Raw genomic sequence first — 57,671 nt, 5'->3', positions numbered from 1 at the left:
TATACTTACCGTCTCCACATACCGCGCAGGCTCCAGCAAAGCTGGAACAGCAATATTCGAGGCACCCAAGATACCGAGCCTATAGTCGGTTTGTCCATGGCCGTTCTTCATACATGGGACAGCGCAGCAGAGGTATTCAAGTACAGCACATTGCATTTGGAACAGGCCGGGGACAAGCCTTCATCCAGAATGCGCCGCAGCCGGTCGTAGCGGTCCGAGTTCCATATTTCCGTCAGTGACTGCTCATTCACATTGCCAATCGCCAGCTCGCCAAAAAATTTACATGCACTCACCATGCCGTTCGGGGCAATATCAACCCTGGTGCTGAGCGCCAGACATTTCGACGTGCTGCGGGATGCCATCGGCCTGCCGGCCACAAAATCTTCTAATTCATCAAAGTCGAGTCCCGGCTGGTAACGGATTCTTGTATTATGCCAAGTGTTGCTGTTGATCCGCTTCAGGTCTTCGGTAAGCTTGGGGACATTGCCCGGCTTAATATGGTATTTGAAGGCATGCCAGCTGCTCCGGTGATCCGGCGGAAGCTCCGCCAGCCACTGGAAGTGTTCATCGTAGTAGCGGTCCATTTCCAGACTGGTTTCCGCAGAAATATACCAGGGGAAGCAGAGCAGTACCAGATCGACGCCCTTTTGCTCAAAAAATTCCACCAGTTCATACAATCTGCCGATCATATTGTCATTAATCACATTATGCACGGAGATGCGGCCGCGGAAGCGGCCCTGCTCGCGCAGTTCAACCAGCCGGTCCACGTTCTCGATCACTTTGTGAAATGATCCTCTGCCACGGAGAAAATCATGCTCATCCTCGAACCCCTCTATCGGTATCAGCAGCTCCAGATTGTCTGAGATTGCACACAGCTCCTCTTCATACTTATGAATCAGATATGCATTGGTACAGATCGTCGTATCCCGGGGATGCTCTTTCAGAAGCTCCAGAATTGGTTTCGTATCCCGGTGAAACAGCGGTTCGCCGCCCCATAAATACAGACGGGACTTTGCTTCATCCGTTTCCTGCAAAAGCTTGCGGATCATCTCCAAATCCATATCCAGGTTCTGCTCGGCTGTGTCCATATCATGATGATAGCCGGATTCATTCCATTGGTAGCAATGCTTGCAGCGGAGATTACAGCGGTTGGTCAGCTTAAGTGACATAATTTCCGGCATAACGGTTTTGAAGCCGGGATCATGCTTGCGTTCTCTATGCGGAATGACGACATTCCTGATCGTGCGTTTCAAAGCCTCAAAGGATTTGGCATCCAGATTAACTCTGCTGGTAGGCTGCATTAGCTTCTCCCTCCCGCTGCGGATAGTTGTTCTGCATAACTTGCTGCATAATCGGGGTACCGGCCTGCGGCTGATTGGAGGTTGTCCGACAGCTTACGCAATTCTTCACGGTCAAAACCAGTCCCGGCCCATTCCCCGTAACGGATGCCGTAACCAAGCTCCACCCACAGATCGCTGTTAATTTTCTCATGCGGGCCAAAAGGGTCCAGCAGCACCAGCGGAGTGCCTGAAGCCAATGAATCAATCAATGCCCCGCCTCCCGGCTTGCTGATTACAGCTGATGCCTGCCGGATGACACCGTACATCCCCTCCTGGTAGTGACGGCAGGGCGGGAAGTGGCTGGCCTGGTTGCCGGTTACCTCAGCAAAAGGCGGGAAGGTATACTGTCCGTTGCTGTCGCGGAGCCAGGTCCGCCATTCCGGGTCGTTCATATAATAACGTCTTCCGTGGATCGTCTCTCCAATCTCCTCAGAACTGTAAGCGGCAATATCCAGCTCATACCCTGCCGATTCCAGGGCGGCAAACTTCTCGCGGAATGTTCCAATTCCCCAGCCGCCGCCATGCACAACCAGTCTCCCGTTTCTTGCCGAAGCGGGCAGCGCTTGCTGGGGTCCGGCATCAATGCTGCAGAGGATCTCCCGCTTCCCGGGATCATACATGCTTACTTCGTGGTAGCCTTCCGCGTAACCTGGGTTCAGCCTGCGGAGATTCTTCCATGACGGCGAAAGATCAGCATCAATATAGAGCAAATCGGCATACACAGGAAAACCGGCAGTTTCACGGTATCTGTCCATAACATGCACCCAGTGCCCGGATAATGCTATGAAGTGCTGTCTTTTTTCCTGCCGCCATTGTCGGAAGATCTGTTCAACGGCAGCAGAATCAAGGCTGTTTCGGATATCCCCCGGTATTTTCTGCGAGGTCAGGGCTACGGCAAAATTTTTCTGGTACGCTTTGCGGCTGTCATCCGTCAGCTTTTTTTTGCTGTCAGACATTAAGGTTTCAAAAACCTCAATCTGCGCCTCGATGCCAAGCGCCTTGAGCTTCCGCTCAATCAGCAGGCCGGGGACATAAAAGCCCAGACCAAAACCAGAACATAGAACTGTCACTGTGTTGTTCATTGGAGGGTTCCTTTCATTAACGCAGTATAGTATAGCCAGTGCGCAGAAGCGATTCGTCCAGCTTCCGGGTGAGTCTGTCTTTGCGGGCTTCATTCCGGTAGGCCAACGCGGCATACAGCTTGCCTTTGGCGGAACCGGTGGAACCTGTGGAACGGGACGGGTCCGGAGGCTGGAGTGTACCTGAAGACAAAGGAATCACCCCTTCTCCCTCTTCCGGCGAAAATAATATGCCAGCCTGCTCCAGCCGCTGCAGCAGCTCTTCATAACGAACCTCAGCCATAGTTGCTAACGGTACCTGTATGAGACAGGTGTGCATCCCCTCCTGCTTGAGATGGCGGTCCACATTATGTTTAATCAGACTCATCGACTTGCGGGCATTGATCTCCACCAGAGGTGCGAGGCTTCCGTCGCGCAGCAGCATGGAGTCCACGCATACATCGCCATAATAACCGTCTGAATACAGCTCCCGTCCAATATTGTGCATAATTTCCCAATATCCTTCCCGTTCCAGCCTTTCGAGCAGAGGCGGCTCGGGCGAATGTGATTCTCCGAAGGCAAAGCCGTGGTTGACCAGCTGCTGAACAGACAAGATCGAGATTTGGCCATCAGGATCGATATGAAATTGACTGGAGAAGTCTGCCTCCCGGTTCAACAGGGGTTCAAGCACAAATTGGATTCTTTTACCCTTGTTCCGGCTGGATTCCAGGTACCCGGCAATTCTGCGCAGCATGCGGTCAGAGTCCACGAGCTGATTTCCTTTGCCGGATACACCGTACTCATCCTTGATCAGAAAAGGCCCCTTCTCCAGCAGCGCCTGTCCTGATTGCAGCAGCTCCTCCACGCTGTGGACAATCTGGGCGATATTTGGCAAAGACAGCCTATCCCGCATGGCAGCAGAGTAGGTTTTGGTGTTCACTTTGCGTACGGTCTGTTCATCCGGGAGTCCGGGCAGAAGCTTATAGCGTCTAACCGCCTCCTGCGTTCCGGGAAGCACGGCAAAGGGTTCAAGCAAAGATCCTTCCGGTATTAACCTCTCCGCTTCCTGCCCGGGGTCCAGCCTGCCCAGCAATTCAAATACATTCAGTGCGTTCTGCGTTGAGCCGGATTCCCGGACCCCCAATGTTAATGGATTCATATTCGTCTTGAATGAATAATTGAGAGATTGCAGATAGTCATATTGAGCCTGTTCCATGCCATGACGGGTTAATAGAATATCCCCGCTCCTGCAAAAGACAAACAGCATTTCATCCATGGCCTGAACGATAGCCAGAGCCTTCGCATCAGGAATGGACGGCAGAGCGGCCAGGTCTTCCTCCCGCCAGTATCGTTCCGACTCCAGGCTGCCGCAGTGTACAACGTTCTTCATCGCACGGCAAGCCCGGCGACATAGGCGGCGAAACGGTCTACCGATTTCAAATGTTCAAGATCAAAGGTATCGAAATCTACTTCAATATCGAATTCATCTTCGATTCTCAGAATAAAGTTGATGATTTGCAGCGAATCAAGTGCGGCATCCAGAGTCAGATCGGAAGCCCCGTTCAGCGTCTGAAGCAGGCCCGGATCCTCCTTGATTTCAGCGATAATCTCAATGACTTTCTGCTGCATGTCTATACCCCTTTCTGTGAGCATATTAGGAATGAATGAAATGAATATACCAAAATCCCGGATGTTAATATATGGTTGAATACGCCAAAATATTCAGCTATACTAGGGTGGATTCCAGGTGTATATCATAAGGAAATTGGAAACGGAGGCTTGTCTATGGAAGTTTTTCCGGTATTTACTGGGGAATATCTATTTGACTCCTGTTCACCGGTTCAAATGCTCCTGACTCACGAAACGGTCACTTCCGTACGTCATCAGCACGATTTTTTGGAGCTCGCTTATGTGGTTCAGGGGGAAGGAATCCATCTGGCCGCTGAGGATAAAATGCAGGTTGTGCAGGGGGATTTGCTGGTTATCCCGCCTGGGGTATCCCATGTCTTTCAGCCGCTGGATCTCACCGGTTCCGAGCCGCTAATCATCCTCAATTGTATGCTCAGGCCGGAGCTTTGCAGGATTCCCGGCGAACTGCCGGGACAGTACTCTGAAGAGGACATGGTTCCATTGCTGAAGCTTCTGGAGTTGAAGCAATGGTTCGGATACAGGGAGAACAACGTGGAGCTGTCCTTTTTACTCCGCCGTATGCAGGGGATACATAACAATGGTTCCGCTGAGGATCAACAGCAGTTATACCCGCTGCTGTTCGAGCTGGCGAAGCTCATTCTGCCCGCTGCCTCCGTTCCCTTCACTCAGCAGCCCCAGATTAACGAAGATCCGCTGCATGATGTCATTCTGTATATGATCAGCAATTTCAGCGAAAAAATCACCCTGAAGGAGATTAGCCGGCAGATTGCGATGAGCTCCCGCCAGTTCCAGCGATTATTCAAAATAAAAACCGGCAGATCCTACATCCAGATGCTCCAGGAAATCCGCATGAAATACAGCTGCATGCTGCTGATGTTCACGAAGCTTGGGATACAGGCTATTGCGCTGGAGGTCGGAATATACGACATGAAATATTTCTACCGGCTGTTCCGCGAGTACAGCGGTATGACTCCTGCCTGTTATCGAAACCGGTTTCATAGTCACTTTTTGTCGGCGAAGGAGATGATGAGCAATGCTGAACATTGTTCCCGTTAAGAGCACCCCCTACCCCACGCTCCGCAGCTGTATCGATGACTGCATTCATTCAGTGGCCGAATGGCTGGGAAAGGACAGCAAGTGCATGTACGGGAATGCCTGGCAGGTGTCCTTTGAAGAACAGCAGTTCCCGGATCAGCCGTTGATTGAGCGGTTAGCCCTGCCGCGAATCAGTACCGAAGCTCTGTCTGCGTACCATGGCCTTGTGTTCAGTTATATTGAACGGAAGGAACCGGAAATGGACAAAACCTTCATGCTCGATATGCTGGAGAGCCGGTTGTCTTCGGGAATGCCGGTCCTGGTCGGATTCGATTCTTATGACTGCCCCTGGTGTCTGGCCTTCCGCAAGCTGCATACCAGCCATGCCTGTCTCGCCGTTGGACTGGACCGTTCAAGCCATCTTATTTATTTAACGGATGCCTACTATGGCAAAACGCTTGAACCTGTAGATTTCGATGTCTTCCAGAAAGCCTGTCATTTCTATGCATTATTTGAGCTTTGCGATTCTTCGCGTTCATACACAGATTGGCAGGCTACGCTTCAAGGAATGCTGAGCAGCCCTATCAATCAGGTTCAGCCGGACCAGGTTGCAGCTCACCTCAGAGCCTATGCCGACGCCTACCTGAATACGGGGATCACCGCCGATTGTCCTGCTGAATACAGCTCCAGCTTCATGCTGGCTGCCAACACCCTGCCAATCCACCGGATCCGGTTCAGCCTGTTTCTGCGTCTGCTTAACCGTGAGGCCGGTTTGACCGCACTCTCCCAAGCTGCTGAGGGCTATCAGCTTTCAGGAGAGCAGTGGAATCTTATTAATCAATTCATGATCAAAGTGATGTGTTCAGGCAATAAGCTATCTCAGCGGCGGAAGATTCACAAAAAAATGCATGAAATGATCAGCCTCGAAGAGCAGGTCCTGGAGGAGTTGACACACTTAACGATGCAGAGCGGATTGGTCCAGTAAGCTTCCTGCGCTGCATTATTCCGTGAATGAGCCATAATCTGTAATGGTTAGCTTGATATCAAAGGTGACTGGAGTGCGGCTGAAGGTTTCATCCCAATGATCCTTCAGCTTCTTCCATTCCTGCGGCTCTTCCACGCTTAATCGGTCCCCGAATCCGGCCACCTCTACTTTGAATTCCGACTGCATTTTATGCATAAGCGATTGAATCATCTCGGTGAGCCTCTCTTTGAATATCCCTTGCATTTTTTCAAGATATTCTTTTTTTGAGGGGAGCCCCGGATCTTTCCATTTTTCGATTAACCGCCCTTCGGATTCAATACTCACGTGAAACTCCGGCTCGTGATCCTTGTTCACTTTAGCCGATATTTTGCTCTTCGCCGACTTAATCTCATAGGTCACGGTTTGATGATCCGGATTGTAGGTCTTGAGCGTTCCGCCTTTTACATCCCCCTTTATCCATGCGATGCTCTCAATATCCTGCTGCTCCAGATTTCCGATCCATCTGCCGGTGTCCCCCTTAATCACCCCTCCGCCTGAGAACTCCACTTCCTGGTTCGCTTCAACGATATTCTGCAATAGAAAGCTTTTTTTGGCATGCATCAGCGCATCAAGTTCGGATGTTATGATGCCCTTCATAATTCTGCTGTTTCTAAAACGGTTCCGCGTCATGCCTCTAAGGTGAAAAGCCGGTATCTCACCGCCAAATTTCGTTTTAAGTGTATCCGCAGCCCGGCCTTCACTCATTAAAATTAAGCAGCTGGGGCGAATGTCATTATCCCGCAGCACAAAATCCATCAAATCCTGTATTCGCTGCTCCTGCAGCAGCTGCCTGGAAATCACAATAACCTTCAGATGATGTCCAATCACCGGACGATCCAGGCGAATGGCGAACTGGCGCAAAATTTCCAGCACTGAATCGCCAGTTTCCGAAATATTTACATAGTTAGGCGCTTTGGCGCCGGTATCCGGTGTTTTGTTGGAATTCCCATAGGACTGTTTCGGAACAATCTCAATCGTTACTGTAATTTTATTGTCTTTTAAATAGCTTCCTCCCTCTTTCTCGAAGGTCTGCTCCGTCTGGGTTGGCTGCCCGGCATCTATAGTTAGCGCAGTGTACATGCTGAGATCTTCAATCTCATTGCTGCTCCAGCAGCCGGTCTCTGTCAGTAGAAGTGCAGCGGCCAAGAAGGTAAGACATAATCTGCGTCTATACATTTTGCTTCAGCCCCTTTCTCCGAACGATCAGAATCAGGGACAGCAGAACCGGCAGCAGGATAAATAAGCCTATACCTGTGAATCCGATCGCGTCGCCAAGAGCAAATACATCGTTGATGCGTACAGGAACCATAGTTGCCAGGAAAATGAGCGGCATCAGTCCGAAAATAATCGGAGCCATCTTTAGTTTATACAGCTGGGAGATTCCCAGTGATGCGTTGAAGAAGAAGCTGCAAAAGTTGCAAAACATCTGCATCATCCAAATGACTAGCAGCGGGAATTCCAGACGTTCAAAAAAGAAGCCTGAAACTTCAAAGCTGCGGATCAGGTCAATCGTAGGCCATGTGCTTGTAATCACTGAATCTATCGACAGTCCGCCAATGGACATGACTACAGTAATCAAGTACAGCGCCATCGGAATCCCAATTCCGGCTAACATGGCTTTGACAGCTTGCTGAGGATGCTGCATAAATGCTGTTAATGTCATTACAACCTCACAACCGGTGTACACCAGGATTGTTGATTTTAGTCCCCTGATGACCGGCATTATTCCATCACCTAGAAACGGCCGCAAATGATTGATATCAAACAGTCTCCCGCTGAAGAAATAGCACAGCAGAAAAACGAATATGCTGACCGGAAAAATAATCTGATACACTCTGGCAATGGAATTAATCCCGCCGAAGACCAGATACGCCCCCACCCAGATAAACGGGATGACAATGGCCCAGATCGGTGTGCCTTCAAGTAAAAAAAACATGGTGATCTCGGCAAACACACGAATCTCAAACCCAGCGATTACGATGTAGTAAACGATCAGCAGCATGGAAAGGAAGCTCCCGGGAATGCTGCCTGCAATTTGTCTGGAGTATTGATAGACCGTTTTCCCCGGGAACTGCTGGCTGAGCTTAACCATTAGCACGATAATCAGCATAATAATCCCGCCTCCCAGCAGGACCGACAACCAGGCATCCGGAGTTTTGGCGGACTCGGTAACCGATCGGGGCAGCGTCAATATTCCGGCTCCGAGAACAGAGTTTGTCAGGAATATAGCAGCCTGTGTGGATGTGATTTTTTGGTCAGAGCGTACAAACACATAACTTCCTCCTTCTGCTGGCTTCCGGCTAAGTGCGGCGTTTTTTCTTCTGTGTCTTCATCATTTCAGGTCTGCGCTTCATTAAGGGGAGCGGTGCACGAATATAGAGATCCTTCCAGTCGCTCAAGCGCAGAGGGGAGAAGGGAGTGACATATGGCACTCCAAAGCTCTTCAGCTTGGTCAAATGGATAAAGATCAGCAGCATAAACAGAATCGTGCCAAGCATGCCAAGTACGGCTGCGAACATCATGCCAACAAACCTTAAAATACGGAGCGTGATGCCTGCACTGTACATGGGGATGGAAAAGGATGAAATCGCAGTGACGGCCACCACGATGACCAGAAAAGGGCTGACGATTCCCGCATTTACTGCGGCATCGCCTATAATCAGACCGCCTACGATGCCCATCGCAGGTCCGATCGGTTTGGGCAGCCGGATTCCCGCTTCACGCAGGATTTCTATGGATACCTCCAGAATCAGAACTTCAATAACAGAAGGAAAAGGCACCCCCTGGCGGGTTTCGATGATGCTGATCACCAGCTCGGTCGGAATCAATCCGGGATGAAACGAGATAAAGGAAATATACAAAGCCGGTGCCATCAGCGCCATGAATGCAGCGAAAAACCTCAGCATCCGCAGCAAAGTTCCAGGCAGCCACCGCTCAAAGTAATCCTCCGGTGATTGAAGCAGCATGCTGAAGGTTACGGGCACAATCAATGCAAAGGGTGTCCCGTCCAGAAGCAGGGCAACCCGTCCTTCGAGCAAGGCGTTGATTACCCGGTCAGGCCGCTCGGTATTTTGGATTTGCTGAAAAGGGCTCAGAATGTTATCCTCTATCAATTGCTCCACATAACCTGATTCAGCGATAAAATCCATATCGATCCGGGATACTCTCGTCTTAACTTCCTCCAGCAATTCGGGATTGACGATATCCTTCATGTACGCAATCACCAGCTTGCGTTTCACTAGACTACCCACCTCGAATAGCTTCATTTCCAGGTCCTTATTCAAGCCTTGTCTGCGCAGCATAGAAGTGTTCTCACTTAACACTTCTGAAAAGGCGATTCTTGGTCCGCGAAGCAGCGCCTCAGAAGTCGGTTCCGTAATAGCACGGATAGACCCGTTCGGCTGTCCGACCAGAAGTCCAGCCGGTATCCCTTCAATCAGCAGTGCCGTATACCCGAAAAGAATCCGTTCCTGGAGCTTATCCAGTTCTTTAACTTCCTCAAGCTCTGTTAGCGGCAGCAGGTTTGATTTCAGAGCGGACAGGGTTAAGGTTTCCCGATTATCTTGCTTCTCTTCCTTCATCCCGCCGTTTCCGGACATGAGCTGCTGCATGACATGCCTATTGATCAATTCTTCATCCTGCATTCCATTAACAAAAACAAGTACAGCCCGAAGCTCATACCCTTTTACCACAAACTCCCGAAAATTCACATCGCTGTTCCCGCCAATTGCTTGTTGAACATACGACAAATCCGCTTCGTACTGTCCGCTGACCAGGCTGTCCGCTGTTGACTCCGCATTAGGTTGAGCGATAGCCTTCATCTTCGGTCCTGCACTGCTGACGAATGCATACAGCTTTTTATATATAAAATAAATTCCCAGCGGACAGAGCAATGTAATTGCAGCCTGCATAAATATGACCCATCCGGGGATGTAGGATACAATAGTCGACCACATGGTGCTCATTCCTTAATTTATAGTTTTGCCCAGCTGTCAAGGGCGGCAAGCCGTGATTTAAGTGTGCCAAAAAACAGCAGTTTTTAGTCATTCCGCTGTCTGTTCAGCTGTAAAAGCAATCAACAGCAAAAAGGACCAAACACAGCATGCAGCTGGTTTTGGTCCTTATGTACCGGCTTGAACTTTGAAGGGTTAGTCCAGATCAACGGTGAGATTAAGTTCTTCGTACCAATGTACGATCGCCGAACTGAAGTCTTTGTGTTTCCTGATGTATGGCCCCAGATTTTCTTCCTTTACCGTATTTAGTCCCATTCCAAAATGGTCATACAGCTCCTGAAGGATAAATTGATAGATTTCGGCGGCATTTTTCCCCTGATCGAGCAGTTCCAGCAGTTGAACCGTGATACAGTCATATTCATCCGGAGGCGCCCCTCCTCCGATAAGTCCAACCGGGTCCCAGGCATTCACCAGCGCTTCAGCTTGCGGGTAGAGTTCGGTGTACTTTTGTTTCAATATTGCGATTTGCGAGGTTGAAGGATGCTCCCCCATTAGTCTCACCTTCCTTAGGTTCTATTACCTGTATGATATACCCGCAGAACAGATCGCACAACAGGAAAAGGAAGAAGCTGTAAAAGCTCCTCCCTTCCTCTATTGCTATTGAATGGTTAATCCAAAGCCGCTCTGAATGTAATACAGATCAAGATAGGCAATGTTGCTGGTGGTCAGGTTGTTGAAGGTGGCCGAGCCGTTGCCGGTATAGGTGTAGATTGCCGCGCCTTTGTGAGCTCCAGAAAAACGTGAGGTGGTGACTCCATCCAGCCCCGTACCGTTAATGATAATATTATTAAATACGATATTGCTGAATCCGCCGCCATATCCCAATTGGATGGCATCCCGCTGGGTGTTGAAGATGTCGATGTTGGTGAACGTTACGTTCTTTATGGGGTCTTGGGAAGCTTCAAGATCGATGGCTCCCCGTTCCCCGTTATAGAGGTCCTGACTGGTTCCGCTATTGATAATTGTAGTGTCCGAGAACAGAATGCCGGTATTGTTATTAAAATGAGCCCCCGAGAAAGTAGTATTCAAACGGATGCCTGATCCGCCTACTGTGTCGATAATGTAGTTATGATCCGCCTTGTGCCCGCTTCCTCCAAAAATGGCAATACCCCCCGCCCGCCAGTTATTCTCAATGGTGTTGTAAGAGAATGTATTATTCACACCATCCGGTGCGCCAAACGTGTTGCTCGGCCACACAGCAAGCCCGTCATCTCCGTTATTGCGCACATTGCTGTTGCGGACGGTAGAGTTGCTGGTCCCCTGCGAGAAGTTGATGCCGTCCGCCAGGTTGTTGCGGATCCGGCTGTTCTCAATAACCAGTCCGCTGGCATATATGGCCGGAGTATGAGCGTAATCCCCGACCCACATGCCGCATTCAAAATGCTCTACCCAGACATCATGAATGATCGAGTTGTTGCCGAAATTATCCATAAAACCTTTGTAGACCGCATTCTGGTTATGCCTTGACCGCAAATTGGAATTCATATACACATGGCCGAAATCGAGCTTGCCGGTAATGCGGAGCGAGATTCCGCCCCCTGCGGCATTAGGATTCGTGAACTGCAGATTCGTATGCCAGAAGCCCGCACCCGTAACCGTAAAATTATTGATCATGCTGTTGGCAGAGCCGATTTGCCACATGCTGCTCAGGTTGAAGGTTCCTGCGGGAATATACAGAGCTTTGCCGGAAGATACTGCCGCAGTCACTGCCGCGTTAAACGCCGCAAGGTCATCCTGGCCATCGTTCGCTACCGCACCATGATCCGTAACGGATACGGAATTGGCCGGACGGGTTATGGCTGCCGGAACAGGCTCGATCTCAAGGAAGTCGACTCCGTATTCCAGACTGTCCCCGTTATTCTTCTGAATCCGGATCGTGTCTCCGGCCTGAAGCGGAGTGTCCAGCTTCCAATGCACTTCATCGAACCGGAACAGCGGGCGTCCCGCACCGGGAGCATCGCCGGGCTGGTCCCCGGAGAAATACTGCCAGCTGTAATACGAGGTTAAGGCTATAGTCTTGACCTTAACGCCGTTAACATAAGCGTCAAGCGAACCATTCAGGCCCATGCCGTCCGCAGCGTCGGGCATTGTGAATCTCATCGTTACTCCCGCCCCGCCCTGGCCTTGTCTGACCGTCCACTGAGCATAAGAGCCGTTAGCAGGAAGCGCGATATAGCGCTGACCGGAAGCTTCCGAGGCAATCTGTGCCTGATCGAAATCCGGTGCGGACTTCAATACGGCTGCTCCTCCGCGTGCCGCGTCATCCGTGTCGTACCGGCTGTAAGGAACGCTTGCGCCCCGCTGCGCATACACAACCAGAGTTGACGTATTCACGTTGTTGGCCTGTTTGGCCGGAAGCTCATTAGCATCTGCCGCTACGGTAGTGGTTACAGTATAACTTCCGTTTCCCGCCGTCCATGTACCCGGAATGGAAACACTGACCGAAGCTCCTGCAGCAATTACTCCGCTGTAAGATCCGGTAAAGGTGTGGATTGCTGAACCGCCAGCATTCCGGATGGTGACTGTGATGTCATGCGCTCCACTGGCAGAGGCAATACTTCCCTGATTTTTAATATTTACTGTAAATCCGAGCGAACTACCCGCCACTGGAGTTGCCGGCGTCCAGGATGCGGTCCCGGTCAGATCAGAGCTTGCAGCGGGAGCAACTATAAGGTTAGACGGATGGGTGTAGGTATTGTTGCTTTCATTCTGCTCGATAACCGTGTTGCTCTCATCCACCTTGGCACTGAGCGCATAGGACGCGGCGTTTTTGGTTCCTGCGTTCAAGGAGACTGTAACGGAATGACCTGCCGCAAGTTCACCTACGGGTGCTGAGCCTGCAAGTTCACCGCCCAGATAGAAGTTGACCGTGGTCGGTCCCGAAGCCGCATTTCCGCTGTTTTTGACGACAGCATTCAGCGTGACCGCGCTGCCCTCGGCCGGAGAGGCCGGAGACCAGGTCATACCCGTAACCGTTAAATCCGGGTTCGGAGCAGGTGAACCAAAGACCTGGAACTCGGCGATTTGCCCGGAGGGAGCACCGGAGTTGGAGGTTATGTTCAACTGCAGCCGTTTGACAGTAGCGGATAACGGCAGGGTAACTGAATTTCCTGAGGACGGATTAAAGGTATAGCTCTGAGCCGTCACCAGATTGCTGAAGGTGGAAGTGCTCTGGTCATGGCCAAGCACTTGTATGGTTTGACTACGCGTGCTCCATTCTGCTGCCGGATTCAGTTTCAGCACGATAGAAGTAATATTGTAATTAGCACCTAGGTCCAGAGTCAGCGTGTTGGGATGGCCGTTCCCTTCCCAATACGTGCTGGTGCTGTTGTCATTCGCATTGGCAGACACAAAAGATTGCGTGCTGGAAGAAGCGGTAATGGCTTTGCCGATGGCGATGTTGCTGCCCGGAACGGGTGTCGCCGTGGCAGTTGCAGTAGGTGCAACGGTAGCTGTAGGAGTAGTAGGAGGAGTTGCTGTAGGAATAGCTGTAGGAATAGCTGTAGGAATTGTTGTCGGTGTTGTCGTCGCAGTCGGGGTCGGAGTCGGTTCGGTGCCGCTGGTGCCATAAATTTCAAATTCAGCCAGCTGTGCCGCCGGCCAGACGGTATTCGCTGTATAGCTCAGACGCACATAACGGGTGTCTGCTGCACTGAAGCTGATGGTCACGGAGTTATTCTGCACGGAAGGGCTGAAGCTATAATCGGCACTGCCAAGAATGGTTGTGAATCCCGTTCCGTCCGTGCTGCCCTGAACCGAAAGCGTCTGTGTCCGGGCTTCCCACCCTGCGGGAAGCTTAAGAACAATTTGATCAATGCTGGTGATTGCGCCCAGATCAACCTGCAGCCACTGCGGAAATGTATTGTTCACGCTTTCCCAATACGTAGCCTGATCGCTGTCTTGGACATTGCCCTCACTGTAGTTCTGGGTGTGCCCGCTTGCAGTGATGCTTTTGCCGAGCGTCAGATTGGGGGCTCCGGCTGCTGAAGCGGGGGTAAACGGACCTGCGCCCATAGACAAGCTTGCGAGCATTAGAGTCCCGAGGACCAGCCATAAAAAATACTTGTTGCGCATGATTAACCTCCTCCAAAATGTGTAAGATTGCCGCTGCAATACATACTCATTATAGTTTTTACGCAGAAAATCCGGATAGGCATTTCTACTGGAAAGATAGGCGATTCCATGCAAATCGTGCATAATAAATTGAACTTGAAAATAGTACAATTAAGGGGAAATGGCGGGGGAGAAGTTCGGATACTTACGGAGCGGTAGCGTCCGCTTTTGTCTGCGGATTTCCACCGCGAAGAGCGGTATACAATCAAGAAATCTGCAGATGGGCAGCGGCCTGAAGTCCAAACATTTTCCGTAGTCCCGACGAAGTCCCTAATGTAAAGATCTTAAGTTCACTCTATATAGATATAAAAAGGTCTGACTCATCAATCTTCATTGTAAGGTAAAAGTTGAGTTTGTTATTTTGGTTCCAAAATAACACTTGCTATAATAAAGTAATGCGCTATAATAAAAACAACGATAAACACATATGATTTATAAACCAACAAAACATTATTAGGAGGAAAATCAGATGACAACTTTGAACATCGGTATTATTCTAGGCAGCACCCGCCAAGGACGTGTGAGTCCGCAGGTCGGTGAATGGGTAAAAAGTATTGCAGATGCACGCGGAGATGCCCACTATGAGATCGTAGATATTGCCGACTATAAGCTTCCGCTGCTTGGTGAATCAGAAGACTATGCCCCTGCACAGGCCTGGGCCGCTAAGTTGGCTACTCTGGACGGGTTCGTGTTCATTGTCCAGGAATATAACCACAGCATTACTGGGGTATTAAAGAATGCGCTTGATTCAGCCCGTGAAGAATGGAATAACAAAGCTGCAGGCATTGTCAGCTACGGGTCTGCCGGAGGTGCCCGCGCTGCAGAGCATTTGCGCGGAATTCTTGGCGAACTGCTGGTTGCCGATGTTCGGGTGCATCCACTTCTCTCCCTGTTCACCGACTTCGAGAACGGATCGGTCTTCAAGCCGGCTGCACTTCATACCCCTAACGTAAATGCAATGCTTGATCAAGTACTCGCATGGAGCGGTGCATTGAAGAGCCTGCGTTCCTAATTAAAATCCCTACCAAAAAGAAACGGACTCGCTGTCCTTTAAAAGGACGGTATCGTTTCAGCGAGAAATATAAAAAGCCACTTCAAAAAATGAAGTGGCTTTTTTGCGGCCCTGAATTACTGAAGCCCGTTTGTCTCTTGAACGGTACGGGATTGACTTTGTGCGGAAGCATCTTCGGATGATCCGTGACCCGGACCCAGCAGATTCAGCACAACCACGCCAATAATGATGAGGGCGATTCCGACGACGCTCGCAGTATTAATCTTTTCCTTCCAGATTACGACCGACACAATCACTGTAATTACTGTACCAAGCCCTGACCAGATGGCGTACGCTGTATTCAAGGGAATGGACTTCAGGGAGATCGACAAGAAATAGAACGAACATACGAATGCAACCACTGTCACAATAGACGGAACCAGCCGAGTAAAGCCTTGGGAAGCTTTCAGCATTGAAGTTCCAAGCAGTTCACTGGCAATGGATACCGCCAGCAGCAAATAAGCCATTAGTTTCCCTCCTTTGTAAGCTGCAGCAAAGCCTCAAGCACCCGTTGCTTCAATTCTTTGCCCGGAGGGGCAAGGCCAAACATCTCCGCAAACCATAAGCCGTCAGCAGCTAGTCTGGCGAGGGTCGTTTGTACAGGGTCCAACCCGTCATTCTCAATATTCCGCTGCCATTCTGCATAGGCATGGCGAATTCCGTTTAAGGATTCCGGGTTGAGGAAAAGCGCTGAAGCAAGCACTGTTCCTACATCATTGCCGACACCGGCTTCGTCGAAAGTGGATTCAATATAAGCCCTGCTCCATCTCCCGCTGCTGATTGGATCCGCAACAATCCGTTTTTCCAGATCGGCCTCAAAGCTGTTCGTCAACGCCTCCACCACACCGTTAACCAGCGCTTCTTTACCCGGAAAATGGTATAGCAAACCGCCTTTGCTGACTCCGGCCCGCTTGGCAACCAGCTCCAGTGTCAATTGCTCTCCGCCCAGCTCACGCATAACCTCTATGGCAGCGAGTATAATAAGCATCCGCTTCGGGATTTTTTCTTCGCCGTCTTTACTCATTTCATCACCGTCCTGAATTAACTATACCGTCTGGACGGTTTAGTTGTCAAACGGATCAGCCATATAACAGCAGCCCCTCAAAACAGTCATAGATATCTGTATCCGTTCCGGCAAGATGACCATCCTTGACTTGAATCCACCCTGTTGTACCCTCCTCTGTCTTAATCTTTCCATTCCCCTCCGTGTCTCCGCCCTGGAAATAGACTGAATCCCCTGGCTCCACCCACTTGAGAATATCGTGTTGCCCGGAGGTTTTATAGATTGGAAAACGCACTTTGGCTACCCAAGGCGTAGGCGGTTCCATGGGATAAAACTCAGCCGGGGATGCCTTCCACATGTGATTGCCGTCCAGCTTAAATGTTTCAAGATAGAACCAGCATTGAAAATCAATGGCCTGTCTCGATGATGTTACTGTTCCTTTTCCATCCAAAGACAGCGCATTGGCAGTAAGCCCGTCCAGCGTTCCCATATGTATAAGGTTATGCCCGTTATAATAGTAATACTCCGTTGTGAATTGCGCAGACTCATTGCTGTCCTCCAAAGCGATTTCAAAATATGGGTCATTGATATCCGAATCAACAATTTTGAAATAAGAAGTGGAGTATGAATCAGACAGCTCAATTGTCAGTTCAGTATCATTCACCGAGAGGTTCCATTCATCACTGACCTCGTTATGCTGGATTAAGTTCATTTGGATATGCTCAACCGTCCCGTCGCCATTCAAATCCACATTTGCTGCCGGAAGCCGGATAGACTCATCACCCTGCGGATAACCCAGCACATGATCATCCACATCCCACAGTTTTTCCAGCTTGTTAGCAGACATGAGCTTCTCATGTTTTTGAATCAGCTTCAGGTTCCTGCTTTCTGTATCCGTCAGGCTGCCATTGTAATCCGCATCGGCTGTGTACCAGCGTTTGCCTGCAAAATAGTCTTTCAGGTCCGGCCGCTTAAATACTTGGCCATGCCGGGCAAAAATCTCATTTCTCGCCAGCTCCAGCATTCTGCTGTCGATGTTGCTGAGATTATCTTCGGTCAATAGCGTCTTGTCACTGTTTTGAAAGATATAATCCCTGCCTGTTCCTCTATTCTCTGCTGAAGCCTTGTCTTGATTACTCTTCTCTGCCTGAATCTGCAGGACTGGATCTGGCTGCGCGTCAGACTGGGTTTCACACCCGGCTATTTGCAGCATCCCGGCCGCCATTAAGCAGAAAAGTTGAAGTTTGCGTCTGTTCATTGTGATTACCCTCCGCTGGAATAACGCCTGTGAGTAAATTAATCTTATGAATGAAAAATCTTCGGTTAGTGTTCTAAGCTCTTGATGTACCAGGCATCACAAGCGAAATGCTCTGACCCGCCAAGCGGGGATTCCAACAGCGTGAACCCGTTTTTGCGATAAAACCGGTTCGCAGCATGCATGCTCTGCAAGGTCTCCAGGTAACACTGCTTATAATGAAGTGCAGCGAAATCCAGAGCGGTTTGTAATAATTCTACAGCTATCCCGCTTCCACGAATGCTTGTGGAGAGGTACATTTTCTGCAATTCGCATACCTGATCTGATTCGGCAAAAGGAGCAATGCCGCAGCCGCCAAGCACCTTCCCGTCCTCTTCCACAATCCAATAAGCCCGGTTAGGTTCCTTATAGTAGTGATACAAATCATGCATGCTCGCATCAGCCCAGGCCAGACCTTCGCGGTTCCCGCCGAACTCGATCAGGCATACCCTGATGATGTGTTCAATTGAACTGTTATCCTTGTATTCGATAAGCCGGATGTTCATCGTTCTGTTAAGCCCCCAAGCCTTAAAAATAGAAGATCAACATCTACCATAACACAAGATCCTATTATATTCAGGTTTTGCTTGAAGGCTTACCCTGTTCCAGCATAACCTGAAGACGTTCCATATCGATGCATGTCTCGACTCCCTCCGGCACTGTCCGGCAAGCCTCTGAGAAAATCCAACCAGACCCCCAGCCGCCTGCTCTCCTGCTCGAACTCTCCGCTGGCGCGCAGCCATCCAAGCAGCTTGGCAAATGAATGCAGCTGTATCCGCTCAGAAGCTTGATGGCGCCGGGCCAGCACGGTAGTCCCCGCAATCCCCTTCATCAAGTCCACGGCTCTGTGCGCCCTGCGGCTCCGGCTTCTATGCCTGTACAGCGATGAAAGAAGCCGGCCGGCAGACATTCAAGGGCATAGATATCCGGATTCCAGGCTTCAGGCTCTCTTAATGCTATATACCGGCCAAACTTGGCTATCGACGGATCTTCATGTAATTTCATCAGCACTTCATTTGTAAAAAGAGCAACGTCCCTATAGTACTGCCCGGCTCCCCCGTCTTCCCCGGTTAAGGAATAGGTTAGTTCACCGTTATTTCCGCGCATAGGGACCACCTCCTGCATGTATATATCAGCATGGTAGCATTCCATCTGCCGGGTGTCAGTGACTTTGCATTCAAAGGCAGGAGATTTTCAGGGTGAAAAATGGTACGATTATGTAATAGTATTTTCAGTTAAGGAGAGACACCTATGAACCAGCTTGTATTTTTCCTGGGACCGGCGGGGGCCGGCAAAACGACCTTGGCCAAAGCCGTTGCGTCCCGCCGTAAAGCTGCGGTCCTGGATATGGACATCCTGCTCCGGCCTGCTGCGGATGTCATTATGCAGATGCACGGGCTGGACCCCGCTGACCGGGATTCTGCCGAATATAAGAGGTTATGCCGCGATTTGGGCTACAGGATCACTATGGATGCCGCGCTTGACAATATGGGTCTGGACTGTGATGTGTTTGTGGTGGGGCCATTCACCAAAGAAGCCGCTGAGCCGGACTGGATCGGGGGTGAGCTGGCCCGGATCGGCCGGACCCTGGAGGAAATTGTAGTGAAGGTTGTCCTGGTGAGTCTGGGCAACACCGGGCTGTACCGGGAACGGATTGAAGGCCGGCATTTGCCGCTCGATGCCTGGAAGTTTCAGAATTGGGAGACGTTCCGCACTTCATTGGGCACCCGCACAATAGCCTGGCCGCTTCCAGCGGACAACATCCTGCAAATTGACAACTCGGACCCGGATGTCCGGACAGCGGCAGAGGCGGTTGAGAGGTTTATTTATGGTTCGCGTTAAGCGGTCATCGGTAGTTAAGAGAAGTATTCCAGCTTCCAAGTAACGAACCGCCCTGCGGGCGCTCAACAACGGCACTTCTGCCGTTATTTCCGGGCCAACCGCCCCGTGCGCTCTCAACAACGGTATTTTTGCCGTTGTTGAGCGCCAAAAAACTAGGGGAATTCATAATTCACCATCCTCTGGAAGTTTTTGCGGTAGCACATTACAAACCAGCATTTACAATAGCATAATGATCATTATCATCCTCCCCCTGCTCTGCTCATGAAACTACGCCAGCCGCCGCAAACTTTGATGTCTTCAGCCTTTTCGTCCATGCCGCTTATGAATGCCGGGCTGTCCAGCTTTTCTGATTCCCTGATCGGATATGCTGCCTCAATGACAAGCTGGGTGCTCCAATTCATGGGCTCGCTGTCTGAGAATGGGGGCATCTGCAAAAGATCAGCACCCCAGCCCATGCAGCTGCTTGAACTCCTCCGGCCGCATGCCGGTGACCCGTTTGAAGACGGCGCAGAAATAGCTCGTATTCTCAAACCCCGCCTGCTCTGCGATCTCATAAATCCTCTTCTCCCTGCCGCTGAACATCAGCTGCTTGCTGAGGTTGATCCGCTGCTTATTGATATAGGTTACCGGCCGTTCGTGCAGCGTCCGCTGAAACAGACGGCATAGATATTGCGGCGAGATGGAAGCGACCTCGGCTAATTCTTTGAGCGGAAGTGCCCGATGCAGATTGCTTTCGATATGCTGCAGCACCGGCTTAATGCGTTCCAGCTCCTCCGGCCCGCCTGCCGGTGCCGACAGCTGAACTTTGAGCTCCAGCAGCAGTGCATACATCAGCTTGGAACGCTCCAGATTCATCTGGAGACTATTTCCATGTGAGAGCTCCAGCATTTTGTGCAGAGACTCCAGCAGCGGGAGTCTGCTTAACCGCCCCGTTCCGGACTCCCGGATTCCGGCATACGCCAGCAGGCTTCCCGCCTCCCTTCCATTAAAAGAAACCCAGGACAGCTTCCAGGCTGCGCTGATCGGCGCATAGGCATGGACAACATGCGGAAAAAGAAAAAAGACATCCCCCGGCTCCACAATGTAATGTTTGTCCTTCAAGAACAGTTCTCCTTTGCCCTCAAGAACCTGATGCAGCTGATAGTCCGGGAACCCTGCGGGCCGCTCCATTTCCGGCTGATGCTCCCAGAACCCGATCGTAGTCGCATACAGCGGCAAGGCCGCCATTTCTTCGGTCTCGCAGAAAATCAGTGTGCTCTCCATGTCCATTCTCCTGTTTCATATTGTGATATACAAGCGAATATTCTTCTATATCCCTTGATGAGTGGCCCTCTTATAATATGAATATAATAATATAAGGAGATGTTAATGTGCGCAACAAATTTACCTATGAGCCGCCTGCCAATGGATACCCTGAATGGAATAACAACCCTGAAATTTTTCAGCTGAACCGTCTGGATGCACATGCCTCCATGATTTCATATCCCAGTATTTCCGAAGCCTTGAAGGGAGAGCGGGCAGCGTCGCCTAATTACCATCTGCTGAACGGGAGCTGGAAATTTGCTTTTGCAGAAACACCGGAGCAGCGCATTCAGGACTTCTATAAAGCGGAATATGACAGCAGCGGCTGGGCGGAAATTCCCGTCCCCTCCCATTGGCAGTTTCAGGGGTATGACTACCCTCAATATACCAATGTCCGTTATCCGTGGGCAGTTTCCGAACCGGATTTGAAGCCCCCTTTTGCCCCGACGGTATACAATCCTGTAGGTTCATATATCCGTACCTTCACAGTGCCGGAGAACTGGGCGGGCCAGCCGGTCTATCTCAGCTTTCAAGGGGTTGAATCCGCTTTTTATGTGTGGGTGAATGGAGAATTAGCGGGTTATGGTGAAGATACGTTCACCCCTTCCGAATACGATATTACAGCATACTTGAAGGAAGGCGAGAACAAGCTGGCGGTTGAGGTCTACCGCTGGTGTGATGCAAGCTGGCTGGAGGATCAGGATTTCTGGCGGCTCAGCGGCATTTTCCGCGATGTCTATCTCTACACGGCCCCCCCTGTACACATTGCCGACTTTTTTGTCCATACCGACCTGGATGAGCATTATGCGGATGCGGAACTGAATGTGGATGTGAAGGTTGAGGATTATTTTAATGCAAATGCTGGCGCATATACGGTTGAAATGCAGCTGTATGACGCTGATGGCCAAACGGTATGGACTGCTCCGATATCTGCCGGGTTTGCCTTTGGTGACGGTGAAGTGCAGCAGTTGAAGCTCGGAGCAGCAGTTGCGGCCCCGGACAAATGGAGCGCCGAAAAGCCGTATTTGTATACCCTCGTCCTCTCTTTGAAGAATGAACAAGGTGACTTGCAGGAAGCGGTCAGCAGCAAAGTGGGCTTCCGCACTTTTGAAATCAGGGACGGCCTGATGAAGATTAACGGAAAACGCATCGTATTCAAAGGCACCAACCGCCATGAGTTCTCCTGTGAAACCGGCCGGGCACTCGGTAAAGAGGATATGATCCGCGACATTGAACTGATGAAGGCCCATAATATCAATGCCGTACGCACCTCTCATTACCCGAACCAATCCATCTGGTATGAGCTGTGTGATGAATATGGACTTTATGTGATTGATGAAACCAATCTGGAGACGCACGGTTCCTGGCAATATGGTCAACAAGAGCTACATGACGGGAACGTCCCCGCCAGCAGACCGGAATGGCGCGCCAACGTGCTCGACCGCTGCAATTCCATGATGCAAAGAGACAAAAACCATCCTTCGGTAGTGATCTGGTCGCTCGGCAATGAATCGTTTGGGGGAGATAACTTTATTGCCATGCATGACTATCTGCGGGAAGCCGATCCGGGCCGGGTCGTTCATTATGAAGGTACCTTCCATTACCGTCCGTCCGATACGGCTAGCGATATTGAATCCACAATGTATATCAAACCGTGGGATGTTGTAGAGTATGCGAAGAAAGACCCCAAAAAACCTTACATTCTCTGCGAATACAGCCATGCGATGGGGAACTCCTGCGGCGGCTTGCATCTGTATACCGAGCTGTTCGACCAATATGACATTATTCAGGGCGGATTCATCTGGGACTGGGTAGATCAGGCGATCCGCACCACAACGGCAGATGGAATGGAATATCTGGCTTACGGCGGGGATTTCGGGGAAAATCCGCATGACGGCAACTTCAGCGGCAATGGGCTGTTGTTCGCGGACCGCAGCATTACCCCTAAGCTGCTGGAAGTTAAGAAATGTTATCAGAATGTGAAAATAACCGCTGTGGATCTGGCAGAAGGCCGTTTTGAAATCCGCAACAATTATTTGTTTACGAACCTGGCAGAGTATGGGCTGAAATGGACAGCGGCCTTGGACGGTACGGTTGTGCAGGAAGGCTTGATACAGGTTACCGCTGATCCGGGAGCAACCGCTGAATGTGTCATTCCTTATGACGGAAGCACTTTTGCGGGTAATCAGGAAGCTGTATTGACCTTGTCCTTCATACAGTCTTCAGCGACTCTATGGTCGGAAGCAGGGCATGAGATTGCCTGGGAACAATTTGTGCTGTCTCCAAGAGCCGGAGCCGCCACTTCCGCTAATGCCAATGGGACCGGAACTGGACTGCGTATTACCGAACAATCGGATAATGTTGCGATTCAGGGAGACAACTTTGCTCTGGCCTTCAATACTGCAACCGGCGACCTGTTCTCCTATACCACTTCCGGTAAAGAGCGCTTGCTGGCACCTGTGAGACCTAACTTCTGGAGAGCGGTAACCGACAACGATCTGGGCAATGGACTCGATAAACGCTGTGCGGTATGGAAGGACGCTTCCTACAGCAGAACCCTTACGGGCTTCTCTTATACAGCCGGAGATCATCTATGCACTGTAGCGGTAAGCTATCAGCTGGAAACCCAACCTGCCTCCACCCTGCTGCTGCAATATAAGATTACACCGGACGGCAAGGTGGACATCACTCAGGAATTGAACCCCGGAAGTGATGGACTGCCGGAAATCCCCGAGTTCGGATTGCTTTTTGAACTGGATGGGGGGCTGGATACGGTCTCCTGGTACGGCAAAGGGCCGCATGAGAATTATTGGGACCGGCAGACCAGCGCCAAGCTGGGACACTACACCGGCAAGGTAAGCGAGCAGTTCGTCCATTACCTGCGTCCGCAGGAATGCGGCAACAAAACCGGTGTGCGCTATGCTTCCCTTACCGAGAGCGTGTCCGGCAACGGGATACATCTGGAAAGCACTTTACCGTTCGAAGTCAACGTCCTGCCATGGACGCCGGAAGAACTGGAAGCCAGCGATCATCCCTATAAATTGGCCCCTTCCACCAAAAGCGTGTTGAGAGTCAATTACAAACAAATGGGTGTCGGCGGTGACGACAGCTGGGGTGCTCCGACACACGCAGAATTCACGCTTCCGTCTAACCGGCCATACAGCTTCCGCTTCACATTGTCTGTTGTATGATCTTTATACTTCTATAATGTGTTGAACAAGGCGCGTTTCCCTTCACGAGGAAGAGAAGCGTGCCTTTTGATTTCCGAAGAACCACCTGGGCGGATGTACCATAAGATGGGGTATACAGGAACTAAGGAGGAATTTTTTATGCAGTATTATTGGCGGCCCTACTCCCCCGCACAGGGAAGCCCTAATGCCATGCACCCGTCCATGCCGGTATATGCGGGAGCAGCGCCGGAATGCTTTAGCAGAGCGCAGGTGAACCTGATACTCCACATGAGAACACTATGGGAGCAGCATGTGGCCTGGACCCGTATGGTTATCCGCAGTATTGTTTTTGACTTGCCTGACACTGAGGTTACTGTGGCCCGTCTGCTGCAGAACGGACCGGATATGGGCGATGCCCTCAAGCCCTTCTATGGAGCAGCAGCAGGCGATGCTTACGGCCAGCTTATTAAAGAGCATTTAGTCATTGCAGCTGATCTGGTTAAAACCGCAAAAGCCGGAGACCAAGCGGCAGCCGCCGCTACCGAGAAGAAATGGTATGCGAACGGCGATCAGATTGTGGAATTTCTCAGCCGCCTCAATCCGTATCTGCCCAAAGAGGATTTCAGAAAAATGTTCTATCAGCATCTGGCATTAACCAAAGCGGAAGCCGTGACTCTGCTCCAAAAGGATTACAAGCAAAGTGTGCAGCTCTATGACGCTATTGAAAAAGGCGCCTTGGTTATGGCCGATATGATTAGCACGGCGATTATTAAGCAATTTCCGCAGATGTTCTGATCTGTAGCTGCTGAGTCAACTGCACTGCCCTTCATCCCAGGTACTGCCCGGCTTCCCGATAGCTTGGAATGCCTCCAGCGCCAACAGCGGCGCGCAATGCTGCTCCGACTGCAGCTTCTTCCGGAGCAGCGCTCAAGGTAAGGGGCAGTCCGAACCGCGCTTCCACTTTCGAGCGCAGCGCCGGATTTGCGCGCAGCGCGTTGCCGGAACCAATGAGCCGGGTCCATTGTACCTCGGAACCAATCTGCTCTATAGATCTATAAAAGGCATACAGCTCATCCGTAATGCCTTGGAGAAAAGCATGGGCCACCAGGCCTGGAGTGAAATTGTCCAACGTGATCCCCTCCACGCTCCCCCGTGCTTCCGGGTTCAGCCGTGTACCCAGAAACTGCGGGTTCACTGTGAGGCCGCCTGTTGCGAGCGGTCCATCACCCAATAATTTGTTCAATAAAGGGTACACCTCTTCTTGGGGTTGTCCCGTATAGGCTTCGATGACTTGCCGATAGAACTTCTCCAGAAGCGCATAGGATTTCCCTCCGCTGAGTGCGGCTCCAACCATTAGGACCCCGCCTCCGGGATAAGGCCGTGCTTCCAATCCCTCTATACTGCCGGTCGAACCGGCCAGCATGGCCGACAATTGACTTCCGGTCCCAATGTTCAGCAGCAGCGTTTCCTCAGGACAGGGGACACTGCCGAGAAAGCTTGCCTGATTGTCTCCAAGTGAAGTGTATACCGGGACACCTTGCCGGGTTAATCCCACAAGCGTTCCAGCCTGAACCACCCGGGGCAGCAGCTCTGTACCGATGCCTGACCGGTCAATGGCCTCCAGGTCAAAAACACCATTTGGGATGCTGTAGCATCCCAGTCCGGCAGCTTGCGTGGAATCAATCACGGGATCAGCACTTTCTGCCAATCTCATGGCGGCATAATCGGCGATGGTGCATAAGCTGACGGCTTCGATGGGAACAAGCCCATGTCCCAGATTATAAAAATGAGTGGCCAGCCCGTAGCCGGGAGCAACCGGATAACCGGTATCCTTACTCAGCTTCTCCGCATGGGTGAGAAATTCGTCATAAGGCATACTTCCTCTCCCATCCTGCCAGGTATAGAGCGGACTCACATGTTTTCCTGCGGCATCTGTATATACAATCCCATGCATTTGTCCGGTGAATCCGATCCCTTGAACCTTTGGCTCCCGCAACATGAGTTGCTCAAAAATACCTTGCACGAGATGGAGGATAACGGCAGGGTCCTGCAGACGTTCCCATTCTTTTCCGCTGCCGGAAAGCTGCGCCGAATTCTCTGTTGTAATCCGGTGCAGAACCTTTCGTTCTTCCAAATCATATACCAATCCCGTAATCGAGGTCGTTCCAATATCGATTCCGATCGTTCTCACAAATTGTCCTCCTGTCGAATCTGATGCGTTTATACATAAATTAAAGCACAATCCATGATACTAGGCATAGCTAACAAACCTTATTATACAATTGGAGGAAATACAATGAGACTTCGGGATAAGGTCGCGGTAGTCACCGGTGCAGCTTCCGGAATGGGCAAAGCAATAGCGATCCTCTATGCAAGCGAAGGTGCCAAGGTAGTAGTGTCCGATATTAAGCTGGAGGCCGCTAATGAAACTGTGCAGGAGATTCAGTCCGCCGGCGGAGAAGCAATCGCCATACAAGCGAATGTTGCTGACGAAGCAGATATTCAGCATTTAATCGATACAACGGTTACAACCTATGGAACCTTGGATATACTCGTCAACAATGCCGGGATCATGGATAACTTTGAGCCGGCCGGTGATATTGCCGATGCCGACTGGGAACGGATCTTTGCAGTCAATACAACTTCTGTGATGCGGGCTACACGCAAGGCGTTAACTGTCTTTTTGCCGAAAGAAAAAGGGGTGATCCTCAACGTTGCTTCCATAGGAGGTTTGTTCGGGGCGCGTGCAGGTGCTGCTTATACCGCCTCAAAGCATGCCGTTGTCGGATTCACGAAGAATACAGGGTATATGTATGCAAAATCGGGCATCCGCTGCAACGCGATTGCTCCAGGTGGCGTCGAAACCAATATCGGCTCCAGCATGACCCATATTAATGAGTTCGGAATGGGCCGGACCCAACCGGGAATGGCAATTAATCCGAGGATGGGCCAGCCTGGAGAGGTCGCACAGCTTGCGCTTTTTCTCGCCTCAGATGAGGCGGGCTTTATCAATGGCGTGGTAGTCACCGCAGACGGCGGCTGGACCGCCTATTGACCGCCAGCTTCCCTAACGGAAAAGAGTCCGGCAACCGCCATAACGGGGCGGTGCCGGACCTTTTATTTTCACACTAAGATGGAACTTACGATCTGCCTCAACTGGTCTTTTCAGTTAAAACCTGCTGCTGCAATTGCGTTTTCCCATGCTTCCGGGGGTTTTTCAGGCAAATGATATATCCTAACAGACCTCCAAACACATTCAATATAAGGTCATCGACATCAAAACTGCCCATGGACAAGAGAAGCTGTGTGCCTTCCAGAGAAAAGCTTATTCCGAATGAAAGTACAAGAGCTGTGAATAAGCCTCCTTTGGCTAACAGCCGGATGAATATCCCCAGGGGAACAAACAGCGCAATATTTCCAAACAGATTGACGAAATCATGCGGATTGGAGAGCTGATGCAAATTCCGGCTGATTGAGACAAAAGGAGTAAAGTTGGCAAACGCCAACCCGTACCGAATCCTTGCAGGATGTTCCAGCACACTATGCAACTGACGCCAGAGGAAAGCAATATCCACCGGCGCATACTTGAACAAGATGATTTTGATCAGCACATACAAATATACGGCAGCCCCCAATATCACAAGCTTCCGGTCCAGCCTCTTCATGGTGTGCCCCACTTGCTGAGCTCCACTGTGACAATGACCCCATCGCTGTTGTTTCCTGATACTGTATAAGGATGGCCGGCAGGCACATGAACACTGCCCAATTGGGATGCCGGTACATAGAGCATGAGATATTTGCGGTCCGCGACCGTAATCTGCTGGCGCTTCCGTTGTTTCAGATCGGCAAGATATTCTTCCAGCACCATGTTCTTCTCCTTCATGACCAGACTATGCGGCAGACCGACATAGCGGAAATGCCAGGCCTCGTATTTAATTCCCGTAATATTCGTCTTGTCTTCGGGGTACCTGAGAATAAACCCATAGTTCCAAGCGTTAGCCCGGAGCCATTTCCCTTCCGGTGAACCCTTGATTTCTCCAAGCGAAGAGCCAATGTCCAGCGACAGGCCTGTGTTGTGTTCACTGTAACCGGCGGGCAGCGCGTAATCCGCTCCTTTTTCTTTGTAGAGCCTGCCCTGCTCCTCTTGATCCCTGTACCCGCTGCTAATGCGGAAATTCTCTGCACCATCCTTAGCGGCCGCTGCGGTCAGCTCCGAGAACCGTTCGGTTACCCTCTTCGACAGCTCGATGGAACGGTCAAGCAATTCAAACCCCTGTGTCAGCTCATCATGACGGGATAGCTCAAGGATATCCGTGGCAACCCCTTTCTTATGTACAGGATACTCTTTGTTAACGAGAATGAGGTCTCCTTTGTAGATTTGTTCTTTGTCTATATGTATGGTTGCTGTGTCTTCTCCAGAAGCAGATATTTCAGCCGTATGCTCTATAATTGTCGGATTCTTGGCCGGCAGCACTTCTTTTTGAAAGATTTTGAACGCGATGACCAGCAAAACAATGCACAAAAAAAGCCACTTCTTCAATGCAAGCATCTCCCTTTTATCGTTGTTTCAACAGAATACAGGGAAAAACTTAAATACAAAGTGGCCAAAAAATTAAATTTTCCTTAAATTTCATTAGTTCTGTCTGATTTCAGGCTTGAATCGGCAGGCGCACTTCGAATAAGGTCCGGGTTACACTGCTCTCTGCAGAGATGGTGCCGCCATGCTGCTCAACGATATTTTTGGCGATAAAAAGCCCAAGTCCGGTGCTGTTCGCATCCGAGGTGCGTGCCCGGTCTCCTGTATAGAACATATCAAAGAGGAAGGGCAGCTCTTCCGCAGGTATGAAATTTCCATAATTAATAATCTGGACCACCGCGCTGCCCCCCTCGTGCCTGCAGTGTATATCCACAAATTGACCATCCCTGCCATACCGCGCTGCATTCGTCAAAAGATTCTCAAAGACGCGGGCAAGCAGCTCCCCATCCGCAGGTATGACCATCTGGGGCGTAATCTGCAGCCTGGAGGTTAGCTTGTTTTTTTCGAAAAGGGGATAAAGCTCTTCATTAAGCTGGAACAGCAGCTCGCTGAGATCGATCGGCGCCTTGACCACTGCAAGCATTCCATAGTTGACTCTTGTAATCTCGAACAGCTCTTCAATCAGCTTCTCCAGCCGCTGCGATTTGGTGTACGCGATCATGGTGTAATGCTTAACCTGCTCCGCCGTCAGATCTGTATGATTCAGAATGTAGTCCAGATAACCCAGCACCGACGTCAGCGGCGTCCGGATATCATGTGCCAGATTCAACACCAGCTGATCCTTGCTGCTCTCGGCAAAATCCCCCCGCTCCACAGCTTTTTGCAGCTGCTCGCTCGCCCGGTTGATGTCTTCAGCAATAACCTGAAACTCGTCGTGAGAGGTGATCTCCACCCTGGAGCTAAACTCACCGTTGGCGAGATTGTGAATACCCGAGGAAATGGTGTCAAAATAGGCGGCGTAGCGCTTGGTCAGCAAGAAAAAAAAGAAGATCGCCAGCGGCACGAACAGAATTAAAAAAAAGTTAACATCCCCAATCCTATAGATGATAGCCCGCAAGCGGGCAATATCATCCTCTGCCAGAACCTTTTCATGGTAATAGAACTGGAGCCCTTTATAAACCAGATAAGTAAGGAGACCGGAGATCAGCATACTGAGCCCGAACAGCATCAGCATACTTGTGCGGAAACTGCGCTTGTATCTAACCATTGAACGTATATCCTACGCCCCAGACGGTTTTGACAAACTTTTTGGGGTCCTCGCTAAGCTTTTTGCGGAGGGTGCGGATATGGACCATTACGGTATTGCCGCTGTCATAATAAGACTCGCCCCATACCTGTTCAAAGATATTTTCTGCACTGAATACCTTGTTCGGGTGGCTGGCCAGCAGCTGCAGTATGTCAAATTCCTTTGGTGTGAGCTCCACCGTCTGCCCGTAGATTGCGACGGTGCGTTTATCCGGATCAATGATCAGACCGCCAATCTGCAGCACAGCGTGCGCGTCTTCAGCCGGCTGATTAAGCTGCAGGGCCCGGCGAAGCTGGGCTTTAACCCGGGCCACCAGCTCCATCGGGTTAAACGGCTTGGTCATATAATCATCCGCTCCAAGGACCAGGCCGGTTATTTTATCCAGATCCGTAGCCTTGGCACTCAAAAAAATAATTGGCATCCGGTACTGCTCGCGGATCTGGCGGGTGACCTCATGACCGTCCAGCTCGGGCATCATGATATCCAGTATGGCCAGATCTACCGGTTGGGATTGCACGGCCTGCATAGCGGCTCTCCCGTTCGAAACCTTGACCGTATGATAGCCCTCCCTCTCCAGGTGTATGGCAATGAGCTCAGCGATCTCCGCTTCATCATCCGCAATCAAGATTGTAATCGGCTTCATTTCGTTACTGCCTCCTGTTTCAGATAGTCCCCATTATACTTGAAACAGCTGATCCCTGCATCCTGTTCCTCTAAATACAACGGGCAGCAAATCCCCATTCACGGAGGCTTGCTGCCCGGTTACGTTCTGAAGTTACTGAAAATCAGAAACTGCGAATCAAACATGGTGAAATAGGTACTCCCATGCTCACCGGAGATCCTTAACCCTAATATTAGAGCTGAACAGGCTGGAAGGACTGGTGAGCTTATAAGAAGGATAATTTTCATCCGCTGCCAGCGTCATCGAGGAATCAAACAAGGATTCCTGCTGGCGGTCACACAAGAAAGTGTAGGGTTCGTTCTGAATGACGATGTCTGTAGCATTTGGCGAGTCTACGATCTGAATGACAAGGACGCCATTGCAGCCGCAATCCTCGGTATCATAGAACAGCTTGAGAAATCCCGGTCTGCCATCCAGGCTCTCTCCTAGCCGTCTGCGGGTTAACGGGTCAAGTTGAATTTGCATCTCACAGTTCTCTCCTTTGATCTGTATAAGTACGTAGCGGAACCTGCGCAAAGTAGTATAGTCCTATTCTACCCGCAACTCCTGTGATTGCAATCACTTTAATTATGACACTCATACAACCGCCAGCGGCCGCTAGCCGATCTGGGAACGCACCGCTTTTTCCAAACTTAGCAGCTGATCTCTTACGGTAACTGACTCCCCGATAATGATGATGGCTGGATTGCTGATCTTCATCGCGGCTGCCAGCCTATCAATATTGCCCAGTGTTCCCGTTACCGCGCGTTCCCGGACCGTCGTTCCGTTCTCGATCAGGGCAGCGGGTGTCGCAGGGTCCTTTCCATGCTTCAATAGCTGCTCACGGATTTCAGCCAATGTGCTGACTCCCATATAAATGATCAGCGTATCCACACTGTGGACAAGCCCTTCCCAGTGCACGGGTGAAGCATGATCATGGCAGCGGCTGCCGGTCACAATAGCAAAAGAGGCCGCCAGCCCGCGGTGCGTCAGCGGAATTCCGGCCGAAGCCGCCGCACCGATGGCTGAGGTGATACCCGGAATAACCTCATAAGCGATGCCGGCGGCCGCGACCGCCAGCGCTTCTTCCCCGCCCCGCCCGAACATATAGGGATCGCCTCCCTTCAGCCGAACCACTTGATTTCCGGCGGCCGCATATTTAATCATAAGCTTTTCGATGCCTTCCTGCGGCATGGAATGACGGCCGGGAGCTTTGCCGCAGTAGATTCTGAGTGCCTCCGGTTTCCCGCAGCCCAGAATTTCTTCATTCACCAGCCGGTCATAGAGGATCACGTCAGCTGTCTGTATTCTCCGGACGGCTTTGACGGTAAGCAGCTCGGGGTCGCCTGGTCCTGCTCCGACAATTGAAACACTCCCTTGGATCATAGGCTTCTCTCCGACAGATAGATTGAACCGTTGCTCTGGTCCACTTCGACCTCATACGTAACTACATGGCCATGATCCGGTTCCTGGACCACACCGGTGTGCAGATCAATACGCCAATCGTGGAGCGGGCAATGCACCTTTGAACCGCAGACCATTCCCTCCGACAAGGCTCCGCCTTTATGCGGGCACTTGTTCTCAACCGCCAGCACCTCTCCATCCGACAGGCGGAACAGTGCAATCTCATGGTCACCTACCCTGACGATACGGGAGCCCTTAATATCAATATCTGTTACCTTGCCCACCAGCATTTTGGTCATTTCCATCAGGTTCTCCTCCTATACCGTCTTCATTTCGGACAACTGCTCGAAATTTTTCCGCAGCTCCGGCTCATTTACAATCTGCTTCCAGGGATCGGTTGTCACACTAAGCGCAGTGTGGATTCTCTCCTGAAGGGCAAGCCGGTTCTCCCGTACCTCCAGCACTTCCTTGATGCTGTCCAGTCCAACCCGCTCCACCCACTGCGCGGTCCGCTCATTCCAGCCGGCCTGTTCGCGGTAATATTGCAGGAATGCACTGGCCCACTCGATGACCTCATCATCGGTTTTGACCACACAGAGCAGATCCGTGGCCCGCACATGCACACCGCCGTTGCCTCCGATGTGCAGTTCCCAGCCGCCGTCTATGGCGACCACGCCAAAATCCTTAATCGTTGCTTCCGCGCAATTACGCGGGCAGCCGGATACCGCAAGCTTTACCTTGCCCGGTGTATTCAGCCGCTCGAATGCTTTCTCCAGCCGGATTCCCATTCCCATGGCATCCTGGGTGCCGAACCGGCAGAAGGTCGAGCCGACGCAGGTTTTGACTGTGCGGAGCGTCTTGCCGTAGGCGTGGCCTGAAGGCATATCCAGCTCTTCCCACATTTTGGGCAAGTCTTCTTTTTTGACCCCGAGCAGATCCAGCCGCTGTCCTCCGGTGAACTTCACCAGCGGAACTTCGAATTTGGCGGCGACCTCGGCAATCTTCATCAGTTCAGCCGGAGAGGTTACGCCGCCATATATCCGCGGAACAACGGAATAGGTTCCATCCTTCTGGATATTGGCATGATAGCGCTCATTCGTGATCCGGGATTCTTTTTCATCGATATATTCTTCAGGCCACAGCATCCCCAGATAGTAATTCAGAGAAGGACGGCATTTGGCACAGCCTTCCTCAGTATTCCATTCCAGAACGTTCATGACTTCCTTGACGGTCTTGAGCTCCATCCGCCGGATTTCAGCGACAATTTCGTCCCGTCCCAGTGTGGTGCAGCCGCAGATGCCTTCCTTGACCGTCACCACATTGTCTCCGGCGTATAGCTGCAGGAGTCCTTCTACCAGCGGTTTGCAGCCGCCGCAGGATGCGGAGGCTTTGGTGCAGGCTTTGATCTGGCCGACACTCGTACAGCCTCCGGACTGAATCGCTTCGGCAATGGCACCTTTGGACACCCCGTTGCATCCGCAGATGATTTCGTCATCGGCCATTCCTTCGAGCCGGCTGCCTTTGGGAGAAGCCAGCGCATCTGAGGATACGCCGAGCAGCAGCTCCTTTTCTTTTCCTTTAATGTTTTCGCCATTTTTGATCATGGAGAAGAGCTGGGCACCATCTCCGGTATCCCCGAATAAAACGGCGCCGACCAATTGGTCATCCTGAATCACCAATTTCTTATAGATTCCTTCGATCTCATCCTGGTACCGGAGGGATCTGGTGCCGGGCCGCTCTGTGAATTGGCCTGCTGAGAAGACGTCGACACCGGACACCTTCAGCTTGGTTGAGGTTACGGAACCCGGGTAGCCATCCGTAGGAACCCCGGCCAGTCTTTTGGCAAGAACAGCGCCTTGTTCATACAGTGGAGCCACAAGCCCATAAGCAATCCCTCTGTGCTCTGCGCATTCACCCACTGCATAGATTCCGGGAATATTGGTTTCCATATAATCATTAACGATGATGCCCCGGTTCGTCTGAACTCCGCTTTTCTGCGCCAGCTCCACATTGGGTTTGATGCCGACAGCCATAACGATCAGATCCGCATCGGCGATTTCCCCGTCTGCGAACAACAGGCCTTTCACTCTTTTTTTGCCGAGGATAGCTTCAGACTGCTTGTTCAGCAGAAACTTCATTCCCTGCTCTTCCAGCTCTTTGCGGAGCATCACGGATGCCGGTTCATCCAGCTGTCGCTCCATGATATAGGGATGGATGTGTACAACGGAAACCTCCATTCCGAGATGCAGCAGCCCTCTGGCCGCCTCCAGACCCAGAAGCCCGCCGCCGATCACCACGGCTTTGCGGTAGCTTTGTGAGGTTTCCTGCATGATCTGGCAGTCCTTGATATCGCGGAAAGCAATGACCCCTTCCTTTTCGGCTCCCGGGAGCGGCAGCATGAACGGATTGGAGCCTGTCGCCAGAATCAGCTCATCATAGGGCATTACTATTCCTTTATCCGAGTATACTTTACGCTTAGCAGTATCAATGGAAGTAATCGTGTGCCCCATATATAACCGGATGCCATGGCTGTGGTACCACTCCAGATCATTGATAATGATCTCCTCCATGCTGGAGCCACCTGCCAGAACAGAGGACAGCATAATCCGGTTGTAATTGGGATGCGGCTCTGAGCCGAAGATGGTAATCTCATATGCCTCCGGGGACAGCTTCAATAAATGCTCGATAGCCCTCACCCCGGCCATCCCGTTGCCCACCAATACGAGTTTCTTGCGAATGTCTGTCATCTGTCTCTCTCCTCTCCATGTGGACAACAGAAAAAGCCTGCTTCACTCACCACGGAAACATACATCTCCCGTTGGATAAAGTGAAAGCAGGCGCCATTGCCGCTTCAAGCGAATACACCGTTGTATTCGTAGACTTGTTGAAATTCTTAACCCGACTATACTACAGGAATTCTGAATACGTCAATATTGTTAACACATAAAATTTTATAATTTTAATTTATCGACAAATTCATGTAATGTGTGTTATATAATATTACATCAACTTTCTTATCTATATAAAGTGAACCTGAAAAACTAACAAAAGGGAAAAGGGATGGAGGGGAAGTTTGGAACTGGAGGAGCGGTAGCGTCCGCCTTTGTCTGCGGATTTCCACCGCGGACAGCGGTACAAATCAAGAAATCTGCAGATGGGCAGTGGCCGGAAGTCCAAACATTCACCGTAGTCCCGACGAAGTCCCTAATGTAAATATCTTAAGTTCACTCTATATAAGAGGTAATTTTCCCCAACCCGATGACTACGAAGTAAAAAGGAGCGTCAAACTATGCATTCCCTGTTGATTATTCAGAATTACAAAACAGAGAACGTCACAGAAGAGCGTTCATCAACAGGACCGGATTCCCTGCTTCGTTCCTGTGGTTATGTGGTCACGGCGGCAGCTTCTCCAGAGGAGGCAAAGCTGGTGATCGGTGATGCGGATGCCTCCATCCTCAATCTGCCCGTTACTGAGATCAACTCCTGGCGGGCAGCGCTGATGCAGTGCAAAACCGCCCCCATTTTATGGTGGTGCACCACAGCAACGGCTGACTTGTCGGTTACTGCCTGCGGGGATGATATTATGGTGGACGGAATTTTGTCCCCTTCCATGCAGCCTCAGGAGATTCACTGGATTCTTCATTTCAGTGCCAGGCAATGCTTCGAGCGCCAGCAGTGGCTGAAGGAGCGGGAGCAGCTGTTGTCACGGATTGAAGAGCGCAAATGGATCGATATGGCCAAAGGCATCCTCTCCAAAGCCAAAAATATCAGCGAATCCGAAGCCTATGATCTTCTTCGCAAGCAAGCCATGAATGAACGCAAGCGGATGGTTGATGTAGCTACTTCTATAGTCAAGGTGTATCAACTGCTGCAGGATCAAACTTAAGGAGAATCCCATATGATTAATATTCTAAAAGAAGTCGCCCGGGGCAAACGGGGGGCCCGTGATTTAAGCTACCAGGAAGCAGAATCCGCAGCTGAGGCAATTCTGGGTCTGACTGCTTCCCCCGTGCAAATCGGTGCCTTTTTGATTGCGGAGCGGATCAAGCTGGAGAGCATTGAAGAGCTGGAGGCCTTTGTGTCTGTCTGCCGCAAATACGCCCACCGTGAACCGGTACAGCAGGGGCTGGACTGCGCCGGGCCTTATGATGGCCGGAAGAAGTCTTTTGCCGCAACATTCCCGGCTGCCTTCTTATGCGCTGCGGCCGGTCTGCCTGTCACCCTTCACGGGTCAGCCTCATTACCGCCGAAATGGGGGATCACCCTGCAGGATATTATTCAGGAATCGGGGATTGAGGTGACTGCGCTCAGCCGGGCTGAAATGGTGGAATCTGCAGGCAAAAGCGGTGTGCTGTACGCCCACTCAGAAGCGTGGTGTCCGCCTCTTGCGTCCCTCCGCCATCTTCGTGAGGATCTTGGCATGCGGACGATCTTTAATACGGTAGAAAAGTTCATTGATTACGCCTGCTCTCCCTACATTGTATTTGGAATCTATCACAATACGGTCTTTGACCGCATCTCCAGAATGATTCTCAAGCTTGGCTACCGCAAAGGACTGGTCGTGCAAGGAGCGGAAGGCTCCGAGGATCTCTATATCGACCGGCCGAACCGGGTGTATTACGTTGCCGATGGAACGGCCCACCTGGACATTATTGATCCGGAACTGCTGGGCTTGGAAACGCCGGTGCCGGAAATGGACTGGACTCCCCGGCTTCAATTGTCGGCAGCGGAAGCTGTGCTGCAAGGAGGCGGACATATCGCCTTTTACAATCAGGTGCTGCTTAATGGGGCTGCCCGGCTGCATCTGGCCGGAAAAGTCAATTCGATTGAAGAAGGTGTCTATACCTGCAAACATTTGCTGGACAACGGTGACGCCTGGGCAGTCTATATGAAATGGAGAAGCGCACTGCTTGGCAGTAAAACGCCGTCAGAGTCTGGCTTGTCCATCTGAAGCATAAAAAAAGCGCGTACCCGTCGCCATACGGATGCGCGTTTTTTACTTTTTACTGCTTCTTTCAGATGCCGCAGAAGGCTCACTTTCACTTCAAATTCAATACCTGCTGCGGCTTGCCTGCTGAGGAATCACTTTGAGGCTCACGCGCTCCTCCTAGCTTGAACACCAGAATCCCGCCAACAATGATGAGTACTCCGATAAGCTGATTGAAGGAAAAAGGCACCTTGGTCAGGCCCAGCCAGCCCAGTGAATCCCATAGAAGCGCAAACCCAAGCTGTGAGGTAAGCACAATGGAAATGGCATAAGTAGGCCCAAGCAGCCGGGTGGCCTGCACCAGACAGATGACTACGCCTACGCCGATCATGCCGCTGAACCAATACCAGGGCTGCATATGCTGCAGGGTGAACATATTTTTGCCTTCCATAAGCAGTCCCATCAGCAGGGAAGCGATAAACCCCATGCCCAATACCAAGGTTGTAGTGGACCATGACCCCGTATGCTCATTGACCTTGCTGTTGAAAATATTCTGCAAACTTACCAGGGAACCGGCGGCCAGCGCCAGTACTAATCCTATTAACATTTCTAGTTCACTCCATTCCGTTCGGTTCATAAATATTGCGGCTCGCGAGTGCGGCCAGCCCGGCCTTGTCTTTGACCAGCAGATGTCCGTTTCCCCGTTCGATCAGACCGTCTTGTGTAAGTTTGTAAATGACCCGGTTCAAATGCCTGTAGCTCGTTCCGATAAAATTGGCAGTATCGGTCAGGTTGATCGTACTCAGCTGGCCGGTAAAGTTAGGATCGGATTCATCATAGGAGATAGATAACAAATAACTGGCAAGTCGCACCTCTACAGGATGCATCAGATTCAAGCTGAGGAAATTCGATTTACGGTAGAACTTGTGGGTGATCATTTCCAGCATAAAATGCAGCAGCGGCGGATAATCCCGGCCGTATTTGTTGAGCCAGCGGTATTCTATGCCGAGCATATGCACCGGGGATACGGCCTCCACCGTATTAATCATTTCCGTGCCTTGAATGTATTCGACATCACCGATCAGCTCCAGCGGTGTTTTGAAGGAGATAATCAGCATTTTTCCTTCAGGCGTGGTGGTGAAGATTTTTAGCTTTCCTTTGACCAGAACGTAAAGATACCCGGAAGGATCACCTTTGGAGCAGATATGCTCCCCTTGTGCGAAGCTGTAGAGATGCAGATGACCACTAAGCTGTTCATTAAAAATAGCCGCCAGGGAATGTGCCGCAATGTATGCCTGAACCTGCTCTGAATCCTGAATTTCTTTCATGGCCCGCTCCCGTCCTTATAATTTCAAAATCACCACACCGGCAACCATCATCCCGATCCCGATAAACTGCGGCAGCCGCATCTTCTGCTTCACAACTCCGAACCACCCTTTGATATCAATCAGAAAGGTCAGGCAGAGCTGGGCAATCAGCAGTGCGGAAATGGTAAGGGTCACACCGATGCCCTGAATCGCGGTAACTTCGCTGAAAATAATAAATGCGGCCAGCGCCCCGCCGAACAGATATAAAGGGCTGACCTGCTTAAACCCCTGCTTCTTCGCATCCCGCACGAACAGCAGAATCATCAGCGCCATTACGAATCCGGTAAATTGGGTAATGGTTGCAGCCTGCCAGGTGCCAATATCCTGGCTGATCCTGGCGTTGGCCACCCCTTGCAGTGTAATGCAGGCACCGCCGATAAAAGCAAAAATAATCCCTTTCATGACTTCTCTCCTCTGTCTTAATCTCTGTATTCATTAAAAGACATATTCAGGATTTGCGGTAGGACATATGTCCTGAGCATAGAAACCGGTACTCGAAGAGGATTATCAGGGTACGGCAGAAAGCCCGTCTGTAGCCGCAGAAGGGCTTCCAACGGGCTTGAATTATACGCTGAGCTGCCGCACATGTACATTAATCCAGCAGCTTCAGCTCATGGAGCTGGTCAAAAACCATCCGGCTGACAGCCGACACCCGCTCCCTGTCTTCATAGGCAAGCCAAGCAATCTCGGCAATTTCCGAGGCCGGAGTCAATTCTCCGGTGTAATCGGCTGTAAAACAAGCCATCTTCACCTGTACGCCTTCCGCTTTGCCGTGGGCGGCAGCTTCAAAGATGCCAAAAGGCTTGACTGTTCCGGACAGGATGTCCACGGACAGCTCTTCTTTGACTTCCCGGATCAGCGTCTGGACATCCGTCTCACCGGACTCTCTTTTTCCTCCGGGAAAATAATAAGTATCTTTACCTTTGGAACGCGCACCCAGCACTCTTCCATCTGAGATTACAATCCAGGCAACTTTATCGATGATTCCGTTCATCATTCCAGTAATCCTCCTCAGCTTCTTGCTTCGTTAGTGATGTGCATGTGCGCTTGTGCTTCATCCCATGGGACGGAGTAGGACTGGCCTTTGGCACAAAAGATAGAGGATGAGGGATACGCCGGATCGGCATCCTTATTGTAATTTTTGAGTGCGATGACTGACTCCGTCTGGTGGCAGGGCTGGTACTCCGCAACCTTAAGCGAGAGTGCGCCTTTCCCCTGTGTCAGTGCAGCCAGCCGGACAGCGTAATTCAAAAAAGTGGCTACCGGCACCTTGCCGGAGATCACCGCTTTGGTCCCGGTGATCTCCGGGGGACTGAAGCTGCCGTTCGCCTGCTGGATGTCTGTCATTACTTTCCCCAAGTCACCGGTGTCTATCCTGATTTTGAGGTCATAGACCGGCTCCAGCAGGATATTCTCAGCCTGCTCCAGCCCCTGGCGCAAGGCGCGGAGCGCCGCTTCCCGGAAATCACCGCCATGCGTATGCTTGTTATGCGCTCTTCCGCTCAGCAGTGTCATCCGCAGATCTGTGAGCGGCGAACCCGTAAGCAATCCATGATGTCCGCTCTCCAGCAGATATTGCCCGACTTGGTGCTGATAACCGGCTGCAAGATCATCGGTGTGGCACTCGTTGATGAATACCAGGCCGCTGCCCCGTTCACCCGGCTCAATTCGCAGCAGAACCTCGGCATAGTGCTTCAGCGGCTCAAAATGTCCGCAGCCATACACCGGAGCGGCTATTGTCTCCTTGTACAGAATCTCCGGCGGGCCAAACGCCACTGGAATCATGAACCGTTCCCGCAGGATCTGCTCCAGAATCTCTAGCTGGATCTGGCCCATCACCTGAATATGCAGCTCCTGCAATGTCATATCCCAGCTGACATTCAGAGAAGGGTCTTCTGCTCCCAGTAGCTGAAAGGCTGTCAGCACCTCCTTCAGATGCACCGGCGGCTCGAACAGCACCCTGGACTTCAGCGTTGGAACCAGCTCACTGTCCCGCCTGTCCTGCAAAACCCCGACACCGTCTCCCGGCCTCACGGCCGACAGCCCGGTGACTGCAAACAGCTCCCCCGCCGCTGCCCAATCCACGGAGGCATATTTCAGGCCATTCACTTTGCGGATGCCGGTAATCCGCTCAGGTTCGGCATCCTCTGACGCTCCATACTTCAGCTCTTCCCTTACCTTGAGAACTCCCTGCAACGCTTTGATATAGGTAATCCGGGTCCCCTTCTCATCATGACGGATTTTGTACACTCTGCCTGCAAAAGGCAGTCCGGCATCATAATCTGTTACGGTCAGAGACTTCAGCACGTCCAGAAAAACATCAATGCCCACATCCTGCAAAGCTGAGCCCTCCATGCACGGGAATATGGTGCCTTCCCGGACCATGGACCGCAATGCTTCCCGCCAACCGGTATCGTTCAATGACCCTTCGAGATATGCGTCCAGCAGCCGTTCATCGCGTTCAGCCAGAAACACCTTCAACTCCTCAGATATTTTACCGCATTCTGATTGCGGGAGCAGCCATGCGCTGCTGCTCAGCCCGCTGCGGATTTCCTCGAACACACGCTGTGGATCGGCACCGGTACGGTCCGTTTTATTGATAAAAAAGAAGGTCGGAATTCCGTGATTGCGCAGCAATTGCCAGACGGTTTCCGTATGGCCTTCCACACCTTCGACGGCGCTGACAATCACTACAGCATAATCCAGCACCTGCAGCGCGCGCTCCATCTCCGGTGAGAAATCGACATGTCCGGGAGTATCCAGCAGAAAATACCGCGTGCCGCCAAGGATAAACTCCGCCTGATCTGCAAATACAGTAATCCCGCGGGCTTTTTCAATTTCATGGGTATCCAAAAAGGTATCCTTATGGTCCACTCTGCCCCGGCTGCGTATTGCCCGTGTATGATAAAGCAGCTGCTCGGCAAAAGTTGTTTTACCGGCGTCGACATGCGCGAGCAGTCCGATGGTAATATTCTTCATAAAGTGATGCTATCCACCTCCACGGGTATGGGGGGCTGCTTCAGTCTTATAAGCCTCCCGTTCTAATGATCTATCTGGTTTTCCTGAATATGATTTTGTAATTGTATTTGAGTGTGCAAACTGCGGATGTCCCTAATTCGCTCAGAATCTCCAAATTCGCATAGGTCTTCAATTGCTTGTGAAAAACTATATTCTGGTGTCCCATTGTTATTATAGATTTCAGTCAACTCCTTTATAGCATAATCATACACAGTGTTATCCATATAATTAAGAATAATCAGGTAAGGATCACTATCCTTCTTGAACTCCTCATTCATCATTTTGCGTGAAGTGATAGGCTCCATTTTCCCCAATTCTTCTCTTATGACAAATATGGGTACATATTGAAGAACGGTTATATAAGAATTTAATAAGACCTTATCCTCGTAAGGCTGGTCAATCATGAGAAACCTTATAGTTGCACCAACGCCATATTCCATAGACCATGCCTTCAATATCTTACGTTTTTGGTGTTCCTCTGCAGTTTCCGACCAAGCCGTAAAAATCCGCTCAATATCCTCTTCATGATGCTCCATCAAAACCGGATAGCTGAAATGTACAGATAAATAGTTTTTTATCTGCTGTTTCAATCCTTCTCCGCCAACCTTCTGATCATAAATCATACCCAGCAAAGACAGATTTGTTTCGTTGTCATTAAACAGGATTTTGAGAGCAGACTGTTCTTCAGGGCTTCCATACAAACGGGCAAACAGCGATATAATCGTTTTCCGTTCATAGCTGTATGAATATGATCTCTCTTTGTTATACTCTTTATTGAATGTAGTAAATAAATATGCAAACAGCAACAGGTTCCTTCCGTCTGTAGACAAATCTATTTTCTCTCCCAGTTTCTTGTGAAATTCATGTGGAGAGGTTTTGTTTACTAAATACGACTGCTGTTTTTCAGCCTCCATAAACCCTTGTTCCAGCGCTAAATAGAAAGAATCCATATCCGCTTCGGATAATTTCTGATACGGCATAGAGTACATGAAATAAGTCCAAAAGTGTTCAGGTGTACCGATTCTCTTTTGTATGATCCACTCCGTTTTGATTTCTTTATAATTTATGGATGGAAACATTTTTTTCAGAGGCGCAACATAGGGAGCATAGGCAGCTTTTAATTTATCCATCAATTCTGTCCGCATCTTATCCTCCTTTAGCTTACCAAGGAAAAAATCGCTGTGCTTGAGAATGAATTCGAACAAACCGGGTTTTGACACTTTAATCAACAGTAAACTAAGCAGATCCAATGGAAACACATCTCTATGCAGCAACGGCAAATACAACCGGTAAAGATTACTTAAGCGCTGCAAATTACGCGGAGAAATTTCCATCTGCATTAGAATATCTTTGACTTGTATCGGGGTAACAAGTATTTCCTCAGCTTTAAGAATGGGCTCGAGCATTTCCCACCCCAGGTTGGCCAGAAGCACGGGATCACAAGCAGGTATGTAGAGCGGAATTTGAATGAATTTTTCCAGATATTCTTTCCCTACATCCCTGACGAAGTCTTTGGAATACATCTGTGCCAGTGAATTTGTAACGATCTCCTCATCCATAGCAATTATATAAGTGGTCTTCGGGAAATCAGCGATCATCCGCACGAGCTTGAACACCATTTGAATCTCCTTATTGTCCAGCCGGTCCAGATCATCGATAAGAACGATAAGCTTGATATCAGCGAGCTTGAGCCGTTCTACAATTTGCTTCCGCATATCTTCGGCATCCATATATTCTTTGCTGAATTCGGTATTAACAGGTAAATCCTTGAAGTTAATGATTAACCCCGGCGGACGCAGACTGATTGGGGTCAGGAATTTCCGGTAAGCTTTCAGATCGCGGATCAGCCCGGCATCATAGGCTCTGGAATGCTCTTTAATAGAATCTATGAGCTTATTTAAAAATTCGGGTATCAGATTCATATAATCCTTACCGAAAAACCAGGGCTGGAAACGGACAATAACCGGATTGCTTTTACTTTTGTCAAATTCCCTTTCCATCAGGTCAAAAATTGAAGTTTTTCCTGAACCCCATGGTCCATATAAACCAATGGTTAATGCGCCTTCATTTGTTTTTGCTGTATGCTTTTCAATGGTTGCGGCAACGTGTCCGGCAAACGCTTCCCTGTTCAGCGCATCCCGCCCCTCTTTACCCAGAGAGGATTCTGTTCTGAAATTCAGTTCATGCTGGGTAGTGCTATTGTTATCATCCACTTTACGCCGGAATTTTCTGTAGATTGTAAAGAGCAGCGTTATCCCTAATAGAACTAATACAGATAAACAGATTATAAATGTTATCTCATAGAGATCCGAAAATAAGGGTCCTGACCAGTCTTTATTCCGGTCATTACTTTGATGATCAATGACTACTGCTGCAGCAACGCCATTCATGAGCAGAAAAAAACGGTCCTGCAGCGGATTTTTAATGCCTGAACCTGCTCCCCGAAATCCTCCCAAGCCCCTCCAGCATATGGCTAAGGCTGCTATTATATAAGCTAATATTATCAGCTGTTTTTCATAACCTATGTAATCCTGGCTGAACACAGAGGGAGCATAAATTCTAAGTATCAATAAAACAATATACGCAATCACAACGCAAAACATTGGGGGCAGCAGTTTTCCCCACAACCATTTGATTTGACTATACACCACTTTCAAGCGCGTACCACCCTTTTAAAAAATATAGTTTTTCATTATGCCAAACCCGTTATCTCATTATAGTTTATCTATAAGCTAACCTCTGATGCTGAAATATGTATTTTTTGTGCGGAATTTGTTTGAAGGCAAAGCGCCGGCCACAAATAAGGACTCTAATCCAGGCTAAGCTTGGATCAGAGTCCTATAAGGTGCAGCATGTGCGATACAGATATTATTTGGTTATGGTATAAACCACCTGATGCACTTTTTCATCCATCATACCTGTATAGTTGAAGGTCAGCACATTTCCTTCGCGTTTTTTGAGTACCAGCATTTTAGTCACCACATAAGGGTCCCTGCCATCAGCCTTGTCCCAATCCTTGCGGTCAGCTGAGCTAATCAGCTTCGCGCTTAAATTCGTGGTTTCCCCTGAGCGGGTATTGACCGCAAACAGCTCGGTATGCTCCAGATTACGGACAAGCGCGATATCTTCAGCTGCATACTCAACCGTAAAGTCACCTGATCTTCCTGTACTCTTCTCCAGCTCAAACAGCTTGCCAAGACTGCCGTCGGCATTGATATACTGCACGTTTTTGCCGTCTGTCATATACAGCTGTTTTGTGGGGATCTCCGCAGCATGCGGATAGGAGACAATGATATAATGATAGTCCATTTGCTTCAGAACTTTACCGTTCTTAATTAGGGCCTGGTAGCCATTGCTGAAGTCATTGAACATAGCGTAGTGTTTGTCTATCAAAAGCAGTAAATCGCTGCCGTTCCCCGCACTTTTGATCTGTAACCAGAGAGAGTAAGGCGTTTCGCCCAGTGGAAAGGTCCCTATGGATTCCGGCTTGCTCCCTGCTGAAGCACTCAGGAAGATTTCTCCGCTTTTTTGAGATACCCAATAAGTTCTGCTCTGGATGGCTGCCGAAGTAAACCGCGGTTCATCCACCAGCATGATGTTGCCGCTGCCCTTGTCCGTCCAGATTTCGCCGCCCAGGATACTGACTGAAGATACCAAGGGAACGTACACTTTCCCTTTGAGAATGTTCGGGGCTTTGGGGAGGGTTATGAGTGAATCATTTGTTTTCACCTTCTTGGATTTGGCTGTAAAAGTCACTTCGCGTCCCGGACGCACCAGCTGAGCGGTTGCAGTCTTCTGATTCCAGGAGAGTGCATAGCCCATCGAATCAGCTAGTTCCTTCAACGGAACCCATGTCGCACCTTCCACAATGATCTGACTGCTGCCCATCGGGGTATGCTTGTCGTTTAATACAATTCCATTTTCCCTGGCATGTACTGTCCCGGCGCTTAAGGCAAACCAAATTGCAGCAAAAACGGCCAGTGATTGCTTCCATTTTCTCATTCGCAGAGTCTCCTTTAAATTGTCCTAAGGAATTGGACGCTTTGTACTGGGAAAAGTTGCAAAATAGGAGCCTGTTTTGATTTTACTTCGTTAGATCCGCTCTGCTATGATGATCGTGGAGGCGACATACATGACACTTGAATTCAAAACTTACGATAAGTGGGATGACGCGCTGTGGGCCGCGATGGAGCCGCTCTACCGGGAAGCTTTCCCGCACGGCGCCAAACCAGTAGGCATTCTGCATGCCATGCTGGATAAACAAATCGCCTGGCTGCATACCGGATACCAGGACGGAAAACTCGCGGCTATGGCCGTTACAGGACTCAGCGGACCTGCGGGGGAACGAATGCTAATTATCGACTATATGGCTGTAGATGCCGGGCTGCGCGGCCAGGGACTGGGAAGACAGTTTCTGGAACTGATCCGCGACTGGGCGGTGCAGAAGTATGACATTCAGGCGGTTCTGATTGAAGTCGAAGCAGGTCATACAGAAGAAGATGCGGCACGGGTCCATTTTTGGGAACACTGCGGTTGTATAGCTACGGAGTATGTGCATCAATATATCTGGATTCCTGAGCCTTACCGGGCCATGGTGATGCCGCTCACCCGGGACTTTGCCATTACGGATGATGGACAAGCTTTGTTCCGCCGCATTACTGATTTTCATAGGAAATCTTTCCGGAAAAGCGGGGACACGGGGGTATGAACAATGACTATTAACATCTTACCATTTCCTGACCTTGTGCCGAATCCGGGAAAACTTGCAGCAATTCAGGCTATAAAAGGAACCGGCAAAGATGCCGTCTCTCTGCTTGCGCTGGATCAGAATAGTGATCTCTGGCGCATCGATTTGCATACTGGACGCGCCGCAATGCTGCTGCATGTGGATATTCCCGGTCTGGAATTGCAGGAACCCGTCCAGATTATAGTTTCGGCAGATGAACGCTTCGCTGCGGTTTCAGGAAGATTCGGCCAGTACGCCGCGCTGTACGATCTTCAAGATTTCAAGCTGATCATGCTTCTGTCACGGGGGGATTATCATTATGACGTCTGTACTTTCCCGCTCGCTTTTGCTGAACATGAGGGCCGGACGCTGTTAATTCACGGTTCAGAATGGAATCGGTTGGATCTGCTGGATGTCCGTTCTGGTGAAAATATGTCTGCCCGCCAGAGTCCATCATTTGCTGACGGACAATACCCGGAACATAGTCTCGATTATTTTCATGGCAAAATTCATATCTCTCCTCAAGGGGACTGGATCATTGATACAGGTTGGATATGGCACCCTATTGCTTCAATACGATCCTGGAGTCTTTCGGCCTGGCTCAGTAACTGCTGGGAATCGGAGGATGGAGCTACCTTGCGGAAGCTTGGGCAGCTGATGGAGGACTGGGACCAACCCGTAGTCTGGCTCGATCCGTCTACCCTGGCTGTTTGGGGTCAACTGGCCATCGATATGTACGAGGAGGAGGAAATGAAGGATTATGGCGAACACCTTTCTTCTCACTTTCTGGCTATATTCGATGTGCAAACTGGTGCACAGAAGGGGCTGTTTATTCCAGTGCCTGCTTACCGGACGAAACCACTAATCAATGGAAGCATGTATTATCCGCAAGGACAAATTGCCGCAGTGAACGGCAGGGTTGTAATGTGGGGACCAGAAAATGGTTTGTCGATATTGAATCCCGATACAGGTGAAACGGAATTCTCCGATGAGAAGTTATGCCCTGATTTCTACCATCCATATGCGAACGTATTTCTTGAGATCGATGAGTCTGGCCGTTTTGCCGGGAAGCAATTAACCTTCACCTGAACACAACAAGCACGGTCGCAATCTTACATACGAATATTGAAGGTGCTGCATTTGCTAATCCAGAACAGCATTATTAAGCGGCACGCAAAAATAAGCAAGGCTCTCGGGTGAGCCGGGTTATACAGCGGAAGCCTCCCAGATGGCTGAGAGGCTTCGTTATCTCACTGGACATAGTGAGACTATTGTATAGGTGGCAGATGCTGGCGGTCAGCGCACCAATCAGACAGGCCCGCTGCGTTTGTATACTATAACTGACTTGGGTTCGCTGCTGTCAAGTCACAGCATGTTATGGATAAAGTGCCCGGTCCGCGCTCGCATTCTATTGCAGTTTCTGCAACAGATGACTCATAAATCGGTCAAAAACATCAATCTATTGCACTCTCTACATTAGAATTCCCATGAGAAGCTATTTTTGACTCCAAGTCCTTAAATCAGTTGCACAAAAGAGTCAATTTCATAATTCAGTTTGCTGAATAGCAAGACTCGGCCAAAATCTAAGGTCATTTTTTAAAAAATCAGGCCACTTGCTGGGAGTTGCGTAACCGCTGGTTTAACTTGTCTAGCGCAAACTTGCTGAGATTGTAAGCTAGTGTACTGAGCTGGAAATCAACTCTTGCCCGGACGCCGCGGTGACGCGTACGTTTCATGCCAAAATACTCTTTAAGATATGCAAAAACTCGCTCCACTGCCGTACGCTTCTTGTACAGCTCTGTAAAGCTCTCGCTACCTCTTGCGGGATAGGTGTGCTTGCGTAAATCCGTTTGTATGCGGATTTTAAACACCTTTTGGCAGCCGGAACCGGAAAGTGGACAGTCTTTGCACTGGCTCGGCTGGGTATACTTCAGCGTTTCGTACTTGGCATCAAAACTGTCGTAGCGGTAGGTATGCCCCTGTGAGCATACGGGATTGTAGTCCGAGTTCATTCCCTTGGGCGGCTCTTTGTGGTGAATCATTGGAATCGTAGGATAGGCGCCTAACGAATGAATCAACTGGTAGATGGCTGCGCTGTCGTACCCTTTGTCTCCCAAGACATGCTTTACGTTTAACCTAGGAAACTTCAGGAGCAGGCCTTTGAGAAGGATAACCGCCATGCGCTGGTCATTCAAATTCGCCGAACTCCATAAGCCACTAAGAATATACTGACAGTCCGCATCGACCAGCAGATTTGCCTTGAACCCGTAATAACTGGTAAGTCTACCTTTCGCATTTTTCTTGTCACAACGCGCGGCATGCCGGGGTAATGCTGCAAGCAATTCATCGTACGTGTAGGGCAGCATCTGTTCAATGGTTTTCTCAAACGGTCCTAGGCTCTCTTCATAAGCTTCCCGTTCCTTGCGCCGACGTTCCTTTTCTTCAGCAGAAGGACGTCCAGGCGGGTAGACGGGTTTTTTGGGCCGCTCGTCCACAGGCTCGGACTCGGGCTCGGTGAGTTCTAGCTGCAGCTGCTGAGCCACCGGAGCATCACTTGGCTTTTTAGCACGGCGGGCCGCGCGGCGTTTGGATGCAGCTTCGCTAAATAGGCTATCCCAAGCCTCAACGATAGAGGAATCCAAAGCGAGATGCATACCCGTAACGAACTCTTCCTCCAGGGCGGACAGCACCAGAGTATCCTGAAGGTCCTCGAGCATGCCCGTTTGCTCAAGCACATGAATCAAACGGGAGTACGAGGCTTCGCTCGGGATGCGGTTGGAACCGGTGAACCGGCACTGCACCCGAAATTCCTCGCTGAATCGAAGTCGCCGGACCAACGCGGATACAAACTCGATGCCCTCCATTTTTGCGATGAGCAGCGAGTAGATCATCGCGGGTACGTTTAGTTCTTCCGGCCGCCCACGGTTGTTCTTTTTTCCAAGCGCGTGCAAGACCGGAGCGAGATTTAAGTGTTCAAAGATCTGACTGTATTTATCTTCCGGTCGCATCAGCAACAAATCCTCAAAGGAAAACAGCTCTTCTTGCCGAATAGAATACATGGGGATTACCTCTTTTCATTCTCGGATGTTGGTTTGGTCACCTATATCTTCGAGATTTGGGGAGGTACTCCCTTTTCTATGCTCAAAAAAACCAATCCTAGCAAGGGTTTTGAATTATGAAATTGTCTCCAAAATACAGCAGAATGCGATTTGAGGCAAAATAATCAGCATTCTATTGCACGAAGTGCAGTCAAGCCCAAAATCCGCTATCGTGGTCTGCAATGAAGGCGCTGATTCCGGAATCCAATCTAACTATATAGAGTGAACTTGAAAAACGAACAAAAGGGAAAAGGGATGGAGGGGAAGTTTGGAACTGAAGGAGCGGTAGCGTCCGCCTTTGTCTGCGGATTTCTACCGCGAACAGCGGTACAAATCAAGAAATCTGCAGACAACAGCGGCCGGAAGTCCAAACATTCTCCGTAGTCCCGACGAAGTCCCTAATGTAAAGATCTTAAGTTCACTCTATATAGCGCTATTTTTCTATGCGAATGCTATAGCAAATGCTATAAATTTACTTTAGCAAACTCATAGAACTTCAATACCTCGTCCCATGCCGGGAACCCGGCTTGGGCCATTTTATCGCTGCCGCCGCCTTTTCCCTGGAATTCACCCAGGTGAGCTTTGAAAAAAGCTCCGCAGGACAATCCGGCACTGCCGCTGCAAGCCAGGACCGCTTTGTTCTCCATTGCGGTCAGCAGCAGTACGGGGAGCTCAGTGTTTGCAGTCAGCTTGGTCGCCAGACTCTGCAAATCCTTAAGTGATTTGTCCGCGAAGATGTGTGCAACTACTCTTGTTTCGGGCTCAAGCCCGGACAACAGTTCTTTTGCCATATAGATGTCGTTCTGTTCTCTGAGTACAGCCATCTCAGCCTGGAGCTGCTTCTGCTCGGCTTCCCACTTTCCGATCCGGTCCAAAATCTCATCTTTGCCTGTGTTGAACTTAGCAGACAGGGCGCTGAGGATGCGTTGATTATCGTTGGCTTCATCCAATGCCCGCCCGCCGCATTTGAAGGTGATCCGGATGTTGCCCTTCTGCTTCTCCGCTCTCAGCAGCTTGATCATCCCGATGGCTCCGGTAGATGATACATGCGTCCCGCCGCAGGCGTTATGCTCCACCCCCTCAATCTCAACAATCCGGATATTCTCCGTAACCTTGGGCAGCTTCACCAGTGGCAGGCTGGCCATTTCCTCAGGGGTGACAAAATAGCTCACGATATTCCGGTCCAGCACCACCTGCCGGTTGACCTCCTGCTCAGCAGCCGCCAGCTGATCCGGTGTTAGCTCCCGGAGTTCAAGGTCGATGGTCGCATAATCATTGCCCAGATGAAAGCTTAAGGTCATCGCCTGAAACAGCTCGCGGAATACCGCTGACAGCAGATGTTGGCCGCTGTGCTGCTGCATATGATCAAACCGGCGGTTCCAGTCAAGCTGGCAGCTTACTTGGCTTCCAGCCGGCAGACTCTCAACCTTGTGCAGCACCACGTTTTCTTCAAGGATCACGTCCAGCACGGGGATTCCGCCAATGGTTCCGGCATCACAAGGCTGTCCGCCCCCATGCGGATAGAATGCGGTTTCCTCCAGAATCAGGTACAGTCCATCCTCGCGTTCTACCACTTGGCTTACGGATGTATGCCAATCCTTTAAATAAGCCGACTCGTAATACAGCTTTTTTGTCATAATCAGGGTTCCTTTCTGTTTCTGTCTCCGGCGGAGCCGAAGTGCTTCTCCATGATGATGTATTCTTTACCGCCCTTAGTGAAGGCCGTACCGGGTACTTCAGCCAATCCGAATTTTTTATAAAAAGCGGCCTTGTGGCTTCTCGCATTACAATAAATCCGGTTGACTCCCGTCTGCTCCGCTTCATCCAGCACATGCTGCAGCAGCCGGCTTCCATAGCCCTGGCCCTGCTGCTCTGTCCGGGTAGCAAATTTGCGGAACTGTGCTTCTTTTCCAACGATGAACAAGGAGACTGCGGATACCAGCCGGTCCCCGTCAAACAACCCGTAATGCACGCCATCATCGTCATCGTCAAGCTTCACATAATCAAGTTCCCGTTCAGGCCACATGACTTCATGCCGCAGCTGCCAGACGGCTTCCTTATGTACTTTTTGGATCTCCATATTATCAACTCCACTGCCGGTCTTAGTGCATCGTATCCCATATTTGCTTCCCGATCAAGATCACGGTAACTGTGATGAACAGCGGGCGGATATAACTTGCTCCTTTGTGGATGGCGATTCTCGAGCCGACTATTGCACCGATTACCATGGGGACGCCCAGAAGCAGTCCATAGTACAGGCTAACCGAACCTACAGCGGCAAACGTCAGTAGACTTGCTATGTTGCTGGCGAAATTAAGCACCTTGGCATTGCCTGCGGCAGTGACAAATTCAAAACCCAGCATGAGAAAAGCGAAGATCAGGAACGAGCCGGTCCCCGGGCCGAAGAATCCGTCGTAAAAACCTATCACCAGCGCAATGCCCATGCCGGTTAGCAGCGTTTTTCTGCTGTCAGCGGAGAACGTTGAAACGTCACCCCATGATTTTTTGAATAGGGTATAGACCGTTATCACGATCAGCATCACGATCACAAGCGGCTTCAGAAACTCCGAAGGCACCTGCCGTACCGTCAGCGAGCCACCCACCGCTCCAACGATAGAAAACGGAATTAAAAACTTGACCAGTCCGAAATTAATTTTCCCGGAACGTACAAAAGACGCCGTACTGGTGAACGAGCACAACGTCCCGGCCAATTTATTGCTGCCAAGCAGCAGCGGGAGCGGAATTCCGGCCGACAGCAGCGCGGGTATGGCAATCAGCCCACCGCCTCCGACAACAGAATCGATCACCCCGGCCAAAAAACCGCAAATCACCAAAATCGCAATCATTGCCATACTGCCATGTTCCATATTGCGCAAAGCCTCCTGCATGGATGTCAAAAACGTTCAAACAAACTCCAGCATACACAATTTCAGTGATGGGTACCAGAGAATTCTTGGATGATAGTTTGCAGTAATAGTCGGTTATAATCAATAAATCCCACCAAAGAATTCATTATCGTGATACATTCAAAGGAACTTGCGCTATTTTTAAAAGATACTGAATTTCGGAGGTTGTGTATGCGGAATTATTATAAATTTGCGAATCTGAATTTGGACGAGGCAAATATCTTCGATTTACAAGAGGCTATGGAACAGGGGAACCTGACTTCAAGAGATCTGGTATTTTATTATTTAGCCCGAATGGCTGAATACGATCAGGATGGTCCGCACATCAATGCCGTCATGGAGATTAATCCTGATGCAATTTTTCTGGCGGAAGCCCTTGATCTGGAACGGAAGTATGGAGGCAGACGCGGATTACTTCACGGTGTTCCCATACTTTTAAAGGATAATATCGGTACCCATGACAAAATGCACACCAGTGCCGGTGCCTTGGCATTGGCACAGCATATAAGCCCGGAGGATGCTTTTGTAGTGCGGAAATTAAGGCAAGCGGGGGCCATCATCCTAGGTAAGACGAATATGACAGAATGGGCTAACGGTATTTCGTCCAGTATGCAGTCCAAATGTCCGTTGCCGGGATCAAGCCTACTGTGGGCTTAATCAGCCGCACGGGAATAATCCCTTTTTCATACTCACAGGATACAGCAGGCCCGCTAGCCAGAACTGTCTCCGATGCAGCAATACTTCTTGGAGTGCTTGCAGGAAGAGATGAAAGCGATCCCGCAACTTGGAGGTATGCAGGACCTGACGGGGGACAGGATTATACCGGATATTTGAACGTTGAAGGCTTACGCGGAGCGAGAATCGGAATCTACTGTGACGTGCCTGAGCATGTGCTGTCTTCCGGTGAGATTGATGAATTCCTGTTTGATCAGGCTGTTTCCGATCTGACTAAAGCTGGGGCACAGGTTGTAAAGCCTATAGAAATCCCCTCATTCCATGGCCCGTGGAAGTACAACAAAATAAATATGGAATTCAAACATGGAATTCAAAATTTTCTGCACAACCTCCCTGCTCATATGCCCATACACTCATTGTCAGAGTTAATCCATTGGAATCAAAATCATAAGGAACAAGCGCTGCGGTACGGCCAGGATATCCTGGAGTATAGAGAAAGCCTCACCGATCTTTTGAATGACAGGAAATATATTCAGGAGTCGGTCTTGGATTTGCACCTTGCCCAGCGGGAAGGCATTGACCATGCTATTGACCACTACCAGTTGGATGCGATTATGTTCCCTGCTTACATCGGTGCAGACTTGTCGGCCAGAGCAGGTTATCCCTCGATTGCTGTTCCGGCAGGATACATGGAGAACGGAAGGCCCTTCGGAGTCACTTTTGCCGATAAGGCGTTCAGCGAACCTGCTCTGATTGCGATAGCGTATTCTTTTGAGCAGCACACCAAACACCGTAAACAACCTGTATTCGATTAATGGAACTATTCTTATTCCCAGCCATGACTTGAAAACCAGACGCCTTCCCGGTAATGCTCCAAAGCCTGCTTCACAAAAGGGATCATGTTCCCGGGAAGCTGGTCTATGGGGAACCATCGCAAATCGTCACATTTATCCGGTTCGGCATTTACAATCTCACCCTGCCACCGGTTAGCAGTGAAGAAAAAATCAACCCGTTCATCATCAAAAGTCTTGATATGCATAACTCCGAGCATCTTGAGATCCTTGAGATGAACAGCAGCGCCGCATTCCTCCTGCAGTTCACGGGCTGCTGCTTCATCCAACTGTTCTCCACCATCCAGCCGTCCTGAAGGAAGACCGTAAAAACCATCATCGTGGCCTGTATTGCAGCGTCTCAGCAGCAAGATTTGCTGGTCTGAGATCAAAACCGTATGTACAACACTTAATAAACGGAACTCCGGCATAATCCCCCTACCTTCCTGTTATCACATCATAAGAACATTCGTTTCTATAATATCATATCCAAATCGAGCCTCCCTTCAATCATGTGAAAATTTCCGGAAATAAAAAAAGCGGCAGGAGCTTGTCCTGCCACTCGTATATTTATAACACTCACTTATACGTATTCTGCTCATTTTTCTTGTACGTGGTTTTGTCATCCCGCAGCGATTCTTTACGGATGTCGAGCTTCTTCTGTTCCATTTGCTGTGCTTCCTGACTGGTTACTGCAACCCGGTCCAGTTCCTCGACCGTGTTGATCAAATTTTTGTCCGGTTTGGTGTGATTCTCCACTGTATGGCCTCCTAAAAAGTTTTTGAGCAAATGTCCCGATGGTTCCGCTCTGAAAAAAACTGCATCGGAAGCAAAAGCTGATGTGATAAGTCACTTCAGCTTATTGTGGCAATTCATGGAGAAGATTATGCATCCTGCGCAGCAGCCCGGATAAACCGGGTAACAAGGATCAATGTGTTAAGAACAAATCGGCTTCGCCGTCCTTACAAGGATGGTACCCGTTTCAGCGAGAAATAGAAGTATTAGAGCGTGTAGCATATATACAAAATCAACATGGCGGGTAAATAGGGTCCTGAAGGTTACGAAACCCGCATTTGTTGTATAACATGCAGGATTTTCGTTCATTTGGTGAAGCCGCGCCCACATTGTTGTACAATTCACAGGATTTTTGTCCGTTTAGCGTACTTAGGACACAGATTGTTGTATAACGTACAAGATGTTCGCCCATTCGGCCTGTTTAAATCACACTTTGTTGTATTCCGTGCAGGATTTTCAAGAGTTAACACCTTAGGGAAACCCTTTATGTGTCCTCCGTCAATTCCAAGTGGAAAAAGGGCAACTAATTTGCCCGATTCCCCTGTTCTCTCGCAGGTTAAGTGGAAAAAGGGTAACTAATTTAGCACATTTCGCCCTTTTTAAGGAAATTCGGCCCAATTAAGCTCCCTTTTTCCACTTCAATCTCACAATTGTTGAGTTCCGAGAGAAATAAGTTCCCTTTTTCCAACTAGCACCTGCGAAGAAGCTGGTAAAGACGGATTGCCCTATTCCTTCGCGATCGATCCGCAGCCGTTACGGACAGGAGAGCCGTTATGGATAGAAGATTCGGCTATTCCGCAGGTTAACGGACTGAGATGCCCTTATTTGTTCCTTCCCCCTTGATTCCAGGCTCCATCGAACGATATAACGGCTTCTGAGTCCGTAACTGCTGAAAAAGTAAGGTTTTTGGCAAAATAAGGGCTCCTCTGTCCGCTTCAGTCCGCGGATGGAGTTATCTTTTCAAAAAGCCGGATAAGCAGATCACAGATCCGCCTGTCCGGCTTTCGCTTGAAGCAATTCTATTTTATAGACCGCAATACTATTCTTCCGAATCGACGTTATGATATACCTGCTGCACATCGTCCAGTTCTTCCAAAGCGTCGATCAGCTTCTCGAACTGCGCTTCGGCATCCTCTGGTAGAGTCACATAGTTCTGCGGAAGCATGGTCAGCTCAGCCACTGTGAAATCAGTAATTCCGGCGCTCCGGAAAACCTCTTGAACCGCATGGAACTGGTCAGGCTCAGCATAGACGATGACAGCTTCGTCCTCTTCCAGCACATCGCGTACATCGACATCCGCTTCAATCAGCAATTCCATCACTTCGTCCGCCGTTTTGCCTTCCAGCCCGATAACAGCAGTTGGCTCGAACATATAGGTTACTGAACCGCTGACACCCATGTTGCCGCCGTTCTTGCTGAATGCGGACCGCACCAGAGGGGCAGTACGGTTGACGTTATTGGTCAAGGCATCGATGATGATCATCGAACCGCTTGGACCGAAGCCTTCATAGCGCAGTTCCACGTAGTTTTCGTCGCCGCTGCCTTTGGCTTTGTCCAGCGCCCGGTCGATAATGGCTTTTGGCACATTGTACGTTTTGGCGCGCTCCAGCACGACCTTTAGCGCACGGTTCGACTCCGGGTCCGGTTCACCCTTCTTCGCTGCCACATAAATTTCTACACCGAATTTGGCGTATACCTTACTTGTATTGGCATCCTTGGATGCCTTCTTTTCCTTAATATTATTCCACTTACGACCCATATTGTTCCCGCTCACTTTCCAACATTAATTATAAACAGTCTTGTATATTATACCTCTGTTCGATATATCCCGTAAAGGGCAGTCCCGGTCCCGCTAAAAATCCAGGAGCGCCAGCAGCTTCTCTATCCCGACCGCCTGAATCAGCACAGGGATCCGCGGCCCCGTCTCCTGGCCCAGCACCAGCTGGTAGATTAACGTGAACAGACGTTTTTGATTGTTTTTCATGCTTTTTTTATCCTCGTCATAACAAATAGCGTATATCGCCTTCATCAGCGGCTCATCTTCCATTCCCCCGGTTCTCAGCAGCCTGCAAAAGGCAGCCAGCCATTCTTGCTCATGAGCCTCCAATGTCTCATACAGCGAGTTATTACGGCGGGTGTTCACAGTAACCAGCTTTTGCGGCATCCAGTGTCTGATCCAATATTCCGCCCGCTCCGCTGTCTGCTCCAGTCCCTGGACATCTACTTCCTCCCCGTTTCGTGTCATGATCTCCAGCAGCAATTTTCGATCAAAATGAATCAAAGGCAGCAAGCCTGCAATGGGCCCAAAGCCGGGCGCTTTTTCGTCCAGCGGATGAATCAGAGACAACTCCAATGCCGCGCGGATATCATCCGTAAGTGTAAGGGAGCCGTAAGCCTTCCGGTAGCGTTCAAATTCCGTATAGTTGCGCAGCACATCTTCATCCATGCCGATATGAAACGCCGCACCCGGCTGGTATTTGGCGAACAGGAACAGAATATTTTCCGGTGCATAGACCTTCAGCAGATCATCGGGTGTGTAATTGTTCCCGGAGGAACTGGACATTTTGGCAAAGCTTCCTTTGATTCTAATGAATTCATAGGGCTCATACATGGGCGGCGCACTTCCAAAAATCCGCTCCGAGATAACCGAAGCTACATTGTAACTGCCTGTTTCCGACGAATGGTCACGGCCTCCGGGCTCGAACAGCACCTGCTCCAGATTCCAGCGCATCGGCCAGTCGATTTTCCATTGCAGCTTGATATTATCCGCCTCAGGAATAGACAGACTGCTATGATGGCCGCATGTACAGCTGTAGGTCAAGAGCTCTTTGTCTTCATCAAAAGAATGCACCGTGGTCGAGTCCTTGCCACAATCTCCGCAATAGATACTCACAGGATAGAATGCGGCTCTGTCCGCTTCGCTGGCTTCACCCGTCTTGAACGACATCAGGATATCGTAGATTTCACCTCTGCTGCGCAGCGCATGAAGAATTCCGGGTGCGTACCGGCGGGACTGATACTCCTTGCTCTGATAAATAAATTCCGGCCTGATTCCAAAAGACTGGAGCGCCTCTTCAAATTCCTGCTCGAAATGCTCGGCATAGGAGGTGTGACAGCCGTAAGGACAAGGAACCTGCGTGTAAGGTCTGCCAATATACTGCTCAAAGCTTGGATCGACTTGAAGCGGAACCTTGCGGAACCGGTCAAAGTCATCCCACGAGAAAATGAACCGCACCTGTTTGCCGGCTTTTTCGAGCGCCCTGCTTACAAAATAAGTCGTCACAATCTCCCGGAAATTCCCGATATGGATGTGACCCGACGGACTAATCCCCGATGCGCACACGAATGTCTGCTGCTCCGGGTGGCTTTCGATGAGCCGGTTCGCTATTTTTTCGGACCAATGCATGAACAATCACCTCAACAGTTAATGTAAAAAGCAAACAAAAAAGCCCTCATCCGCAAGATTGTCATCTTGAGGACGAGAGCTGTAATCAGCGCCGTGGTACCACCTCTGTTCGCGAGCCTGTTACCATGCCCGCCTCTTCGGGTACGGCCATTACGCTTATACCCTATCTCTGTAACGGGA

General features: G+C 50.1%; 53 protein-coding genes, 1 pseudogene and 1 other annotated feature (2 of these 55 only partly in view). Of the genes and pseudogenes, 12 read left to right on the top strand and 42 right to left on the bottom strand.

Features of this window, described 5'->3' with window-relative positions; translation table 11 throughout:
- The 5 genes in view from PRIO_RS16960 to PRIO_RS16940 are tightly spaced (at most 16 nt apart) and all read right to left on the bottom strand, a layout consistent with a single transcriptional unit that may run on beyond the window.
- Positions 1–111: the start of a Gfo/Idh/MocA family protein gene (locus tag PRIO_RS16960; protein WP_020428705.1), read on the bottom strand. Its footprint begins 918 nt before the window's first position; only the first 111 of its 1,029 coding nucleotides appear in the window; its start codon is at positions 109–111; the stop codon falls past the left edge of the window.
- Positions 108–1,301: a radical SAM/SPASM domain-containing protein gene (locus PRIO_RS16955; RefSeq protein WP_020428703.1), complete on the bottom strand. Its 1,194-nt coding sequence runs from the start codon at positions 1,299–1,301 to the stop codon at positions 108–110. The genes PRIO_RS16960 and PRIO_RS16955 overlap by 4 nt, the downstream gene beginning before the upstream one ends.
- Positions 1,301–2,422, bottom strand: a complete 1,122-nt coding sequence (locus tag PRIO_RS16950; RefSeq protein ID WP_046503648.1) for a glycosyltransferase family protein — start codon at positions 2,420–2,422, stop codon at positions 1,301–1,303. The genes PRIO_RS16955 and PRIO_RS16950 overlap by 1 nt, the downstream gene beginning before the upstream one ends.
- 16 nt (positions 2,423–2,438) lie before the next feature.
- Positions 2,439–3,788: an ATP-grasp domain-containing protein gene (locus PRIO_RS16945; protein ID WP_020428698.1), complete on the bottom strand. Its 1,350-nt coding sequence runs from the start codon at positions 3,786–3,788 to the stop codon at positions 2,439–2,441.
- Positions 3,785–4,027: an acyl carrier protein gene (locus PRIO_RS16940; RefSeq protein ID WP_020428696.1), complete on the bottom strand. Its 243-nt coding sequence runs from the start codon at positions 4,025–4,027 to the stop codon at positions 3,785–3,787. Before PRIO_RS16940 ends, PRIO_RS16945 begins: the two co-directional genes overlap by 4 nt.
- Positions 4,028–4,183: 156 nt before the next feature.
- Here PRIO_RS16940 and PRIO_RS16935 point away from each other — a divergent pair, with 156 nt between their 5' ends.
- Together PRIO_RS16935 and PRIO_RS16930 are read left to right on the top strand one after the other, a co-directional pair.
- Positions 4,184–5,104, top strand: coding sequence for an AraC family transcriptional regulator (locus PRIO_RS16935; protein ID WP_020428694.1), 921 nt, complete (start codon positions 4,184–4,186; stop codon positions 5,102–5,104).
- Positions 5,082–6,068 (top strand): hypothetical protein, encoded by a 987-nt coding sequence (locus tag PRIO_RS16930; protein ID WP_020428693.1) that lies wholly within the window; start codon positions 5,082–5,084, stop codon positions 6,066–6,068. The genes PRIO_RS16935 and PRIO_RS16930 overlap by 23 nt, the downstream gene beginning before the upstream one ends.
- Before the next feature lie 15 nt (positions 6,069–6,083).
- On the opposite strand, the gene PRIO_RS16925 is transcribed toward PRIO_RS16930, so the two are convergent.
- The 5 genes from PRIO_RS16925 to PRIO_RS16905 form a co-directional block, all read right to left on the bottom strand.
- Positions 6,084–7,283, bottom strand: coding sequence for a Ger(x)C family spore germination protein (locus tag PRIO_RS16925; RefSeq protein ID WP_020428692.1), 1,200 nt, complete (start codon positions 7,281–7,283; stop codon positions 6,084–6,086).
- Complete coding sequence (locus tag PRIO_RS16920; RefSeq protein ID WP_020428690.1) at positions 7,276–8,379, bottom strand: GerAB/ArcD/ProY family transporter; 1,104 nt, start codon at positions 8,377–8,379, stop codon at positions 7,276–7,278. The genes PRIO_RS16925 and PRIO_RS16920 overlap by 8 nt, the downstream gene beginning before the upstream one ends.
- A gap of 28 nt (positions 8,380–8,407) precedes the next feature.
- On the bottom strand, positions 8,408–10,063 hold the full coding sequence (locus tag PRIO_RS16915) for a spore germination protein (RefSeq protein WP_020428689.1): 1,656 nt from the start codon (positions 10,061–10,063) through the stop codon (positions 8,408–8,410).
- A 192-nt stretch (positions 10,064–10,255) separates the two neighbouring features.
- Positions 10,256–10,576 carry a hypothetical protein gene (locus tag PRIO_RS16910; protein ID WP_167345634.1) on the bottom strand — a complete coding sequence of 107 codons (321 nt, stop codon included), beginning with the start codon at positions 10,574–10,576 and terminating at the stop codon, positions 10,256–10,258.
- A 141-nt stretch (positions 10,577–10,717) separates the two neighbouring features.
- Positions 10,718–14,194: a discoidin domain-containing protein gene (locus PRIO_RS16905; RefSeq protein ID WP_046503644.1), complete on the bottom strand. Its 3,477-nt coding sequence runs from the start codon at positions 14,192–14,194 to the stop codon at positions 10,718–10,720.
- A gap of 508 nt (positions 14,195–14,702) precedes the next feature.
- Between PRIO_RS16905 and PRIO_RS16900 the strand changes: the two genes are divergently transcribed.
- The gene (locus PRIO_RS16900) at positions 14,703–15,245 is read left to right on the top strand and encodes an NADPH-dependent FMN reductase (protein WP_020428681.1); all 543 of its coding nucleotides are present in this window, start codon (positions 14,703–14,705) and stop codon (positions 15,243–15,245) included.
- A gap of 116 nt (positions 15,246–15,361) precedes the next feature.
- On the opposite strand, the gene PRIO_RS16895 is transcribed toward PRIO_RS16900, so the two are convergent.
- From PRIO_RS16895 to PRIO_RS16870, 6 genes are all read right to left on the bottom strand, one after another.
- Positions 15,362–15,751 carry a DMT family transporter gene (locus tag PRIO_RS16895; RefSeq protein WP_020428680.1) on the bottom strand — a complete coding sequence of 130 codons (390 nt, stop codon included), beginning with the start codon at positions 15,749–15,751 and terminating at the stop codon, positions 15,362–15,364.
- On the bottom strand, positions 15,751–16,308 hold the full coding sequence (locus PRIO_RS16890) for a TetR/AcrR family transcriptional regulator (protein WP_020428678.1): 558 nt from the start codon (positions 16,306–16,308) through the stop codon (positions 15,751–15,753). Before PRIO_RS16890 ends, PRIO_RS16895 begins: the two co-directional genes overlap by 1 nt.
- A gap of 55 nt (positions 16,309–16,363) precedes the next feature.
- Positions 16,364–17,545, bottom strand: a complete 1,182-nt coding sequence (locus tag PRIO_RS16885; RefSeq protein WP_020428676.1) for a YARHG domain-containing protein — start codon at positions 17,543–17,545, stop codon at positions 16,364–16,366.
- 65 nt (positions 17,546–17,610) lie between these two features.
- Complete coding sequence (locus PRIO_RS16880; RefSeq protein WP_046503639.1) at positions 17,611–18,087, bottom strand: GNAT family N-acetyltransferase; 477 nt, start codon at positions 18,085–18,087, stop codon at positions 17,611–17,613.
- Between the two features lie 89 nt (positions 18,088–18,176).
- Positions 18,177–18,416 carry a hypothetical protein gene (locus tag PRIO_RS16875; RefSeq protein WP_167345633.1) on the bottom strand — a complete coding sequence of 80 codons (240 nt, stop codon included), beginning with the start codon at positions 18,414–18,416 and terminating at the stop codon, positions 18,177–18,179.
- Positions 18,413–18,688, bottom strand: coding sequence for a hypothetical protein (locus tag PRIO_RS16870; protein ID WP_020428668.1), 276 nt, complete (start codon positions 18,686–18,688; stop codon positions 18,413–18,415). The genes PRIO_RS16875 and PRIO_RS16870 overlap by 4 nt, the downstream gene beginning before the upstream one ends.
- A 144-nt stretch (positions 18,689–18,832) precedes the next feature.
- Between PRIO_RS16870 and PRIO_RS16865 the strand changes: the two genes are divergently transcribed.
- Complete coding sequence (locus PRIO_RS16865) at positions 18,833–19,423, top strand: P-loop nucleotide/nucleoside kinase family protein (protein WP_046503636.1); 591 nt, start codon at positions 18,833–18,835, stop codon at positions 19,421–19,423.
- A 239-nt stretch (positions 19,424–19,662) separates the two neighbouring features.
- On the opposite strand, the gene PRIO_RS16860 is transcribed toward PRIO_RS16865, so the two are convergent.
- Together PRIO_RS16860 and PRIO_RS16855 are read right to left on the bottom strand one after the other, a co-directional pair.
- Positions 19,663–19,824: a hypothetical protein gene (locus tag PRIO_RS16860; RefSeq protein WP_167345632.1), complete on the bottom strand. Its 162-nt coding sequence runs from the start codon at positions 19,822–19,824 to the stop codon at positions 19,663–19,665.
- 37 nt (positions 19,825–19,861) lie between these two features.
- Positions 19,862–20,686: an AraC family transcriptional regulator gene (locus tag PRIO_RS16855; protein WP_020428662.1), complete on the bottom strand. Its 825-nt coding sequence runs from the start codon at positions 20,684–20,686 to the stop codon at positions 19,862–19,864.
- Between the two features lie 107 nt (positions 20,687–20,793).
- Between PRIO_RS16855 and PRIO_RS16850 the strand changes: the two genes are divergently transcribed.
- Positions 20,794–23,916, top strand: a complete 3,123-nt coding sequence (locus tag PRIO_RS16850; protein WP_046503633.1) for a beta-galactosidase, LacZ type — start codon at positions 20,794–20,796, stop codon at positions 23,914–23,916.
- Between the two features lie 138 nt (positions 23,917–24,054).
- Positions 24,055–24,690: a hypothetical protein gene (locus PRIO_RS16845; protein WP_020428656.1), complete on the top strand. Its 636-nt coding sequence runs from the start codon at positions 24,055–24,057 to the stop codon at positions 24,688–24,690.
- A gap of 31 nt (positions 24,691–24,721) precedes the next feature.
- Here PRIO_RS16845 and PRIO_RS16840 read toward each other — a convergent pair whose 3' ends face one another.
- Positions 24,722–26,086 (bottom strand): sedoheptulokinase, encoded by a 1,365-nt coding sequence (locus tag PRIO_RS16840; protein ID WP_020428653.1) that lies wholly within the window; start codon positions 26,084–26,086, stop codon positions 24,722–24,724.
- Between the two features lie 105 nt (positions 26,087–26,191).
- On the opposite strand from PRIO_RS16840, the gene PRIO_RS16835 reads away from it, so the two are divergent.
- Complete coding sequence (locus tag PRIO_RS16835; protein WP_046503631.1) at positions 26,192–26,950, top strand: SDR family oxidoreductase; 759 nt, start codon at positions 26,192–26,194, stop codon at positions 26,948–26,950.
- Positions 26,951–27,047: 97 nt separating this feature from the next.
- Here PRIO_RS16835 and PRIO_RS16830 read toward each other — a convergent pair whose 3' ends face one another.
- The 8 genes from PRIO_RS16830 to nirB all read right to left on the bottom strand — a co-directional run bounded on the left by PRIO_RS16830 (position 27,048) and on the right by nirB (position 34,490).
- Positions 27,048–27,560 (bottom strand): VanZ family protein, encoded by a 513-nt coding sequence (locus tag PRIO_RS16830; RefSeq protein ID WP_020428647.1) that lies wholly within the window; start codon positions 27,558–27,560, stop codon positions 27,048–27,050.
- Entirely contained in the window at positions 27,557–28,435 is an 879-nt protein-coding gene (locus PRIO_RS16825; RefSeq protein ID WP_046503626.1) for a M15 family metallopeptidase, read from the bottom strand. The genes PRIO_RS16830 and PRIO_RS16825 overlap by 4 nt, the downstream gene beginning before the upstream one ends.
- Before the next feature lie 109 nt (positions 28,436–28,544).
- Positions 28,545–29,639, bottom strand: a complete 1,095-nt coding sequence (locus tag PRIO_RS16820; RefSeq protein ID WP_020428642.1) for a HAMP domain-containing sensor histidine kinase — start codon at positions 29,637–29,639, stop codon at positions 28,545–28,547.
- A complete protein-coding gene (locus tag PRIO_RS16815; RefSeq protein ID WP_020428640.1) occupies positions 29,632–30,321 on the bottom strand; it encodes a response regulator transcription factor in 690 nt (229 codons plus the stop codon). The genes PRIO_RS16820 and PRIO_RS16815 overlap by 8 nt, the downstream gene beginning before the upstream one ends.
- Positions 30,322–30,507: 186 nt before the next feature.
- Positions 30,508–30,825, bottom strand: coding sequence for an iron-sulfur cluster biosynthesis family protein (locus PRIO_RS16810; protein ID WP_020428638.1), 318 nt, complete (start codon positions 30,823–30,825; stop codon positions 30,508–30,510).
- Between the two features lie 132 nt (positions 30,826–30,957).
- Positions 30,958–31,725 (bottom strand): uroporphyrinogen-III C-methyltransferase, encoded by a 768-nt coding sequence (gene cobA / locus PRIO_RS16805; protein WP_046503623.1) that lies wholly within the window; start codon positions 31,723–31,725, stop codon positions 30,958–30,960.
- Positions 31,722–32,042: a nitrite reductase small subunit NirD gene (gene nirD / locus PRIO_RS16800; protein ID WP_039788421.1), complete on the bottom strand. Its 321-nt coding sequence runs from the start codon at positions 32,040–32,042 to the stop codon at positions 31,722–31,724. Before nirD ends, cobA begins: the two co-directional genes overlap by 4 nt.
- Positions 32,043–32,060: 18 nt before the next feature.
- Positions 32,061–34,490 carry a nitrite reductase large subunit NirB gene (gene nirB, locus PRIO_RS16795; protein WP_020428629.1) on the bottom strand — a complete coding sequence of 810 codons (2,430 nt, stop codon included), beginning with the start codon at positions 34,488–34,490 and terminating at the stop codon, positions 32,061–32,063.
- Positions 34,491–35,032: 542 nt separating this feature from the next.
- On the opposite strand from nirB, the gene PRIO_RS16790 reads away from it, so the two are divergent.
- Both PRIO_RS16790 and PRIO_RS16785 read left to right on the top strand, forming a co-directional pair.
- Positions 35,033–35,629 (top strand): ANTAR domain-containing response regulator, encoded by a 597-nt coding sequence (locus PRIO_RS16790; RefSeq protein WP_020428626.1) that lies wholly within the window; start codon positions 35,033–35,035, stop codon positions 35,627–35,629.
- 12 nt (positions 35,630–35,641) lie between these two features.
- Complete coding sequence (locus PRIO_RS16785) at positions 35,642–36,694, top strand: anthranilate phosphoribosyltransferase (RefSeq protein WP_020428624.1); 1,053 nt, start codon at positions 35,642–35,644, stop codon at positions 36,692–36,694.
- A gap of 88 nt (positions 36,695–36,782) precedes the next feature.
- Here the strand turns inward: PRIO_RS16785 and PRIO_RS16780 are convergent, their stop codons facing one another.
- The 7 genes from PRIO_RS16780 to PRIO_RS33935 all read right to left on the bottom strand — a co-directional run bounded on the left by PRIO_RS16780 (position 36,783) and on the right by PRIO_RS33935 (position 45,057).
- A complete protein-coding gene (locus PRIO_RS16780; RefSeq protein WP_020428622.1) occupies positions 36,783–37,277 on the bottom strand; it encodes a DMT family transporter in 495 nt (164 codons plus the stop codon).
- 7 nt (positions 37,278–37,284) lie between these two features.
- Complete coding sequence (locus tag PRIO_RS16775) at positions 37,285–37,998, bottom strand: Crp/Fnr family transcriptional regulator (RefSeq protein WP_020428620.1); 714 nt, start codon at positions 37,996–37,998, stop codon at positions 37,285–37,287.
- 15 nt (positions 37,999–38,013) lie between these two features.
- Positions 38,014–38,439 (bottom strand): DMT family transporter, encoded by a 426-nt coding sequence (locus tag PRIO_RS16770; RefSeq protein WP_020428618.1) that lies wholly within the window; start codon positions 38,437–38,439, stop codon positions 38,014–38,016.
- Positions 38,440–38,629: 190 nt separating this feature from the next.
- Complete coding sequence (locus PRIO_RS16765; protein ID WP_039788417.1) at positions 38,630–39,031, bottom strand: NUDIX hydrolase; 402 nt, start codon at positions 39,029–39,031, stop codon at positions 38,630–38,632.
- A gap of 17 nt (positions 39,032–39,048) precedes the next feature.
- On the bottom strand, positions 39,049–41,016 hold the full coding sequence (locus tag PRIO_RS16760) for an elongation factor G (protein WP_046503616.1): 1,968 nt from the start codon (positions 41,014–41,016) through the stop codon (positions 39,049–39,051).
- Positions 41,017–41,078: 62 nt separating this feature from the next.
- Entirely contained in the window at positions 41,079–43,706 is a 2,628-nt protein-coding gene (locus PRIO_RS16755; RefSeq protein ID WP_231869951.1) for a KAP family P-loop NTPase fold protein, read from the bottom strand.
- A 217-nt stretch (positions 43,707–43,923) separates the two neighbouring features.
- Complete coding sequence (locus PRIO_RS33935; RefSeq protein WP_020428381.1) at positions 43,924–45,057, bottom strand: copper amine oxidase N-terminal domain-containing protein; 1,134 nt, start codon at positions 45,055–45,057, stop codon at positions 43,924–43,926.
- Positions 45,058–45,187: 130 nt separating this feature from the next.
- Here PRIO_RS33935 and PRIO_RS16745 point away from each other — a divergent pair, with 130 nt between their 5' ends.
- Together PRIO_RS16745 and PRIO_RS16740 are read left to right on the top strand one after the other, a co-directional pair.
- Entirely contained in the window at positions 45,188–45,763 is a 576-nt protein-coding gene (locus tag PRIO_RS16745; RefSeq protein WP_020428382.1) for a GNAT family N-acetyltransferase, read from the top strand.
- A 3-nt stretch (positions 45,764–45,766) separates the two neighbouring features.
- Positions 45,767–46,870, top strand: coding sequence for a hypothetical protein (locus tag PRIO_RS16740; protein ID WP_020428383.1), 1,104 nt, complete (start codon positions 45,767–45,769; stop codon positions 46,868–46,870).
- 515 nt (positions 46,871–47,385) lie between these two features.
- Here PRIO_RS16740 and PRIO_RS16735 read toward each other — a convergent pair.
- The 4 genes from PRIO_RS16735 to PRIO_RS16720 form a co-directional block, all read right to left on the bottom strand.
- Positions 47,386–48,840 carry a transposase gene (locus tag PRIO_RS16735; RefSeq protein ID WP_046501121.1) on the bottom strand — a complete coding sequence of 485 codons (1,455 nt, stop codon included), beginning with the start codon at positions 48,838–48,840 and terminating at the stop codon, positions 47,386–47,388.
- A 503-nt stretch (positions 48,841–49,343) separates the two neighbouring features.
- Positions 49,344–50,516, bottom strand: a complete 1,173-nt coding sequence (locus PRIO_RS16730; protein ID WP_020431274.1) for an alanyl-tRNA editing protein — start codon at positions 50,514–50,516, stop codon at positions 49,344–49,346.
- A 2-nt stretch (positions 50,517–50,518) separates the two neighbouring features.
- Positions 50,519–50,959 carry a GNAT family N-acetyltransferase gene (locus tag PRIO_RS16725; RefSeq protein ID WP_020431275.1) on the bottom strand — a complete coding sequence of 147 codons (441 nt, stop codon included), beginning with the start codon at positions 50,957–50,959 and terminating at the stop codon, positions 50,519–50,521.
- A gap of 22 nt (positions 50,960–50,981) precedes the next feature.
- The gene (locus tag PRIO_RS16720) at positions 50,982–51,746 is read right to left on the bottom strand and encodes a TSUP family transporter (RefSeq protein WP_020431276.1); all 765 of its coding nucleotides are present in this window, start codon (positions 51,744–51,746) and stop codon (positions 50,982–50,984) included.
- Between the two features lie 210 nt (positions 51,747–51,956).
- Here PRIO_RS16720 and PRIO_RS16715 point away from each other — a divergent pair.
- Positions 51,957–53,275 (top strand): annotated as a pseudogene (locus PRIO_RS16715) (amidase family protein).
- An 11-nt stretch (positions 53,276–53,286) separates the two neighbouring features.
- On the opposite strand, the gene PRIO_RS16710 reads toward PRIO_RS16715, so the two are convergent.
- The 4 genes from PRIO_RS16710 to lysS all read right to left on the bottom strand — a co-directional run bounded on the left by PRIO_RS16710 (position 53,287) and on the right by lysS (position 57,491).
- The gene (locus tag PRIO_RS16710) at positions 53,287–53,721 is read right to left on the bottom strand and encodes an NUDIX hydrolase (RefSeq protein WP_020431277.1); all 435 of its coding nucleotides are present in this window, start codon (positions 53,719–53,721) and stop codon (positions 53,287–53,289) included.
- Positions 53,722–53,869: 148 nt separating this feature from the next.
- Positions 53,870–54,049 carry a hypothetical protein gene (locus tag PRIO_RS16705; RefSeq protein ID WP_020431278.1) on the bottom strand — a complete coding sequence of 60 codons (180 nt, stop codon included), beginning with the start codon at positions 54,047–54,049 and terminating at the stop codon, positions 53,870–53,872.
- 1,075 nt (positions 54,050–55,124) lie between these two features.
- A complete protein-coding gene (locus PRIO_RS16700) occupies positions 55,125–55,844 on the bottom strand; it encodes a YebC/PmpR family DNA-binding transcriptional regulator (RefSeq protein ID WP_020426248.1) in 720 nt (239 codons plus the stop codon).
- Positions 55,845–55,937: 93 nt separating this feature from the next.
- Positions 55,938–57,491 (bottom strand): lysine--tRNA ligase, encoded by a 1,554-nt coding sequence (lysS, locus tag PRIO_RS16695; RefSeq protein WP_020426249.1) that lies wholly within the window; start codon positions 57,489–57,491, stop codon positions 55,938–55,940.
- Positions 57,492–57,556: 65 nt separating this feature from the next.
- Positions 57,557–57,671 (bottom strand) — a binding site (T-box leader) (it continues 149 nt past the right edge of the window).

Origin of the sequence: Paenibacillus riograndensis SBR5, assembly GCF_000981585.1 — a bacterium.
Lineage (GTDB): Bacteria > Bacillota > Bacilli > Paenibacillales > Paenibacillaceae > Paenibacillus_AQ > Paenibacillus_AQ riograndensis.
Note: the sequence above shows the minus strand (reverse complement) of the source record. Positions and strands in the feature narration are given on the sequence as shown.

Bases quoted from the DNA above. Each gene is read 5' to 3' on its own strand.
- PRIO_RS16955 (WP_020428703.1), bottom strand. From the start codon at position 1,301: ATGCAGCCTACCAGCAGAGTTAATCTGGATGCCAAATCCTTTGAGGCT.
- PRIO_RS16950 (WP_046503648.1), bottom strand. From the start codon at position 2,422: ATGAACAACACAGTGACAGTTCTATGTTCTGGTTTTGGTCTGGGCTTT.
- PRIO_RS16945 (WP_020428698.1), bottom strand. From the start codon at position 3,788: ATGAAGAACGTTGTACACTGCGGCAGCCTGGAGTCGGAACGATACTGG.
- PRIO_RS16940 (WP_020428696.1), bottom strand. From the start codon at position 4,027: ATGCAGCAGAAAGTCATTGAGATTATCGCTGAAATCAAGGAGGATCCG.
- PRIO_RS16935 (WP_020428694.1), top strand. From the start codon at position 4,184: ATGGAAGTTTTTCCGGTATTTACTGGGGAATATCTATTTGACTCCTGT.
- PRIO_RS16930 (WP_020428693.1), top strand. From the start codon at position 5,082: ATGCTGAACATTGTTCCCGTTAAGAGCACCCCCTACCCCACGCTCCGC.
- PRIO_RS16925 (WP_020428692.1), bottom strand. From the start codon at position 7,283: ATGTATAGACGCAGATTATGTCTTACCTTCTTGGCCGCTGCACTTCTA.
- PRIO_RS16915 (WP_020428689.1), bottom strand. From the start codon at position 10,063: ATGTGGTCGACTATTGTATCCTACATCCCCGGATGGGTCATATTTATG.
- PRIO_RS16905 (WP_046503644.1), bottom strand. From the start codon at position 14,194: ATGCGCAACAAGTATTTTTTATGGCTGGTCCTCGGGACTCTAATGCTC.
- PRIO_RS16900 (WP_020428681.1), top strand. From the start codon at position 14,703: ATGACAACTTTGAACATCGGTATTATTCTAGGCAGCACCCGCCAAGGA.
- PRIO_RS16895 (WP_020428680.1), bottom strand. From the start codon at position 15,751: ATGGCTTATTTGCTGCTGGCGGTATCCATTGCCAGTGAACTGCTTGGA.
- PRIO_RS16890 (WP_020428678.1), bottom strand. From the start codon at position 16,308: ATGAGTAAAGACGGCGAAGAAAAAATCCCGAAGCGGATGCTTATTATA.
- PRIO_RS16885 (WP_020428676.1), bottom strand. From the start codon at position 17,545: ATGAACAGACGCAAACTTCAACTTTTCTGCTTAATGGCGGCCGGGATG.
- PRIO_RS16880 (WP_046503639.1), bottom strand. From the start codon at position 18,087: ATGAACATCCGGCTTATCGAATACAAGGATAACAGTTCAATTGAACAC.
- PRIO_RS16870 (WP_020428668.1), bottom strand. From the start codon at position 18,688: ATGCGCGGAAATAACGGTGAACTAACCTATTCCTTAACCGGGGAAGAC.
- PRIO_RS16865 (WP_046503636.1), top strand. From the start codon at position 18,833: ATGAACCAGCTTGTATTTTTCCTGGGACCGGCGGGGGCCGGCAAAACG.
- PRIO_RS16860 (WP_167345632.1), bottom strand. From the start codon at position 19,824: ATGAATTGGAGCACCCAGCTTGTCATTGAGGCAGCATATCCGATCAGG.
- PRIO_RS16855 (WP_020428662.1), bottom strand. From the start codon at position 20,686: ATGGAGAGCACACTGATTTTCTGCGAGACCGAAGAAATGGCGGCCTTG.
- PRIO_RS16845 (WP_020428656.1), top strand. From the start codon at position 24,055: ATGCAGTATTATTGGCGGCCCTACTCCCCCGCACAGGGAAGCCCTAAT.
- PRIO_RS16835 (WP_046503631.1), top strand. From the start codon at position 26,192: ATGAGACTTCGGGATAAGGTCGCGGTAGTCACCGGTGCAGCTTCCGGA.
- PRIO_RS16830 (WP_020428647.1), bottom strand. From the start codon at position 27,560: ATGAAGAGGCTGGACCGGAAGCTTGTGATATTGGGGGCTGCCGTATAT.
- PRIO_RS16820 (WP_020428642.1), bottom strand. From the start codon at position 29,639: ATGGTTAGATACAAGCGCAGTTTCCGCACAAGTATGCTGATGCTGTTC.
- PRIO_RS16815 (WP_020428640.1), bottom strand. From the start codon at position 30,321: ATGAAGCCGATTACAATCTTGATTGCGGATGATGAAGCGGAGATCGCT.
- PRIO_RS16810 (WP_020428638.1), bottom strand. From the start codon at position 30,825: ATGCAAATTCAACTTGACCCGTTAACCCGCAGACGGCTAGGAGAGAGC.
- cobA (WP_046503623.1), bottom strand. From the start codon at position 31,725: ATGATCCAAGGGAGTGTTTCAATTGTCGGAGCAGGACCAGGCGACCCC.
- nirD (WP_039788421.1), bottom strand. From the start codon at position 32,042: ATGACCAAAATGCTGGTGGGCAAGGTAACAGATATTGATATTAAGGGC.
- nirB (WP_020428629.1), bottom strand. From the start codon at position 34,490: ATGACAGACATTCGCAAGAAACTCGTATTGGTGGGCAACGGGATGGCC.
- PRIO_RS16790 (WP_020428626.1), top strand. From the start codon at position 35,033: ATGCATTCCCTGTTGATTATTCAGAATTACAAAACAGAGAACGTCACA.
- PRIO_RS16785 (WP_020428624.1), top strand. From the start codon at position 35,642: ATGATTAATATTCTAAAAGAAGTCGCCCGGGGCAAACGGGGGGCCCGT.
- PRIO_RS16780 (WP_020428622.1), bottom strand. From the start codon at position 37,277: ATGTTAATAGGATTAGTACTGGCGCTGGCCGCCGGTTCCCTGGTAAGT.
- PRIO_RS16775 (WP_020428620.1), bottom strand. From the start codon at position 37,998: ATGAAAGAAATTCAGGATTCAGAGCAGGTTCAGGCATACATTGCGGCA.
- PRIO_RS16770 (WP_020428618.1), bottom strand. From the start codon at position 38,439: ATGAAAGGGATTATTTTTGCTTTTATCGGCGGTGCCTGCATTACACTG.
- PRIO_RS16765 (WP_039788417.1), bottom strand. From the start codon at position 39,031: ATGAACGGAATCATCGATAAAGTTGCCTGGATTGTAATCTCAGATGGA.
- PRIO_RS16760 (WP_046503616.1), bottom strand. From the start codon at position 41,016: ATGAAGAATATTACCATCGGACTGCTCGCGCATGTCGACGCCGGTAAA.
- PRIO_RS33935 (WP_020428381.1), bottom strand. From the start codon at position 45,057: ATGAGAAAATGGAAGCAATCACTGGCCGTTTTTGCTGCAATTTGGTTT.
- PRIO_RS16745 (WP_020428382.1), top strand. From the start codon at position 45,188: ATGACACTTGAATTCAAAACTTACGATAAGTGGGATGACGCGCTGTGG.
- PRIO_RS16740 (WP_020428383.1), top strand. From the start codon at position 45,767: ATGACTATTAACATCTTACCATTTCCTGACCTTGTGCCGAATCCGGGA.
- PRIO_RS16735 (WP_046501121.1), bottom strand. From the start codon at position 48,840: ATGTATTCTATTCGGCAAGAAGAGCTGTTTTCCTTTGAGGATTTGTTG.
- PRIO_RS16730 (WP_020431274.1), bottom strand. From the start codon at position 50,516: ATGACAAAAAAGCTGTATTACGAGTCGGCTTATTTAAAGGATTGGCAT.
- PRIO_RS16725 (WP_020431275.1), bottom strand. From the start codon at position 50,959: ATGGAGATCCAAAAAGTACATAAGGAAGCCGTCTGGCAGCTGCGGCAT.
- PRIO_RS16720 (WP_020431276.1), bottom strand. From the start codon at position 51,746: ATGGAACATGGCAGTATGGCAATGATTGCGATTTTGGTGATTTGCGGT.
- PRIO_RS16710 (WP_020431277.1), bottom strand. From the start codon at position 53,721: ATGCCGGAGTTCCGTTTATTAAGTGTTGTACATACGGTTTTGATCTCA.
- PRIO_RS16700 (WP_020426248.1), bottom strand. From the start codon at position 55,844: ATGGGTCGTAAGTGGAATAATATTAAGGAAAAGAAGGCATCCAAGGAT.
- lysS (WP_020426249.1), bottom strand. From the start codon at position 57,491: ATGCATTGGTCCGAAAAAATAGCGAACCGGCTCATCGAAAGCCACCCG.